Below are 57,671 nucleotides of genomic sequence, written 5' to 3'. Positions count from 1 at the left end.
AAAGAGCCCGCTCGGCCCGTGGAAGGACGCCATCGGCAAGCCGCTGCTCACCACCTCCCAGACGAAGATCGAAACCATCGACCCGGCGTTCTTCGTCGACAATGACGGCACCGGCTACCTGCACTTCGGCACGTTCGGCACCCAGCTCGCCATCAAGATGAAGAAGGACGCCTCCACCGGCCGCACCTCCTACACCGAGGTCGAAACCAAGGACGACGGCACCCCGAACCTGCACACGATGAAGGACGCCGAGACCGGCGCGAACGGCCCGAAGGGCTTCTTCGAGGCCGCATGGGTGTTCCATAAGGGCGACACCTACTACAACGTGTACGACGGCGGCAAGCCCGGCTCCGGCGCGGCCACCTGCGTGGAATCCAACTACCAGGCGTGCGTCCAGTACTCCACCTCCAGCAGCCCGCTCGGCCCGTGGACGTACCAGGGCGTGCTCGTGCCGTCCGGCTCCGCCACCACGATGCACCCGTCCGTGCTCCAGTTCGGCGACAAGTGGTACGTCACCTACCACACCGGTGACAAGGCCGGCGGCACCGACTTCCGCCGCGCGGTGAGCATCGACGAGGTCACGTGGAAGGACGGCAAGATGACCTCCACCGCGCACCCGACCAAGGCCGAGAAGACCCAGCCGAGCCGCAACGTCGCCCCCTACGCGAAGGTGAGCGCCACGTTCACCGAGACGCCCGCCTACAAGGGCTCCGTCAACGACGGCCGCGTGCTCGTCGCCGCCGTCGTGCCGCCGGACCATTGGACCAACTACCGTTCGATCCCGCAGCCGCAGTCCGGCGACTCGCTGATCTACCAGTGGGACGGCTCCGTGCGCGTCTCCTCCTCCAAGGTCTGGTTCGACGTGGACTCCAACGCCCTGCGCACGCCCGGCTCCTGGAAGATCCAGTACCTCGACGCCGACGGCACGTGGAAGGACGTCACCAATCCGAGCGCCTACACGACGACCACCGGCAAGGACCATCCGAACACCGTCACGTTCGACGCCGTGACCACCACCGCGCTGAAGCTCGATCTGACCGGTCAGGCCGTGGACGGCGGCTACGCGTCCGTGGCCGTGCCCGAGTGGGAGGTCGACTCCGCCGATGAGTCGCCCGTCATCGCCGCGCCCGCCGGCGTGACCACCGGCACCGGCGTCGCGCCGCAACTGCCCGCCACCGTCGACGTGACGTACGGCGGCAAGACCGTCGCCTCCCCGGTGATCTGGCGTCCGGTCGACGCCGCCTCCTACGCGAAGGCCGGCACGTTCAAAGCCTACGGCGTCGTCTCCGGCGTTCCCGGCGAGGCGAGCGTGAACGGCAACGTCGCGGTGGACGTCACCGTCAAGGACGGCTACAAGCCCGCCGCCGACACGACCAAGCCGACCGTGAAGGTCTCGCTCGCCGCCAACGCCGGCAACGGCACGTGGCTCACCACCGCGCCGTTCGCTGCCGTCCAGGCCTCGGACGATTCGGGTCTGCCGGCCGCCAAGCTGGAGATCTCCACCGACAAGGGCGCGAACTGGAAGACGGTCGCCTCGAACGCGAACGCCGCGGTCCAGACGATCGCCACGCAGGGCGACGTCGAGGTGTGGGCGCGCGCGACCGACGCCGCCGGCAACGTGTCCGACGTCGCGAAGGCCTCCGGCAAGGTCGATTCCGCCGCGCCGAAGGTCACCGCCACGGTGGACAAGGCGAAGCGCACGGTCGCGCTCAAGGCCGACGACGGCACCGGTTCCGGCGTCGCCTTAATCGAATACCGCATCGGCAAGGACGGCGAGTGGACCGCGTACAAGGACGGCGAGGCGATCGCCGCGCTGAGCAGCTCGCGCACGACCGTGTACTACCGTGCGACCGACAAGGCCGGCAACGTGTCCGCCGCCGGTTCCGCCGACATCCCGTCCGACACGTCCGTGCCGCTGATCGGCTACATCGAGAAGGACGCGGTCGGCACCGACGTGGACAAGAAGGCGTCGAGCTGGACGAAGGGCGTGGCCGCGCTCAACGACGGCAAGATCATCCCGGACGCGACCAACGCGAACGAGGACATCTGGGGCACCTGGCCGAACACCGGCGAGATGCGCCTCGACTACGAGTGGGACCGCGAGGTCACCATCGACTCGAGCCGCGTGCAGTTCACCTCCGATGACGGCGGCCTCGGCATCCCCGCCTCGTGGAAGCTCCAGTACTGGGATTCCGCCGCGGGCGACGGCGCCGGCGCGTTCGTCGACATTCCGGACGCCACGTACACGGTGACCGCCAACTCGCCGTCCAAGGGCTGGGCCACCGGCGACGCCAAGGGCTGGAGCGACGCGACGTGGAAGACTCCGGTGAAGACGACCAAGCTGCGCATGGTCATCACCTCCGGTTCCGCCTCCCCCGCCGCCGTCGAATGGCAGGTCCACGCGCCCGAATCCGTCACCCCGGAGCCTCCGGCTGCGGACAAGACCGCGCTGAAGACCGCGCTCGACAAGGCCGCCGCGCTCAAGGAGAAGGATTACACCACCGACTCCTGGAAGGCGTTCCAGAAGGTCGTCGCCTCCGCGAAGGCCGTGTATGACAACGACAAGGCCACGCAGGACGAGGTCTCCGCCGCGGCTTCCGCGCTGAACACGGCACTGACCGACGGCACGCTCGTTAAGGCCACGCCGGAGAACACGCCCGCCACCAAGGAGCAGCGCGACGAGCTCGCCGACGCCGCCGCCAAGGCGACGGACGGCCGCAAGCAGGGCGACTACACGAAGGAATCGTGGGATCTGCTGCTCGCCGCGATCGACGCCGCCGAGGACGTCGCGAAGAATCCGAACGCCACCCAGGCGGACGTGGCCAACGCGACCCGCGCCCTCAACGAGGCGATCGCCGGACTCGTCGCCAAGCCGGGCGAGCCGGACAAGCCCGGTACGGGCGACGGCGATGGCTCGGGTGATAACTCGGGCAACGCCGGTACGGGCAATGGCGTGAATGCACAGAAGCCCGGCCAGAACGCCCAGAAGCCCGGCGCCTCGAACGCCGGCAAGCTGAGCTCCACCGGCTCCACGGTGACCACGGTCGCCGCCGCAGCCGCCGTGATGCTGGCCGCCGCCGGCACGGTTCTGGTCCTCCGCCGCAAGACCCGCGACTGAGCATCTGAGCGACTGAGTTCACCACACAGTAGAGGTCCCTCGCACCGGGTTGGCGCGAGGGACCTCATCATATTCCGACCCCGCTGCCCCTTAGGGGCTAGGCGACACAAGTCTGCATCTATCTCTTGGCCCCCTCTGACGAGGGGGCTGTCCGCGAAGCGGACTGGGGGAGAGACCTATGCACAGAGAGCAACCGAGCACACCACTTGCCCCTCAACATCAAAACACCGTCCTCCATCGTCGAGGGACAACAATCCTCGCAATTCCTTGCCCCTCGACGTCTTATCCCCGCATTTCTCCATCGAGGGGCAAGCCCCCTTGTCCCTCGATCCATCTGCAACGATTGACCCCCGTCGAGGGGCACAAAGCCGAATCCCAAAACCATTGAAATTCCGCCATTCCCCAACCAGACCCCCCAAATCACCCAACGCACCCGCCTGCCCCTCGACGCAAAACAACACCGTTCCCGCATCGAGGGACAACCCCACCGGCAAGCTGCCGGTGCCAGCGCCGATGACAGCAACCCGCCCACATTGGCCTTGTACGCATTTTCTCCGTACAATACTGTCATGGCTACGATTACGAAACAGAAGACCTCACGATTGGACATCCGCCTGACGGACGAGCAACGCCGTCTCATCGAGCGCGCCGCCGCGGTGACGGGCAGCACGCTGACGCAGTGGACGGCCCGTCACCTGCTGGAATCCGCCCGGCGCGACATCGAGGATGCCACCACATTGCGTTTGGAATCCCAGACATTCGACGCGTTCCTCGAAGCCTTGGACGAGCCGGCCCCGCAGGCCGCCGACGACCTGATGGCGAGGGATCCGCAATGGGCGTGACACATCGATTCCAACGGCCGTTCAGACTCCCTCCGGGAACGAATCTCACCGGATTCTCCTGCGGCGTCCCACTCATCGACGAGTGGGCAGAGCGACGGGCCCCGACCGCCGCGGAGCATGGTACCGCCGTGGTCTACGTCTCATCGACGACCGAAGGCGAAACCGCCGGCTTCTACACGCTGAGCGCCTATACCGTGGAACGCTCTTCGGTACAGGGCGGTTGGTTGAAACGCAATGTCCCCGAACGCATTCCGGCCATTCTGCTCGGCATGCTGGGGGTGGATCAGCGGTTCCAAGGTGAGGGACTCGGCTGGAGGCTGCTGCAGGATGCCATCAACCGGGCGCGCGCCATTAGTGCGCAACTCGGCTCGCGCGCGCTCATCGTGGAGCCCTATGACGACGACGCCCGCGCATTCTACACGCACTTCGGCTTCCGCCCCATCCCCGGCTCCACCGCACTATACCTGCGGCTCGTCTAGCGACGAGCCGCCGCGAGTAAGACGTTAGACTCCGGCAAAGCCACCCACAACAGACAAGCTGGGAAAACGTCCTCGCGGGCATTATGGCGTTTCCCGAGAAGACGCCATCGCACCTTAACCCGACAGCGCCTCTCCCCACCCGACTGTGCCGGCAAGTCCGCCGTGCGGCCGCCGCTACGCTTAGGCGCGGGGTGCGGCGGCGGAGTCGCGGATGACGAGTTCGCCTTGGAGCTCGACGAAGCGGGCGGGGAGCTCCTCGCCGTTCTCGCGCGCTTCGATGCGCGAGAGCAGCAGCTGCACGGCCTTACGGCCGGCCGCGGGGAAATCCTGGCGGTATGTGGTCACCGGAGGCGTCCACACGCAGGAGAGCGGATGGTCGTCGAAGCCGACGACGCTGATGTCACCGGGCACCGACTTGCCTTCGTCCTCGAGCCCGCGGATCAGGCCCATCGCAATCTCGTCATTGCCGGCGAACACGGCGGTGAGCCCGTCGATATGCGCCACGCGATGGCCGAGCTCGCGCGCATCGGCCGGATTCCACGAGCAGTGCATCATGTCCGGAATCGGCTTGTCGTTGGCGCGCAGTTCGGCCTCCCAGCCGGCGGTGCGGCTGTAGCCGCCGCCACCGCCCGGAATCGTCACATGGAAGACGTTGCGATGGCCGAGCGACAGCAGGTATCGCGTGATCTCGCGTCCGGACCGGTTCTCGCACAGGTCAATCTGGTCGAGGTCGGGTTCGCGGTCACCGGCGATGACCACCTTCGTCACCGTGTCCGGCAGCAGTTGCAGCGCCTGTGCGGCGAGCGCGTCGTATTTGAGCACGATCACGCCGCTCGGATTCTGGTCCGTGACCATCGTGACCGCGGTGCGCAGCGCTTCGGTCGATTCGTCGGCGAGCTTCGAAATGCTCACCGGATAGTTGTGCGTGCGGGCTTCGTCCTCGATGCCCTGAATCGTCATCGCCGAACCGTACAGCGTGGTATCGCTGGTGAGCACGACGATCGACTTCATCGCCGAGTTGACGAGTCCGCGGGCGACGCGGCTCGGATGGTAGTCGAGCAGTTTGATGGCGTGCGCGATACGCTCCCGGCTTTCGGCGCTGATGCGGGGAGAATCGTTGAGATACCGGGACACCGTGGACACCGACACATTGGCGAGCGCGGCGACGTCCTTGATCACCGGCGCGCGCTTTTCCTTGGGTCTTGGCATGTGAACCTGTCTATCTTCCATCGCGCCCAGTATAGGCGATGCGCGACGTCGCGCATGAATCACGCGAATCGAGCGGGATGGAGGTCGTTGGAAAGAGAGTGAACGCCCCGCCCCGGCAGGCGAAGGAGGAGGACCATGCGGGGTCGGGGCGTTCGGGAATGGAAGGAGGAGAGAATAGTGGGTGACTGGCGGAAACTACCCCTCAGTCGCCTTCGGCGCCAGCTCCCCTGGCAAGGGGAGCCAAGGGGTGAGGCTGTTCACTTCACGGCGCCGGTCAGCAATTACGGACTCGCCTGAGGCGAGGCTCATCGTTGCCTCGCGGCTGTCGCCGCTCGGCGGCGCCTATGAACAGTCCACTGGACTGTTCACTTCACGGCGCCGCCAGTGATACCCGAGATGATCTTGCGCTGGCCGATGATGAAGACGATCAGGAGCGGGAGGGTCATCAGGATGATGTAGGCGAAGATGAGGTGCCAGTTGTTGAGGTACAGGCCCGCGCTCGCCACGTTGTAGAGGTTGAGCGGCAGGGTGCTCATCTTGCCGGACAGGATGAACAGCGAGTAGAAGATGTCGTTCCAGATGTACAGCACCACGAGAATCGTCGAGGAGGCGAGCGTCGGGGCGAGCAGCGGGAAGATGATCGTGAAGAAGATCCTCATCGGGCTGGCGCCGTCGATGCGGGCCGCCTCTTCGAGGGACGGCGGAATCGTGCGGATGAAGCCGGTGATGAAGAAGATCACGACGGACAGGTAGATGCCGATGTACACGCAGTTCATGCCGATGGCGGTGCCGGACAGGCCGATCATCTTGAGCAGCATCATGATGGTCACGACGGACGGCGGCAGGATGACGCCGGAGATGAACAGCGCGTAGAGCATGGCCACGCCCTTGGAGGTGCGGCGGCCGAAGATCCATGCGGCCATCGAACCGAAGAGGAGGCAGATGCACACGCTGGGCACGGTGACGAGCAGGGAGCCGATGAGCGCGGGGAACACCTTGCCCTGCACGATGACGGTCTGGATGTTCTCGATGAGGTGCCACTTGCTCGGCAATGCCATGCTGGGCACGACGGCCTCGGCCTGGGTCTTGCCGGCGGTGACGATGAGGATCCAGAACGGCACGGCGAGGAACACGAGCATAAGCAGGATGACGATGGCGGCGTGGATGATGCCGCCGGCCTTCGACTTCTTGCGCACGACGGTGAGGCTGTTGGTCTTGACGCCGGATTCGCTGTAGGATGCGCTACTCATAGGATCTTCTCCTCACGCTTACGCAGGTAGATGACGAGCGGGATGGCGATGACCATCACCATGATGAAGAGCACGAGGCTCATCGTGGTCGACTGGGAGTACAGGCCCTTGCCGAACGTACGCCAGATGAACAGGTTCAGGATCTCGGTGGAGCCGCCGGGGCCGCCGTTGGTGGTGGCCTGGACGATGTCGAAGGAGTTCATGGAGCCGAGCAACGCGGTCGCAACGTTGAAGGTGACGGCCGGGGCGACCAGCGGGAACTTGACCTGCCAGAAGGTCTGCCACGCGTTGGCGCCGTCGATGGAGGCCGCTTCGAGCACTTCGGAGTCGATGGTCTTGAGACCGGCGAGGTAGGTGAGCATCGCGAAGCCCATCCACTTCCATGCGTGGATGATGGTGACGATCACGATGGTCCACGTGGTCGAGCCGAGCCATTGGATGGCGACGGTGTGGCCGGCGAAGAAGCTCAGGATCTGATTGACGACGCCGTCGGTCTTGAGGACGGCCTGCCAGATGTAGCCGGCACCGAGGGCGGACATGATCACGGGGATGAAGAACATGGTGCGGGCGAAGCGGTTGAGGCGCGTGTCCTTTTCGAGGAGCACGGCGAGCGCCAGGCCGAAGACGTTCTGGAAGAAGGCCACGAGGACCGCGTAGATGAGGGTGACCTTGATGTCGGCCATCAGGGTGCCGCTCTCGAAGAGCTGCTTGAGGTTGTCGAGACCGTTGAAGTCGATGGTCTTCTTGAACGCGGACCAGTCGGTGAACGCGTAGATGAAGTTCATTACCGTGGGCAGGAAGAAGAACACCAGCAGCATGACGCCCGCGGGAACGATGTAGCGCAACGGGTAGTTCTTGCGCTCCAGAGTCCGCGTGCCCTTGACCGGGGCGGACTTCGAGACGTGTGTCGTCGTCATCAGATTCGTTTCCTTATGTATGTGTGTTGCGGCATCCCGGCCAAGGACCGGAGCCCGGAGGCGGCGTGGGCCGCCCTCCGGAAGGCCCCGGCCGGATGCCTGTGGAAGATGGAACCTAGCGGGTTCCGGTCAGATCAGAATCCCTTGACGCCCTGGGCCTTGGCGATCTGGGCGAACTGGTCCTGGGTGGTCTTCGCGACCTGCTCCGGGGTCTGGGTGCCGTTGACCATGTTGGCGAGGTTCAGGTAGAGATCCGGGTTGGCGACGGCCTGGGACTGCATGGAGCCGACGGAGTCCTTGAGGGCGGCGAAGGCGTCGAGCTGGGCCTGCGGCACGGTGTCCGGGGTCTTGACGTCCTTGAGGATGGAGACGAGGTTCTGGTCCTTGATGAAGGTCTCGTACTCGGAGCCGAGCCAGAAGCGGATGAACTGGCGGGTCGCGGCCTCACGCTGGGAGTCGCCGGTCTTGAACGCGACGACCGAGTTGCCCTGCTGCGGGATGGACGTGCCGATGTTGCCTTCCTTGGAGATCGGGAAGAAGCCGATGGTGTCGTCCAGCTTGGTCTTGTCGTTGTCGGCGAGGGCGGAGATGGCGTTGAACATCGAGTTGGTCTGAATGATCATGCCGGTCTTGCCGTCGAGCAGGGCCTGGGCCTGGTCGGTGTCCTTCGCGGAGCCGGCGTCCTTGTTGTACAGGCCGTCGTCGAGCATCTGCTTGTACTCCTTGATGGCGCCGAGGATGTCCTTGCCCTGGAAGCTGTCCTTGTTGGAGTTGACCTTGTCCCACAGGCCGGCCTTGGCGGCTTCGGCGAGCTGGACCTGCACGGCCCACTGGGTGCCCCACTGGGAGCCGGCCATCTCGAAGAGCGCGGAGTCGGCGGCCTTGGTGTCCTTGATCTTGTTGGCGGCGGCGATGAACTCGTCCCAGTTCTTCGGGGTCTCGGTGATGCCGGCCTTCTCGAAGACCTGCTTGTTGTACCACACGCCTTCGGTGTCCGGGGCGGAGACGAGGGCGCCGTAGTAGGTGCCCTGGTACTTGCCGCCGGCGTCGGCGATGCCGTCCGCGTAGTTCTTCAGCCACGGGGCGTTGTCGAGCTTCTGCAGCTTGTCCTGGGCGACGAAGCCGGCCAGCGTGGACGGCACGGCCTGCCAGAACATGAGATCCGGGGAGTCGCCGGTGGTGATCTTGGTCTGCACGTTGGACTCGTAGTTGTCCGGGATGGTCTGCAGATCGATGGTGGCGCCGGTCTTGGATTCGAAGTCCTTGATGACCTTGACCGGGATCTTGTTCGAGTTTTGGGCGGCCCAGAACGTGAGCTTGACGCCGTCGAGCTTGGTGTCTTCGGCCGGCCAGTAGTCGGCGGAGGAGGTGTCGACGTTGTCGTCGCCACCTGCGGCGGCGGGGTTGCCGCAGCCCGCGAACATCATGCCCATGGCGGCGACGCCCGCGATGATGGCGGTCGCTTTCTTCCAGTTCCTCATCATTGAGCCTTTCCTTATGCCTGATGTGAATCCTCGACCCGCCCTCCAACGGGACGAATCCATCGGTTGGTTGGCGGGATCCGGCACCCATCACTGCGATGCCGTGACCTCGGAAGTTCCGATAGCTGCAATTGTAGGTGGAATCGATTCCATGTCAACCACTCATGGAGTGTCGCAGAATGATAACGTTTGCCTGAAACCGATAACGTAGAACGTTATACTCGCTGATTTATCAGCATTTTCCGCCACATATCACACCCACGAAACCTGCCAAACTCCGCATCTACGATTTTGTGGTACCGATTCCACGTTGTATCCTCGTTGGTATCGATTCCCACGCAGGCGCGGCGCGTCCGGACCGCATCCGGCCCGCCCCTCGCGCGCACACGGTCGAACACAGTCGAACCACTGCTCCACCCAGATACATCGAGGTATGCCATGCACATGAACGCCGTGACCATCACCCAACCGGAACCTTCCGGACAGCTTTCCGAACGGCCTTCCGGAACGCCTTCCGCAGCGGACGGCCGCATCGTCCGTCTCACCATGGGGTTCGTCGACGGCAGGCTCCCCCACGTCGTCGCCATCACCCGCACGGATGCGTCGCACGCCACGCACGCACACCACGGCACCCACGCGGCCCACACCGCGGAACCCGCGTTCCCGGATGTCGACCCGCAGTTCCCACAGACACTCGACGCTGGACTGTCCATCGGCGAGTCCCCCACCCTGCTGCCCACGCAAGCGGAAGGATGGACCGGAACGCCCGCCATCCAGGTATCCCGCGACGGCGTGGAGGTCTTCCCGCGCCTGATTGTCGACGAAACGCACCATGACGACCATTCGATCGGCTTCACCGCGACGGACGGCGCGGCGGGCCTCGCCCTCGCCGCGACCGTCGCGATCGGCGACGAAGGCCTCGTCCGCGTCGACGCGTCGCTCACGAACACCGGGCGCACGCCGCTCGTCGTCTCGCGGCTCACGCCCGTGATTCCCCTGCCGCCGCAGGTCGGCGAGGTCGAGACCTGCACCGGCCACCATCTGCGCGAACGCGCGTTCCAGCGTCAGCCGTTCACCGAGGGACTGTTCGCGAAGAACGCACGCATGGGCCGCCCCGACTTCAACGCGGCCACCCTGCTGAGCGCCGGCGTGCCCGGCTTCGGCTTCGAGCACGGACTCGTCTTCTCGGCGCATGTCGCGTTCAGCGGGAACAGCACCGTCTTCGCCGAACGCACGCCGTACACGCACGGCGTGATCGGCGGTGGCGAACTCCCCTACGCCGGCGAGATCACGCTCGCGCCGGGTGGGACCTACCGCGCGCCCCGGCTGCTCGTCGGCGCGGGCGATGGCCTCAACGAGGTCGCCTCGCGCTTCCACGCCTACCTGCGCGGCTTCCACCCGGAACTCGCCGACCCCGCCCGGCCGCGCCCGGTCACGCTCAACACGTGGGAGGCGATGTATTTCGCACAAAGCGAGGAGAAGGTCATCGCCCTCGCCGAACGTGCGGCGCAGGTGGGCATCGAACGGTTCGTCATCGACGACGGCTGGTTCACCGGCCGTCGCGACGATACGAAGGGACTCGGAGACTGGCAGGTGGATAAGGACCTGTGGCCGCGGGGACTCACCGCCGTCGCGGACCGCGTGCACGCGCTCGGCATGGAGTTCGGATTGTGGTTCGAACCGGAGATGATCAGCCCCGATTCCAACGTCGCGCGCGAACACCCCGATTGGATGCTCGCGCCGGACACCGAACGGTTGCCGGTCGAGGCGCGCAGCCAGCAGGTCATCGACCTGACGAATCCCGAGGCCGCGCGGTATGTGGAATCGGCGATCGACACGCTCGTCTCCGCCTACCACATCGACTACATCAAGTGGGACCACAACCGCTTCCTCACCGAACCGATCTCCCCCGCGTCCGGCCGCCCCGCCGTGCATGAGCAGACCGAGGCGTTCTATGCGATCGTCGATCATCTGCGCGCCCGTCACCCCGGTCTCGAGATCGAATCCTGCTCGTCGGGCGGCGGACGCATCGACGCGGGCGTGCTGGAACGTTGCTCGCGCGTGTGGGCGTCCGACTGCACGGATCCGGTGGAGCGCGCCGACATCCAGCGCGGCACGTCGCTCATCGTGCCGCCGGAGATGATCGGCGAGCACATCTCCGAGTCCCCGAACCACGCGACCCGCCGCGCCACGTCGCTCACCATGCGCGCGGCGATGGCGTTCTTCGGCCATCTCGGCATCGAATGGAACATCATGAAGCTGGACGACGCGGGTCTCGCACGGCTCAAGCGCTGGATCGACCTGTACAAGGCACGTCGCACAGCGATCCCGCAGGGCGTGCTCGTCCACGCGGACACGACCGACCCGGCCGTGCGCGTCGACGGCCTCGTCGCCCCCGACCGTGCGCACGCGGTCTACCGGTTCGCCGCCATCGCCACGTCGCGCGAATACCCGTATGGGCTCACGCGCTTCCCCGGATTGGACGAGTCGGCCGCCTACCAGGTGCGCCCGCTCGGTGGCGTCGCATTGTACGAAAGCGAGACGAGCCCGAACTGCCGCACCGCGCTCGACTGGTGGAGCGACGACGGCATCGTCGTCGACGGCGCGACGCTCGCCCAATGGGGCATCCGCCTGCCGCAGCTCGCCCCCGAACACGCCCTCCTCATCGAACTCATCCGCAGCTGAGGGGTAGACCACCCATCACACGCAACAGGGCCCGCATTCCGGTTCACATGGAATGCGGGCCCCGCCCGTTTTCAGCGAAAACCGAGACTCACGCCACGTCGAACGCGAACGTACGCGAGACATACCCGCCGCCCGCGGGCACCGTCACGACGGCCTCGCCGCGTGCGCCGTCCCACGCGACCGGCCACTCGGCGAACCCGTCGCCGACCGGCAGCAACGCGCGCACGCCCACGTCGGCGCGTCCGGTCAGGTGCGGCAGGGCGAGCGTCACGTCGCCGCCTTCGCCGTCGCGCGACCAGACGGTCACGAACGTGCGTTCCGGCGTCTTCAACCCCAGCGCGACGACCGTGTCGTCCCACTTCGGCAGGCCGAGCGGCCAGAACGGCACCGACGTGCCGATGACCGGCTGGATCTCGCGCTTGTACGCGTCGATAGCCCGCGCGATCAGCGTGCGCTGGCCGTCGCTCATCCGGTTGACGTAGCCGGAGAGGAAGAAGCGGCCGAGGAACGTCGTGTTGAGGTTGAACGCGAACGTCTCCGGATCGTCCTTCGCGTTCGGGTACGCCCAGTTGCCGGCCTGTTCGGGGGTCATGAGCATCGGCGCGGCGGCGGCGATCGTCGGGTAGAGGCGGAAATCCTGCTGGTCCGAGGTGGACTGCACCTGGAAACGGGAGGTCTGCGCGAAGTCCATGCGCATGCCGCCGGACGAGCAGTTCTCGATGATGAGCTCCGGGTGGCGCGCGTGCAGGCCCTCCACCCACGCGCAGTACGCGCGATTGTGCCCCAGCAGTCCGTCGCCGGCGCTGTCGGCGTCGTAATCGGTGCCCGCATCGGGCGAGACGTTGTAGTCGAACTTGAAGTAGCCGACGCCATAGTCATTCACGAGACGGTCGACCGTGTCGTCGAGGTGCCGACGCGCGGCCGGATCGCGCAAGTCGAGCAGATAGCGTTCCTGTTCGACCACGCGGCGGCCGTGGCGGTGGAAGAACGCGGATTCGGGCAGCGTCACGGCCATCGGCGATTTGACGCCGATCACCTCGGGCTCAAGCCAGAGTCCGGCGATCATGCCCGCGTCGCGAATCGCGTCGACGACTTCGGTGATGCCGTTCGGGAAGCGCTTCCTCGACGGCAACCATTCGCCGACGGACGGCCACCAGTCGCCGGTGTCGTCATACCAGCCGGCGTCGATGCAAAAGATCTCGGCGCCGACTTCGGCCGCGCCTTTGACGAGCGGCAGCAGTTTGGCGGTCGTCGGGTCGCCGTTGATCGTGTTCATGTAGTCGTTGAAGATGACGCGCGGGCGGGCGTTGTCCGCCTTCTCGATGCGCATCGCGCGACGGTAGGCGGTCACGGTGGCGAGCGCGCCGTCGAAGTCGGGGGCGAGCGTGACGGATGCGGGCACGGTGGTGAACGATTCACCGGGTTCAAGGCGTTTCACCCAGTCGTGGTCGACGTCCGTCGGTCCGGACAGGGCGATATAGCCGTCCTCGGTGTCGCGCGCGACCTCCCAGCGCCATGCCGCGTCGTGTTCGATCTGGAACAGCCAGGTGAGACCCAGCTCACGCGAGTCAAGCAGGGCGAGCGGCGTGTGCTTGCCGGTGGACCAGGTGCCGGTGCTGACAACGGCGTGCTCGCCGCGCGGATTATGACCGGTCATCTGCTGGTTGAGGCACGGGAACAGTTCGCGGGTGGCGGTGGCATGCCAGCGCCCTTCGCCCAGCCATTCGTTCTCGCCTTCGATGAGCGTCCACGCATCGCAGTCGGCTGCCTTGCCGTCAGGCGCGCCGAACGCAGACACCCAGCTCGTCACCGATTCGAGCACGACCGCGCCGTCTTCGCCGAGCGCCGGCGAGTCGGCGTCGGTCGCGTCGCCGTCGTTCGTGACGGTCACCGACGTGCGGAACATCGGCACGCCGTCCGGCAGATCGTAGTGGACGGTCACGGTGAGCCCCAGCGCGGCGTCGGCGAGAGTCACGTCGAGATGGTCGCCGTGCGCGTCGCGCGTGGCGGCGTGGCTCACGTAGCGCAGCGCGCGCCCGATATCGGTGTGGGCGAGACGGTCGTTTGCGAGCCAGTGCCCGGTGCCCGTTGCCAGGATCTCCACCAGCGGCAGGCGGTGGTCGAAGCGGACATCCACGGCGTCCGTGCGCAGTCCGGCGACGGCCACAGGCTCGTCGTCGGACCATGCGAAGGTCAGGGACAGGGCCGTACCGCCCCAAGTGAAGGTCGACATGTCACTCCTTAGCGTTTGCGCCCGTCGACGCCCGCCTGCGTCATCGCCGCAGCGGGACCGCCACACGGTCTGTCGCACATTTCGTGGTATCGATTTCATATCATATCGACAGCACCGCAACGCCGCAAATCGCACGCACCGGCAACCGCAACTACGGTACGTGACGCATCGCCTACTATCGCCGCAATCACGCCGTTTGCCAGACATACACGCACCGACGCACACTCCGCGCGCCGCGGCGACGCGCAACATGGTATCGGTACCATTACGCAAGTCCCGAAACGTGACGTGACACCGCGTCGGCCGCGGCCGCATCGCGGCATCGCGGCCACGACGCACCTCAGCGACAGCCCGCCGGCGACGACGTGGACCAGGCCGCCTTCCCCGGATTTCCGGCGTTCGCGCCGGGCCATACGCGAGTCGCCGTACGGCCCGGCGACGGCGACGACGGGGGCGACGAAGCCAGGTGCCGACGGTGCGTTGTTATTCGCAATAACGTTTTCATATGGCGATTTCCGATGATTACGGACGCCATAAACGCAATGATTCCAATGATTCTGCGTTTCTTTGCGTGATTTTTCGATTTGCTCGTGAAAACGTTATGATATACACTGGCCGTGTTCGTCGAGACGCAGTGTGGCGGCGAGCGCGGGGCGGAAGACCCCGAAGCAACGGTTCACCCGTAGAAAGAGGCAAGGAAGCATGGGACAACGATGGAGTGCGGTCGTGGCGGCGGTGGCGGCCACGGCGATGATGGGCGTGGGGCTGGTGTTCCCCGCCCAGGCCCAGGAGACCACGAAACCCACACAGACGCTTGACGTCGACTACTCGCAGCAGACCGGCGACTTCCTCGGCGGCGCGTCCGGAACGCTGTACGGCCTCGGCGACGACGGCTCGCCGACCGACGCGATCCTCGACGGCGCGCGCGTCGAGAACTCGTCCCAGAAGCCCCCGTTCGGCACGCAGCACCCCAGCGGCGACTCGCTGGCGCTGGAGAACCAGTTCTTCGCCAACGGCGGCAACGAACTCGCGATCTACATGCAGGACTACTACCCGGATTGGTCGTACAACAAGGGCAAGCGCCCCGGCGACAACCGCACCTACAAGCTCGACGTCGACCCGTCCGACCCGTCGTACGGCACCTACACCGAGGGCGGCGACGGCGTGTGGGACTACGCGCAGGTCACCGAGATCGTGATGAACAAGGTGCTCGCCAACACCGAACACCCGGACCAGTACACGTTCATCCCGTTCAACGAGCCCGACGGCGGCAACTGGTACGCCTCCGGCGACAACGCGAACGCGGCCATCTTCCAGACCTTCCTGACCGACTGGGATGCCGAATACCAGCTCGTCCAGAAGATCTGGAACGAGTACAAGAGCGGCGAGAAGACCAACGTGCACGGCGTCAAGCCCACCGCCGACCACGCCCGCGTGGCAGGCCCCGGCGATTCCGCGTACCGCGCGAACCGCTCCGACAAGTTCCTCGAGCACGCGAAGGCCTCCGGCACGCTGCCCGACGTGTTCGTCTGGCACGAGCTGGGCCGCGGCAGCCTCGACGCCTACCGCTCCCACTACGCCGCCTACCGCGCGCTGGAGAAGAAGCACGGCATCAGCCCGCTGAAAATCAACATCACCGAATACGGCGAGCTGCGCGACATGTCCGTGCCGGGCCAGCTCATCCAATGGCAGTCCATGTTCGAAGACACCAAGGTCCAGGCCGAGACCGCCTACTGGAACTACGCGGGCAACCTGTCCGACAACGCTGCGAGGGCCAACTCGGCCAACGCCGGCTGGTGGCAGTTCAAGTGGTACGGCGACCTGCGCGGCCAGAAGACCGTCCAGGTGACCAGCGAGCACCCGAACCAGCAGGACAACCTGCAGGGCATCGCCGCGCTTGACGCCACGAACCGCAAGGCCACCGTGCTGTACGGCGGCGCGAACGACGCGAACTCCGACGCCGTGCAGAACACCGGCGCGAACATCCCCGTCACCGTGCACCTGACCGGGCTCGACAAGGCCGGACTGGGCGATAAGGTCGACGTCGAGGTGCGCGAGAACGCGTTCACCGGACCCGACGGTGTGGCCGCCACGCCGCGCGTCGTCAACGCGATCTCCAATGCCGAGGTCAAGGATGGCACGCTCGACGTGACCACCGTCAGCGTCGACCGCTACGCCTCCTACCAGCTCGTCGTCACCCCGCACCAGGACCGTACGCTCGTCACCGACGCGGAGAACGGCAAGGCCCTGCTCGTCCAGGAGGCCGAGAAGTCCCAGCTCGCCGGCGGCGCACAGGCGTACACGAAGACGCCCTCCGGCTCCGGCTGGAGCTACTTCATGGCCTCCGGCAACGGCGACGTCGGCAGCTTCAAGACCGGCGGCACCGCCACCTGGAACGTGTCCGTCCCCACGGACGGCGTCTACCGCCTGCAGGTGACCAGCGGCAACACCGGATTCCCCGGCGCGAACGCCGTGACCGTCGACGGCAAGGACTCCGGCAAGCTCTCGTTCGGCGCCGAACTCGCGATGAAGGACGCCGCCAAGTGGAAGTACTACGGCAGCGCCGAACTCGAGCTGAAGCTCACCAAGGGCGACCATGCGATCACGTTGCACGGCGACTCCGCGTTCGACAACACGCTCGACAAGTTCCTGCTCTACCAGGTCTCCGGCGACGGTGACGACGCGGTCGCGGACCGCACCGACTACCCGGCCACCCAGTTCCGCCTGGAGGACGGCGCCAAGCTCTCCTACGCCGGCGACGGCACGGACGGCTTCGCCTCGCTCGCCGGCGGCTCGGCCGACGTGTTCGCGCACGCCTGGCAGAGCGGCTACCATGACGTGACCCTCGACTACACCGCCGCCAAGGGCGCGAAGCTCGCGCTCGTCATCAACGGCGTGACCGTGCTCGACACCACCACGCAGTACAACGGCCTGCAGTCCACCACCGTGCGCGCGGCCCTGTCCGAAGGCATCAACCGTCTGACGCTGACCGCCGGCGACGGCGTGCTCGTCCGCGACGTCGTCACGGCGCGCGCGGCCTCCTCCGACACCGACAAGTCCGTCGTCTCCGTCGAGGCGGAGGACGCCACGCTGGGCGGCGGCGCGAATGTCGTCACCTCCGACGCCTCCAACGCGAGCGGCAAGAAGTTCGTGGCGGGCCTCGGCAACCAGTTCGAGACCGCCGAGACCGGCCCGAACGGCATGGGCGACCGCACCCGCGTCGTGGTCAAGGACTCCAACAACACCCCGACCGTCCACACGGACGACAAGGGCACGCTGACGATTCCCGCAGGCAAGGTGCCGGCCGGCACGTACACGGCGGTGGTGAGCTTCTCCAACGACGCGTTCATCGGCAAGCACTCCTACAACCCGCAGATCGTCGACCTCGGCCTGCAGGTGCGCCAGGGCGGCGCCGACGGGCAGGAGATCGCGCGCGGCGCGTTCCGCTACACCTACTCGGACACCAGCTTCCTCAACCGTTCGCTGGAGTTCATCACCGACGGCTCCGCGCTGACGCTCGGCAACTGGGATCCGGCCGGCACGGGCAAGGGCGCCGTCTCGTGGGGCGTCGCGCCGAACATCGACAAGATCACCTTCTACCCGGTGACGATCGGCGAGGTCGCCAACAAGGACGCCGTGCCCGATGAGCCCGAGCCGGAGCCTCAGCCGGGCGTGACGCTGGAGTCGATCGACGCGAAGGCCGCGAGCGACCACATCGCCCTCGGCGGCGAGCTCAAGCTCACCGTCACCGCCCACTACAGCGACGAATCGGCGAAGGTCCTGGACGCCGGCGCCTACCAGGTCAGCGGGTTCGACGCGAACAAGGCCGGACAGCAGACCGTCACCGTCACCTACACCGAAGGCGACAAGACCGTCACCACCCAGGTCACCGTCACCGTCGACAAGAAGGGCGACAACGGCAACAACAATGGTTCCGACAACGGCGCGAACGGTGCCGGCGACGCCGGGAACAAGCCTCAGACCGGCAACGGCAAGACGACCGGCAAGACCGGTCTGAGTGTCACCGGCGCCGGCGTGGCCGCGATCGCGGTCCTGGCCGTGGCGATCGCCGCGGCGGGCGTCACCCTCGCGCTCATGCGCCGCAAGCGCGCGTAACGTCGCGTCAGGCGTGGGGTGACGTGGCACGTGGCGCGCATCACGCGCGGTCCACGTCACGTCACCCCACGCCCCAGTCGCACAACACCGGACGGCCCGGCCGCATCCCCACGGATCGCGACCGGGCCGCTCGTCGTGGGCGGCGTCATGACGCCGCCGTGCTACCGTGTACACGATTCCGCTTTCCGGAACCGATGAACGATCTTACGAAATGGGAATCCCGATGCCTAGAACAGCGAATCGCGCGAAGACCGCGTCGATCAAGGACGTCGCGGCATTGTCCGGCGTCTCCGTGCCGACGGTCTCCCGCTACCTCAACGACCGCGACCGCGTCAGCGAGGAGAAGCGACAGCGCATCGCCAAGGCGATCGAACTGCTCGACTACCGTCCGAACCCCATCGCCCGCGCGCTGGTCAGGGAGCGCACGCGTCTAATCTCCGTGCTGACAACCGACACCACGCTGTACGGACAGTCGGAGATGCTGCACGGCATCGAACTGCGCGCCCGCGAGGACGAATACCAGCTGAACATCAACATGATCACCGGGGAGTCGCGCGACGACATCCGCCGCAGCGTGCGACGCGCGCTGGACCAGAACCCGGTCGGCGCGATCCTGCTCAACTACGACGCGGCCAGCGCCGAGGCGTCCGCGTTCTTCCCTTCGGACATGCCGGTGGTGCTCGTCGCCGGCGACCGCAATCCGGACGTCGCGCAGGTCTCGTTGCAGGAGAACGACGGTGGCCGCGACGTGACCCGTCATCTGCTCTCGCTCGGGCACCGTACCGTCGTCCACGTGGCGATCCCCGGCGGTTCGGGCGGCTACAGCCGACTGTCCGGTTGGCGGCAGGCGCTGGCGGAGGCGGGCGTGTTCGCGCCGGAGCCGGTGATGGCGACGTGGGACCCGTACAGCGGGCGTGAGATTGGGCGCGAACTAGGGTCACGCCGCGACGTGACCGCGATCTTCGCAGGCAACGACGAGGTCGCGATGGGCGTCATCCGCGGGCTCGGCGACGTGGGCCGCCATGTGCCGGACGATGTGAGCGTCGTCGGATTCGACGACCATCCGCTCGCGCGGGTGTGGGATCCGGCGCTGACGACCGTGCGTCAGGACTTCCGCCGGGCCGGCAGCGCCGCGTTCGACATGCTGGCCGCTCAGATCGACGATGTGGTGGCCGGGCGCGGGCGCACCGATAATTGGACGCGCTACACGGAGCTACCCGGCGAGCTCGTCGTGCGCGAATCGACGTCGCGGCCGCATCCGCAGGAGCGGCGGGCGACGAGCGACGCGGCGACGAGCTGAAGGTCGGGCGCGCGGTCGGGTTCGACGGCCGCATGGAAGATGCGTTCGGCGATGGCATGGGCGTCCTGGCGGACGACGGTGAGCGGCGGCCAGCTGAACGCGGAGTCCACGGTGCCGTCGAACGAGATGAGGGCGACGTCTTCGGGGACGCGCACGCCCCGCTCGTGCAGCGCCCGCAACGCGCCGATCGCCTCCAGATCGGAATCGGCGAACACGGCGTCCGGGCACCTGCCGGAATCCAGGAGTGCGAGCATCGCCTTATAGCCGCCCTGACGGGTGAATCCCGCGTCGACGACAGGACCGGCGGCGACGCCGGCCTGGTCGTGCACGCGCCGCCACCCTTGGATGCGCGGATCGTCGAGCCCGTCGCCGGCTTTGCCGGACAGCATGGCGATCGAGGTGTGCCCATGGGCGAGCAGGTGTCTCACCGCCGATTCCACCGCCGACTGGAAATCGGTGGACACGCATTTCGCGCCGGGCACCGGCTTCGTCTGGTCGAGGATGACGAACGGGCATTCCCGGCGCGGAATCGACGCCAGTTCGGATGAGGGCCGTGCCGAGGCGACGATGACAGCGTACACCTCACGGGCGATGAGCCGGGCGATGCGGTCCCGCTCCTTGTCCGGGTCCTGATGCGACGCCATGAACATCGCCGAATATCCACTGCGGGAGGCGATGGCTTCCAGTTCGCCGTACACGTCGGAGAAGAACGGATTGGACAGATCGGGCACGACGACACCCAGCGTGCGCGACGAGCCGGTGCTCAGCGCCCGCGCCACCGAATTCGGGCGGTAGTCGAGCTTCTCGGCCGCGGCACGGACCCGTTGCGCGGTCTCCGGGGCGACCGGGCGCGGGCCGTTGTTGAACACGTAGCTGACCACCGCCGTCGAGACGCCGGCGAGGCGCGCGACGTCGGCGCGGGTGGCCCTGCGGCGACGACCTCGTTCCGCCGCCGCTTCACCCCGCCGCTCGGTTCCGGACATTGGGCCTCCCCTCGTTCGCGATGTTTCCACCCGACGTCTCACCTTGCCGCACGTCATCGACGTGCGATCGCCGGGGCGTACGTTCCAGTGTTGGTCTGCGTCGAATCCATGTCGATTCTACGCCAGTAAACCACAGCATCTCTCCCGTTGCGATTTGCAACACGCCGCGTATTCCGCGATGATTTGCGCCATTTGTCTACGCGCGTAGAATCGGTGGTGCGATTCGATGTGGGAATCGTTGGCGCGGTTCGATGTGGGAGCCACGGCGCCAACCAGTCAACGAGGAAAGTCAACGAGGAAAAGGGAATCATGAGCATCACGAAACGCATACTGCGATCGGCCTTCGGGGCGACCGCGGCGCTTGCCACGCTGTTCATCGGTGGCGTCACGACGGCGAGCGCCCAGGCGCAGGACAATCCGAAGCCGGCGCAGACCATCACCGCCGACTATGCGACCGAGACCGGCGACTTCCACGGCGGCGCCTCCGGCATGCTGTACGGCCTGGGCGACGACGGTTCGCCGACCGACGCGATCCTCGACGGCGCGCGTGTCCAGGTGACCTCGCAGAAGCCCGCCGACGGTCTGCAGCACCCCAGCGCCGACGTACTCGCCGTGGAGAACTCGTTCTTCGCCAACGGCGGCGAACAGCTCGTCGTCAACCTGCAGGACTGGTACCCGGACTGGTCGTACAACGGCGGCAAGCGCCCCGGCGACACCCGCACCTACAAGCTCGACGTCGACCCGAACGACGCCTCCTACGGCACCTACGCCGACGGCCAGGCGAACGGCCGCTGGGACTTCGACGAAGTGCTCGAAGTGGTGATGAACAAGATCCTCGCCAACACCTCCCACCCGGACGACATCGTCTTCATGCCGTTCAACGAGCCGGATGGCGGTAACTGGTACTGGTCCAACGACGATGCGAACGCCGCGATCTACAAGCAGTTCCTCACCGACTGGAACGATGCCTACGCGACCATCCAGAAGGTCTGGAACCAGTACAAGAGCGGTGAGAAGGCCAACGTCAACGGCGTCAAGCCGACCGCCGACCACGCGCTGATCGCCGGCCCCGGCGACAGCGTGTGGCGCGCGAACCGCACCAAGGCGCTGCTCGAAAGCGCCAAGGCGGCGAACACCCTGCCGGACGTGACCGTCTGGCATGAGCTCGGCAACGGATCGCTGAAAAGCTACCGCAGCCACTATGAGCAGTACCGCGGATTCGAGCAGGAGCTCGGCATCTCCCCGCGCGCCATCAACATCTCCGAGTTCGGCGAGCTGCGCGACATGTCCGTGCCGGGCCAGCTCGTGCAGTGGATGAGCATGTTCGAGGGCACGAAGGTGCAGGCGCAGACCGCCTACTGGAACTACGCGGGCAACCTCAACGACAACATGGCCCGCGCCAACAGCGCCAACGGCGGCTGGTGGATGTACAAGTGGTACGGCGACCTGCGCGGCACGCAGACCGTGAAGGTGACCAGCGAGCACCCGGACAGCGTCGACAACCTGCAGGGCATCGCCGCGATCGACAAGACGAACCGCAAGGCCACCGTGCTGTACGGCGGCGCGAACGACAGCACCAAGATCGGCGCGGACGTGCCGGTGACCGTGCACCTGACCGGACTCGACCCGGACGTGTTCGGCGACCATGTGGACGTCGCCGTGCGCGAGAACGCCTACACGGGCCCCGACGGCGTGGCCGCCACGCCGCGCGTCGTCAACGCGATCTCCAACGCCGAGGTCAAGGACGGCACCCTCGACGTGACCACCGTCAGCGTCGACCGCTACGCCTCCTACCAGCTCGTCGTCACCCCCCACCAGGACACCACCGTCGCCGTGGACGACGCGGCGAACGGCCGCTCGCTGCAGACGATCGAGGCCGAGGACACCGAGCTGACCGACGGCGCCCGGTCCTACACGAAGAGCGACAACACCGGCTCCTGGGGCAACTTCATGTTCTCCGGCAACGCCGACGTCGGCAACTTCAAGAACGGCGCCAAGATGACCTGGAAGGTGGACGTGCCGGCGGACGGCGACTACCGTCTCCAGCTCATCACCGCGCCCGCCGGCTTCCCCGGCGTCAACCACGTGAGCGTCGACGGCAAGGCCGCCGGCGACCTGGAGATCCCCGCGGAGCTGGCGCTCAAGGACGCCGCCAAGTGGAAGTACCGCGGCAGCGCCGAGATCGTGCTCGACGGCCTCACCAAGGGCGAGCATTCCATCACCGTCGAAGCGACCGACCTCGACAACGAGTCCGACAAGCTGCTGCTCTACCAGGTCTCCAAGGGCGGCGACTCCCCCGTCGATCAGGTGACCTACCCGGCGTCCGACATCCGCCTGTCTGACGGCGCCAAGCTCTCCTACGCGGGCGACGGCACGAACGGCTTCGCCGATCTCAACGGCGGCACCGCCGACGTGTTCGCCCACGCCTGGCAGGCCGGCTACCACGAGGTGACCGTCTCCTACCACGCCGCCAAGGGCGCGACGATTGCGCTGGCTGTGAACGGCCAGCAGGCCGCTACCCTGACCGCCGGCGTCGACGGACTCCAGACCTCCCGCGTGAAGGTCGCCCTGTCCGAAGGCATCAACCGCATCACGCTGGGAGGCGCGGCCGGCACGCTGGTCCAGAGCGTCACGACGGCACGCGCCGCCGACTCCGATGAGAAGGCCATCACGGTCGAAGCCGAGAACACCAAGCTCTCTGGCGGCGCGAAGGTCGCCAAGGACGATTCCTCCGACGCGAGCGGCAAGGCGTTCGTGACCGGCCTGGGCAACCAGTTCGTCACCAACGAAAGCGGCAAGGCCGGCTACGGCGACCAGACGCGTGTCGAGGCCACCGCGGACCACGTGCCCACCGTCATCCAGAACAACAAGGGCACGATGACCGTGTCCGGCGTGCCGGCAGGTACCTACACCATGGTCGTGAGCTTCTCCAACGACGCGTTCATCGGCAGCCACTCCTACAACCCGCAGATCGTCGACCTCGGCCTGCAGGTGCGCCAGGGCGGCGCCGACGGCCAGGAGATCGCACGCGGCGCGTTCCGCTACACGTACACCGACAAGCACTTCATGAACCGTTCGGTGAACGTGACCACGGCCGGAGGCGACCTGACCCTCGGCAACTGGGATGAGGTCGGCTCCCGCAAGGCCGCGGTCTCGTGGGGCGTCGCGCCGAACGTGGACAAAATCACCTTCTACCCGCTGGTCGCCGGCGAGGTCGAGAACACCGAGCCGGAGCCTCAGCCGGGCGTGACGCTGGAGTCGATCGACGCGAAGGCCGCGAGCGACCACATCGCCCTCGGCGGCGAGCTCAAGCTCACCGTCACCGCCCACTACAGCGACAAATCGTCCAAGGTCCTGGACGCCGGCGCCTACCAGGTCAGCGGGTTCGACGCGAACAAGACCGGACAGCAGACCGTCACCGTCACCTACACCGAAGACGACAAGACCGTCACCACCCAAGTCACCGTCACCGTCGACAAGAACGGAGACAACGGCAACGGCGACAACAACAACGGGGCTGGCGACACGAACGGCAACGGCGACGCGAACGGCAACGGGTCCAACGCGAACGGCTCCGGCGACGCCGGGAACAAGCCGCAGACCGGCACGAGCGACAGCACCGGCAAGACCGGCCTGAGCACCACCGGCGCCGGCGTGGCCGCGATCATCGCCGCGACGGTGATGCTGACGGCCGCCGGCATCACCCTCACCTTCACGCGCCGCAAGCGCGCGTGACGCCCCGCCCCTAAGGCGAATCGACATCGGCCCCCTCTGAACGGGACGGTACCGTAAAGCAAACGCCAGAGGTGTCTGCTTTACGGTACCGTGCGAACCGACAGGCGAGCTGATATGAGGTCAGCCGTAGGCTATCCGTGATTGCGGTCGCGCGGTTCCTGGCCCCCTCTGACGAGGGGGCTGTCCGCGTAGCGGACTGGGGGAGAGATACCCGAAATGCAGTCACCGCCGCGAACGCCCCGCCCCATCCAACACCACTCCATCCAACACCCGCGTTCCAACGCTCATATCGGTGGTATCATCACCGATATGAGCGAATCCCAGAACACCGGGTCACGGAAGACCCCCGCCACCGCCGCCCCGAACGGCTCCGACACGACTGCCACCGTCCCGGACGTCAACCATTACGCCTACCGCATCCGCTGGGACGGTAAGTCCGAACGGTTCGTCGCCTCATGCGCCGAACTGCCGGACGTGACGTTCGAAAGCGCTTCGCAGCTGGAGGCGTTCGTCGGTATCCGCAACGCCGCGGAGGCCGAGGTCACGCGACTGGTGAAGGCGGGCGAGGAGGCGCCGGAACCACTGTCGGAACGCCGCTTCTCCGGGCGCATCCTCGTGCGCATCCCCCCGGAGCTGCACCGTTCCTTGAGCATCGAGGCCGCCGAACAGCACATCAGCCTCAACCGCCTCATCTCCAACCGTCTCGCCGGCTGACGGCCTACCGCCGCTTCTGCTTGCGGCCCTTCAGGTAGATGTCGGCGACGATCCAGCATCCGAGCACGAACGCCACCACGTACCCCAGGAATCCGACGATCGGGATGCCGAAGATGATCGGCTTCATGCCCGCGTAGTACACGATCGACGATCCGATGAACAGGCCGACCACGATCAGCGCCATCGTGAGCCTGTTCACCATGTCGCTCAGCAGCTGGAACGGCTCCTGCGAGCCGACGAGCTCGATGTTGGTGCGCAGTTGCCCGCGGGTGAGCATGCGGGCGGCCACGTTGAGCTCGCTCATCGCGCCGAGCGCGCTGTGCAGCGCCTCATGTCCCTCCACTCCCAGGGATTTCAGCTCGTCCGTGACCATCTGCTTGGGGCTTTTCGACGTGGCGATGTGCTTGGAGATGATCTCGATCATGTTCACGTTGGGGATGAACTCGTCGAGCAGGCCCTCCAGCGTGACGAGCGCACGCCCCACGGTGGTGACGGTGCTCGGCACCTCGATGCCGTGCCGGGTGGCGAGGTTGGTGAGCGCCGTGATGAACGCGGCGATGTCCAGATCGGCGAGGTCGACGGTGCCGTATTCCTTGACGATCGTATCGAGGTCGGCGAGCAGCGACGGATAGTCGGCCGGATCCGCTTCGGCGCCGGCGAAGCGCAGGAGCCCGTCGGCGAGCTGCGGCGAATCCTGTTTGGCGACGGCGAAGATCATCTCCTTCATCACGGCTCGCGTCTTCGCGTCGAGCCGGCCGGTCATGCCGAGGTCGATGAGCACGATCTGCCCGCCTCGGATGATGATGTTGCCCGGGTGCGGGTCGGCGTGGAAGAATCCGTCGTCAAGGATCTGCGTGGCGTAGTTGTCGACGAGCTTGGTGCCGATGTCGTTGAGGTCGTAGCCGGCGGCGATGAGCTTGCCCGGATGGGAGACGGAGATGCCTTCCACGTATTCCATGACGACCACGTGCTCGGTGCACAGGTCCGGGTAGGGCGTCGGGCAGTCCATGTATTTGAAGGGCGCGGCGAACCGTTTGAACTCGGCGAGGTTGCGCGCCTCCACAAGGAAGTCGGTCTCGGACTGGAACGTATCCCACAGCTCCTCGACCACGCCCTTCAGGTCGACGATCTGCGTGTTGCGAAACACCTTGGTGGCGCCTTTGGCGATGGAGCGCATGATGGACACGTCCTGCGCCATGGTCTCCCGCACGCCGGGGCGCTGCACCTTGACGGCCACGTCCTCGCCGGTGACGAGCGTGGCGCGATGCACCTGGGCGAGCGAGGCGGAGCCGAGCGGCTTGGAGTCGATATGCGAGAAGATCTCATCCACGGGCCTGCCGTATTCGGCGGCGAGCGTGTCGAGCACGGTCTCGTAGGGCATGGGGTCGGCGTCGGCGCGCAGTTTGGCGAGCTCGTCGCAGAAGCTCTGCGGCAGCATCTCGGAACGCATCGAGAGGATCTGGCCGACCTTGACGAACGTGGGTCCGAGCGCCTCGAACATGAGGCGCATCTTGACGGGCGTGAGGCCTTTGAGCGCGTCGAAATGGTTGACGATGCGCACGATCTGCGCGAGTCGCTTGGCCTTGCCCCGGCGCGTGAGATGGTAGCGCGCGGCGAAGTCGTCGCGGCGCGGACCGAACAGTCCGATGGTCTCGTTCTGGGCGGTGTCCCACACCGGCACGGGCACGGGGATGTCCGGGGAGATATGCGACGCGGCGGACTGCCGCTCGGACCGTTCCGCGGACGGCGCCGTCTCGGACGACTTCGCGGCCTCGGACGACTGTGCCGTCTCGGACGACTGTGCCGTCTCGGACGACCGCGACGGCGAGGCCCCCGCCTGTTCGCCGTTCGTCTCTGTTGTCGACGTGGGCTTCGTATTCGTCACGATACGTCTCCTTGATCGGGCTTGAACCGCGGCGACCGTCGGCGGAATCCCCCACACGGACGAGGGTTCATCCGCCGACGGTCGTCAGCGCAATCGGATGGGAAGCTTCGGCGGTCAGGCCTCGTCGGCCTTCTCGTCCGCCGGCTCCTCCGGCGTTTCGGCCGGATCGGCGGCGTCCGCGGCCTTGGCGGCGCGCTTCTCGTCGTCCTTGGCGGCGTTGTTGACGAGCGACTCGCCCACCTTGCGCTTGAGCTCGGTGTTGAGGCTCTTGCCCTGTTCGACGGTCAGCTCGCCCTTCTTGACGAGGTCGTCGACCAGCTCGCTGCCCTTCTCGTATCCGGTGGCAAGGGCGCCGATGCCCGCCAGCACGACCTTGCGCAGGCCGTCACCCAAATCGAAGTCTGCCATGATATCCCTCCTTCGTGAAGGTCGCGCACGGCTCGCTGCCATGCGCACGTACGCTCTAAGCCTACTACCGCGGTCGCGCCGCGGCCACCTTGCGTGCCTGCTCGGCGATCTCGTCAATGCGCTCAAGCTCCCTGCGCTGTTCCTCGGTCTGGTCGGCGGTGCCGAATTCGCCGTAGCGGCGTTCGGCGGCCACGCGGATCAGATAGTCTGCGATGGCGGGGTTCTTCGGCAGGAGCGAGCCGTGCATGTACGTGCCGATCACGTTGTTCATGCGCGCGCCTTCCGTATGGTCCTCGCCGTTGTTGCCGCGGCCCTCCAGGTCGACATGGCCGAGAGGCGCGACCCCGGCCCGCAGGAACGTCTGCCCGGAATGGTTCTCGTAGCCGATGATGTCGCCGAATTCGTCGGAGTGCTCGACGAGGTTGCCGATCATGCGCACGTCGCGGCCGACGGTGTGCGCCTGGATCACGCCGATGCCGTCGAGGCGCGTGCCGTCCACGGTCTCGAAGTATTCGCCGAACAGCTGGTACATGCCGCAGATCATCAGCATGGGCACGCCGTCGGTGGCGAGCGCGCGCAGCAGGTCGGCACGGCGGAAGAAGTCGTCGATGATCTTCTTCTGGCCGGTGTCCTGCCCGCCGCCGCCGAGGATCATGTCCACGTGTTCGGGCCACTCGTCGCCCTGGTTGTACGCGGTGACGCGCGGCTCGTAGCCGTAGAGCGCGAGCCGGCGCGTGATGGTGAGCACATTGCCGGAGTCGCCGTAGATGTTCATGTCCTTCGGGTAGAGGGACATCACGTCGATTACCTTGCCCATGTCTTGTTCCTCGTTTCCCTTCGTCCTATTCGCCTACGCCGGCGTCCGCCACGTCGGCGATGCGGCCGAGCGCGGCGCGTACCTTGAGCATCGCGGTGTACGTGCAGTAGATGTGTTTCGGCGTGCCCGGGTTCGCATGCACGAACAGGTTCAACGCGGATTCGATGTCGGTGTCGGTCTGCGCGACCGGCACCTGGTCGTAAGCGAGGCGCAGGGCCATGTCCCAGGCGCGCACGCCGGACACCTGCGCGACGCCGGTCCCGCGCAGGGAGGTGAAGTCCACGTCCCACAGCCAGCTCATGTCGCGGCCGTCCGCGTATTCGTCGTTGATGACGATCATCGTATCCGCGCCTTCGGGCGGGAAGCTCGCCAGGGAGAGCCGGAAGCCCATCGGGTTCTTGACGAGCAGCAGTTCGACCGGGCTGCCCGCCGCCTCGATGACCTCGCCGCGCCCGAACGCGGGCGTGACGCGCGCCACGGCCCGGATGAGCGAGTCGGTGTCCGAGTCGGCGAAATGCCTGAGCCGCTCGCGGAACGCCTCGCCTCCGGCGGGGGCGGCCGCGGTCCGCGCCCGTGGTGCGTCGGCGACGACCGTGCGCACGACGGCGAGCGCGGCGGCCGCGTTGTACAGGTTGTACACGCCTTCGAGTTTCACGTCGGTCGTGTGTTCGCCGCCGTCCAGTCGGAACGTGGCCCGATGGTCGCCGAATGCGGTGAACGTCACGTCCGCCGGCAGTTCGACCGCCTCGGCATCGTCTTTCCGATCCTGTCGGCCGGCGGCGGCCGTGCCGGAGGCCGCATCTTCCTCCACGCTCACGGTGGTGGCCATGTCGTCGTCGGAGGGGAAGAGCTTCTTCAATTCGTCGGACAGGCCGAAGTAGCGCACCTGCGTGCCGGCGGGCGTCAGGGCCGCGAGCGCGGCGATGCGCGGATCCTCGCGGTTGAGCACGACGGTGCCGGTGGTGGTCTTGGCGACCTCGCCGAGCAGTCGCGCCGTGTTGTCGATCTCGCCGAAGCGGTCGAGCTGGTCGCGCATCACGTTGAGCAGGAGCGCGTAACGGGGTTTGACCTGCTTGACGAAGTGCACGGCGTATGCCTCGTCGAGTTCCAGCACGGCGATGTCGGCGTCGAGCCGGCCGCCCAGCGTGACCTGCTGGAGCAGCGCGGAGACGACGCCGCGTGTGAAGTTCGAGCCGGTCGGATTGGTGAACACCTTGAGCCCGAGGTCGGAGAGCATCGAGGCGACCATGCGCGTGGTCGTGGTCTTGCCGTTCGTGCCGGAGACGAGCACGACGCCGAGCGGGAGCCGTCCGAGCGTGCGCGCGAGGAAGCCCGGGTCGATGGTCTCGATGACCTTGCCGGGGAACGCGGATCCGCCGTGGTGCAGCAAGCGGGACGCCCAGCGTACGCCTTTGCCGATGGCGGGTGTGGCGAACGAATTCCATGCCATGTGTCTCATACCCCCTGTCCGCCGGAGTTGTAGTCCTGCGGCATGTCCTTGAATTTCGATGTGGCGCCGAGGAACGCCAGGTGGAAGGTCTCGGTCGGCCCGTTGCGGTGCTTCGCCATGATGATGTCGGCCTCGCCCGGACGGTCCTCCTTGTCGTAGAAGTCCGGTCGGTGCACGAGGAACACCACGTCGGCGTCCTGCTCGATCGAGCCGGATTCACGCAGGTCGGAGAGCTGCGGCTTCTTGTCGTTGCGCATCTCAGGGCCTCGGTTCAGCTGGGAGAGCGCCACGACCGGCACCTCCAGCTCCTTGGCGAGGAGTTTCAGCGCGCGGGAGAATTCGGAGACCTCCTGCTGGCGGCTTTCGACCTGTTTGCCGGAGGTCATGAGCTGCAGGTAGTCGATGACGACGAGCTTCAGGTCGTTGGTCTGTTTGAGACGGCGGCATTTCGCGCGAATCTCCATGAGGCTCATGTTCGGCGAATCGTCGATGAACAGCGGGGCGTCGTCGAGCTTCGACCAGAAGCCGTTCAGCGTGTTCCAGCGTTCCGGCGTGATCTCGTCGGCGCGGCGCAGGGCTCCGAGCGGGATGTTCGTCTCGGCGGAGATGATGCGCTGGGCGAGCTCCACCTTGCTCATCTCGAGGCTGAACACGATGGTGGTCATGTGGTGGTGGAGGGCGGCGGCGCGGGCGAAGTCGATGCCGAGCGTCGACTTGCCCATGGCCGGGCGGCCGGCGACGACGACCATCTGGCCGGGCTGGAGGCCCTGCGTGAGGTCGTCGATGTCGCGGAATCCGGTGGGCACGCCCTTGTTGACGAGTCCCTGCTGGAGCTTGTCGAGCTGGTCGAGCGCGTCGTGCACGACAGGGCCGATCGCGGCGTAGTCTTGGCGCACCTTGCCGACGCTCATCTCGTATACTTCGGCCTGCGCGAGGTTGACGACGTCCTCCGCCTGCGAGCCTTCGGCGGAGTAGCCGAGCTGCGCGATCTTGGTGCCGGCGGCGATCACGTTCCTGAGGATCGCGCGCTGGTGCACGATCTCCGCATAGTACGTGGCGTTCGCCGCGGTGGGCACGGAGGCGACGAGCGAATGGAGGTAGTCGGCGCCGCCCACCTTCTCCAGGTCGCCGCTTTTGAGCAGCTCGTTCGCCACGAGCACCGCGTCGACGGGCTGCGAGGCGGAGAACAGGTTGATGATCGCCTCGTAGATGGTCTGATGCTTCGGCTGGTAGAAGTCGGTGACCTCGATCATCTGCGAGACCTCGCCGATGGCGTCCTTGCTCATGAGCATGCCGCCGAGCACGGCCATCTCCGCGTCGTCGTCATGCGGGGGCACGCGGTCGAACAGGGCGTCCCTCACCGGCGTGCCGGTCGCGCCAGGCACGTACCCGCCGCGACCGTTCCCGCGGCCCGTGCGCGTGCGGCCGCCACGGTCGCCGCCACGGTAGGGGCGGTCCGCGGGCGCGTCGTCGCCGTACGGGCGATCTGCGGGCGCACCGTCCGCAGGCTCGTCGAAGCCGCCGTCCGCGCCGCCGAAGTCCTCTTCGGGAGGCGTGAAACCGGCGTCGCCGTCGTCATGCGGTTCGTCGTTCCAAGGTTCCTCAGCCATAGGCCACAGTATAGATTCCCGTATCGAGTGCGGTACATATCCACCGCTTTCACGGCGCGCTGGGATTGCGGCCGGCGCTTGCCGCCAATGCCATCGCCGATGCCCGCCACCGGCACCCATCGCCTCACCGGCACCCATCGCCGATACGCGATTCGCAGGGTTTTCCCAGCGAATCGCATCGGCTTTCCCGGGCTTCCACATCGTCGCTTGGAGGTTCACGCGGTTACATATGAATCACCGGCGAACGACAGACCGCCACGACGGAACAGACCATCGGGCGGACGAAAGCGAACCGGTGAGGCCGTACCCCTTCTTCCCGGCCCCATAACCATAACTGAAAATCCTCTTTCTTCTTCCTCTCTCTCCTTCTCGAAAGGGTCCGGCGGACGCATCCGCCGGACCCTTTCGTTCGTTCCTGGCCCGTTTGCCGCCGCTACGCCTCGCGGCGGCCGGCGAGGGCCCGGCCGAGCGTAATCTCGTCGGCGTATTCGAGGTCGGAGCCGACGGGCAGGCCGCTGGCGAGACGCGTCACCTTGATGCCGAGCGGCGAGAGCAGCCGGCTCAGATACGTGGTGGTCGCCTCGCCCTCGATGTTCGGGTCGAGCGCGAGGATGACCTCCTTGACCGTGTCGTCCTTCAACCGTTCCAGCAGTTTCGCGATGTTCAAGTCGCCAGGCCCCACGTTCGCCATCGGGTTGATGGCGCCGCCGAGCACGTGGTAGAGGCCGCGGTACTCGCGCGTGCGTTCGATGCTCATCACGTCCTTCGGCTCCTCGACCACGCAGATGACGGTGTGGTCACGGCGCGGATCGGCGCACACCGGGCAGGGGCTCGACTCGCATACGTTGCCGCACACATCGCAGAACCGCACCTTCGCCTTCACCTCGGTGATCGCGTCGGCCAGGTCGGCGGCCTCCTGCTCGTCGGCGCTGAGCAGGTGGAACGCGATGCGCTGCGCGCCTTTCGGCCCGATGCCGGGCAGCTTGTTGAACGCGTCGATGAGACGCTGGATCGCGCCGTCATACGCCAATGCCATGTGGTCGTCTTCCTTCCGTCATCTACTCGTCGTGCTTGGGCGCGGCGTGCATGTTGCGCGGGTTGCGCGGGTCGTCGGCCGCGAACGTCTCGACCTTCTTCACTTCGAACAGCCTGCGCAGCTCGTCGCGGTTCATCGCCACGGCGCTGCCGAGCGATTCGTCGTCCATCGAATATTCGTCTTCGTCCGCGTCGACCTGCGGTTTCACGGGCCCGGTGGATTGCGCCGGCGGCATGTTCCACGGGTCGTTCGCCCGGGCAACCGGCCCGGGCTGGGGCTGAGGCTGCGACTGGGGCCGCGGCGTGGAGGCGGGCGAAGGCGCGTTCCACGGGTCATCGGGTTCGGCGGGCGGAGGCACGTCCTTCCACGGGTCGTCCGGCTCGACCGGCTCCGGCGCCATGGCCCGCGAGACGCGCGGTCCCGCGCCGGGGCCAGCAGGCCTGTTCCCATTCGCGCCGCGGCCGTCACCGTCGTCCGCGGTGTTCCCGCCACCGAACGAGGTACCGCCGTTCGCCGGCAGCGGCGTGTTCCACGGGTCCGCGGCGGTGTTCCACGGGTCGGCGGGATCCGGCGTATTCGCGGATCTCACACCACCGTCCGCGCGCCGCTCAGGCGACGCGGGTGACGTGGGCGCAACGGGCGCTGCTTGCGCCCACGGATCCGTGTCGTCGCTCAGGTCGGGTACCGCCACCTGTTTGCGATGATGTTCCGGCTCCTGCGTCCGGGATTGCGCGGGGGATTCCCGCTTCGGCATCGGGTGCGCCCAGGGATCGTCGTCCGGCGACGCGGACACCGGCTGGGCCCACGGATCGTCGTTCGCCGACATGGAGCCGGCCGATGCCTTACCCGTACTGGACGGACCAGACGGACCGGCCAGCGCGCCTCGGTGACTGTCGTCGTCCTCCGACTGGCCGGATGCCGCCGCAGACGGTGCCGCGGACTGTTCGCGCGCGCCTTCCTTGGCGGCGACGGCGTTCGCTTCGCCGGATTGCGCCTTGGCGGCGGCCGCCTGCAGGTTCTCCTGCAGCAGCTGGGCCTTGATCCTCTGCTGCTCGCCCTGCGGCAACTTGCTGAACGGCGGCGTCTTCTGGCCGTCGTCCGTGCTGGGCGTCGGCGCGATGTCGGTCTGGTCTCCGAACACCTTGCGCACTTCGCCGCGCACAATCGAGACCACCTTGTTCGTACCGTCCACCGGCTCGGAGGCGACGGCGAGCGCGAACGCGTACTTACTCAGCGCGGTGTCGAACCGCATCCACACGCGCGGGCGGCCCGTCTTCGGGTATGCGGCGACGAACTTGATGCGCACCTTGTCACGCGACACGTAGCGGCGCACGTCCTCGGGGAGGGCGGCGAGCATCGCGTCCCACTTCTGTTCGGGGGTGCGGGTGTCGGGCTGGGCGGGGGCGGAGGGTTGCGCCGGCGCCGTCTCCGGCGAGGCCGCGACGGCCGTCGTCGAGGAGGGCTGGGCCGCCTCCCCCTCGGTCGCGCCGTGCGCGACGGCTCCCCCACGTTCATGGGGACGCGGGGAACCGCCGCCCTGTGCAGAGGCGGCGGTTTCGTGATGCTGGTTGCGGGATGCGCCAGCGAAACCGACGCCGTGCGTTCCGGTCGTCGCGCCGGCGAAACCGACGCGCGCACCCGTCGCGGTACCTGCGGCGGTACCGCCCGTATGAGCGCCGGAACCGGACGCGACGCCGGATGCGGGCGGCGCACCGGCACCCGTCGCACCGGCGACCGACGTGGCGAATCCGTTCTCACGGCCGGCGAGCAGGCGCGCGGCCAGCAGTTCCAGTCGCATGCGCGGCGAGATCGCGCCGGTCATCTGCCCGAGCGTCGCGTTGATGATGTCCGCCATCGCGGTGAGTTGCGACAGTCCGAGCGCCGCCGCCTGACGGTGCAGGTCGTCCATGTCCTCCGCCTCGGCGGTGTCGGAGAGCACGTTCTCCGCACGGTCGCCGGCCAGGGTGAGTACGAGCAGGTCGCGCACGCGGGCGAGCAGATCCTCGACGAACCGGCGCGGGTCGAATCCGCCGACCACGACCTTCTGGATCACGCCGTACAGCTTCTCGCCGCTCGCGTCGATCACCGCGTCGACGGCCTCGCCGATCAGCGCCTCCGGCGTGAAGCCGAGCAGCGCCACGGACGCGTCGTGCGTGATCACGCCGTCCACCGCGCCGACCATGAGCTGGTCCAGCACGGACAGGGTGTCGCGCACGGAACCGCCGCCGGCGCGCATCGCCAGCTTGAGCACGCCCGGCTCGGCCGTGATGTGCTCCTTGGCGCAGATCTCCTCCAGGTACGGACCCATCACTTCGGCGGGGACGAGGCGGAACGGGTAATGGTGGGTACGCGAGCGGATCGTGCCGATTACCTTGTCCGGTTCGGTCGTCGCGAAGATGAACATGACGTGCTCCGGCGGCTCCTCCACGATCTTGAGGAGCGCGTTGAAGCCCTGCGGCGTGACCATGTGGGCCTCGTCGAGAATGAAGATCTTGTAGCGGTCGCGAGCGGGGGCGAAGCCGGCGCGTTCGCGCAGTTCACGGGCGTCGTCCACGCCGTTGTGCGAGGCGGCGTCGATCTCCACCACGTCGATGGAGCCGGGACCGCCGGTGGCGAGGTCCTTGCAGGATTCGCATTCGCCGCACGGATGCGAGGTGGGGCCCTTCGCGCAGTTCACGCATCGGGCGAGGATGCGCGCCGAACTGGTTTTGCCGCAACCTCGCGGGCCGGAGAACAGGTAGGCGTGCGTGAGCTTGCCCTCGTCGAGGGCGCGCATGAGCGGGACCGTGACCTGGTCCTGGCCGATCACCCCCGCGAAGGTGTCGGGTCGATAACGGCGGTACAGCGCCAAAGCCATCGCTGGTTCCTACTTTCTTTCCATCGGATCGTCCGGAACGCGAGCCCGCGTCGGATTCCGCGGGCCGCTGCCCGCCCGGACGCCCATTGCACTGCCCTCTAATCTATCCCAACCGGCGCACGTGCGGTACGCGCCGCATACGCGGTGCCGGACGGGACGCCGCGCACGGGGTCGCACACGGCCGCGGCGACCGCGCGTGTCCGCCGTCCCGCCGCGCATACACTGGGCATATGGGCATTGACACGACGTCAACAATGACGGTCAAAGGTGACGCGAGACGGCTCGCGATTGTGCGCGCGGCACGGGAGATCTGCTTGGAGAAGGGCTTCTCCAAGATCACCGTGAGCGACATCGCCGGACGCGTGCACATGACCAGATCGCTGTTCTACCACTATTTCCCCGACAAGGACGCGGTGGCGGACGCCGTCCTCGACGACGTGGTCGAAGACATCCTGACCAAGCTGGCCGTCTGGGACACGTCCCGCGAACCCGGCAACATCGGCAAGGCGCTCGACGACATCGTGCGCCTCACCCGCGCGCTGATCGCGGACGAGAGCCCGTTCTCCGCACGCATGATCCACGAGGGCAACGCCGAACTGTACATCCGGTTCATCGACCGCATCGCCGACCGCATCGCCGACATGTTCGAACGGACCACCGTGCGCGATTTCGAAGCACTCCACGGGCTGCCAATCAGCAACGTGCACGAGACGTTCTTCACGCTGATCGTGGGCCTCATCTCGCTGCTGCGCTCGCACCCGGAGACGCCGGACGAGACGGTGAAGAGCCTGCTCGCGCAGACCCTGCACCTCACCGAATACATCGGCACGGACTAGACGAACGCGCCGGTGACCGGGTCGCGGCCGTCGCGCCCGAGCATGGCGAGCACACGGTCCTCGCCATGCTCGCGTTCCTGCAGCCGGGCGACGGCGGGAGGCACGAGCACGCGCAACGCATGGCCGCACGCCCGCACCGCGACCGGCAGCCGGCCGACGTACTCGCCGTCAGCCATGAGCACGGGCGGCTCGACGCCCTCCCCCGCACGCGTGATCTCGACGTCGCGCACACGCTTCCAGCCGAACACCTTCGAGCCGAGCAGCTTGCCGTTGTAGCCCTTCGAGATCGCGTCGGCGATCTCCACCACATTCGGCATGTGGTCGATCCAGATCAGGTCGAGCAGACCGTCATCGAGCCGCGAATACGGGGAGACCTCCAGGCCGCCGCCGATATGCCGCGAATTCGCCACGGTGAGCATCGGCGAGACGATGTCCCGCTCCTCCACCGAGCCGTCCGCCAACGTGGCCTTCACGTGGTAGCCGTACCGTTCGAGATGCGCGACCTCCACGAGCACGGCGGCGAAGTAGCGCAGCGAACCGCCCGGCAGCCGCGAACGGTTGGCCCGGTCGTTGATGCTCGCGTCCAATCCGCACGACAGCATGCCCGCATAGTAGCGGTCGAACGCGGACGCCGTTCCGGCACGCGCCTCGCTAGACGGCTCCACCTCCTCGCCGGTGGTCGGGTCGGTCGCGACGGCACCAGCCAGCGCCGTCACCCGCCCCATATCCACGTCGATGTGCGAACCGCGCACGATGGCGCCGACGATGCCCTCCACCGCGGTATCCACACGGTTCACCGGCAGCTTCAGGCCACGGGCGAAATCGTTGCCCGATCCGGTGGCGACGATGCCGAGCGGCTTGCCGCTGGAACCGACGGCGTTCGCGCCGAGGGCGATCATGCCGTCGCCGCCGACCACGACGAGATGGTCATAGTCGGCGATACGCCCGCGCGCGTTGGCGAGGGAATCGTCGAAACCGTCGCCGGTCAGGTCGATCACGTCGAACCCGTACCGTTCGCCGGCTGCGGCCAACAGCCCGCGCACGCGCTCACCGACCGCGGTCCCCTTGCCCTTGTCGGACGCGGGGTTGCCGACCATCGCGACCACACCGTAATCCTTGCTCTCCGTCATGCCTTCACGATAACCGGAAAGCCGGCGGAACCGCCAGTGCCGATGAGGCGATGGCGTTCAGCCGTCGCACGGCACCGGTCCGGCGCGCGCGTCGACCGTGATCTCGGGCATGAACGGCACGTCGGTGGCGAGCGCGACGCGCACCGTCACGTCGCCACCGTCCTCGCCGCCGACCTCGCAGGAGGCGAGGCGGCCGGCGTGCGCCGTCGCGACGGTGGCGGCGACGGCGCACGGCTCACCGCCGCCGACGTTCCGCGCGACCGCCGCGGACAACGCGGCCAGGTCGGCGGCGGACCGGCCGACGGCGCGACGCACCAGCAGGTGGCCGGCCGAGGCGGCGGCGGTCAGCAGCACGGCGACGAGCATGATGAGCGCGATGCCGGCCATCGTGCCGGATCCCTCGTCGGCATGTCCGATCGCGGCGCGGCTCATGTGATCACCCCCACGGCCCGACCCTCGACCCGGGTGGGCAGCACGCCCATCGGATCGTGGATCACCGGGCAATGCGTCGTCACGGTCACCCGATCACCGGCGCGGCTCACGTTCACCGTGATGCCGCCACCGCCGACGGCGTGGGCGACGGCCGAGGGATCGGCGTCGTCGCCGGCCGTGACCGCCGTGCGCACGGCGGCCGAAGCGGCGTCCTGGCATCCGATGGACACCATCACCGTGCGGGCAAGCGCGAGCAGCAGCAGCGCGAGCGCCACGACGGCGGGCAGCACCGTGGCGAATTCCGCGGTGACCGCGCCGGGATCGGCATGCGGCGGGCGTCTGGCCCAACGCCGCATATAGCGTGCGATCATGGCGATCAGCCTCCCATCATCAGCGCCTTCTTGACGATGTCGAGCAGCATCTTGCGCACGGCGTCGGATTTGAGGATGGCGACGAGCAGGGCGGCGAAACCGGTGGCGGCGACCAGCACGACCGCGTATTCGGCGGTGGCGGCGCCCTCCTCGGGTTCGGCGGCGAGCGTGCGCATGCGCGCGTCCATCACGCATAGTCGGGCGCGGCACGTCTCGCGCAGGCGTTCGGCGCGCTCGCGGGCATGGGTGAAGATGCCGGCCCGCCCTTCGCCGTTGACGGGGATGACGGTGTTCATGGGAGTTCCTTTCCTTGAGGATGGTGGGTGGTGGGGTTGGCATGGATGTGGATGTTCGCCGGTTGGCGGGAATCGACGGAGGATGGGGGTGGCAGCTGCCATAGGGGTTGGCGATGAAGGTCGGCGGCGACGCCGGAGGAGGCACGATATTGAGTTATGGACCGATCGGTCGTTCCACTGTGCGCGATGGGGGACGGAGCGTGCAACGGATTCCGGGACATGTGGTCAGTACCCCCTGGTTTTCCACATCCCGGGCGTGTCATCCACATCGTTGTGGATAACAGGGCACGTGATATCACCGGCTTCCGCCGATAACCCCCGATTCCGAAACATGCAGGGATACATACATACGGAACCAGGCTCGGACAAACGAAAAGGCCCGCCGAAGCGGGCCTTTTCCACAAGTCCAACCTAGGAGCAGAATCTCAGCACAACATCATCGTTGCAACGGTAAGTCTTTCCAATGCCCGTCCAACGTATCAGTCCTCGTGACCATTACTCTTTGTGGGCTCTGCTCTGTTCGGTTTTCCTTGTAGTTCATAATCTAGGCGTGCGGGCGGCACCACGCAACCTGGGAAAGGGCGTTGTGCGTTTCTTTGCGCAATTGGTCGTTCGACCGTCGGAAAAACGCTTTTTTGGCGTTTCCTGTTCGTTTTTCGCCGGCGTTCTGTGCCATTGCGTGCGTTTCGGACGTCATCGCGGCGTGTCGTCCAATTGGCGCCGAACGCCGTCCGATTGGCATCCGGCCGCCGCCTGACCGATACGAGGGACCGTCACCATCCGGACGACAAAAACGCCCGATTGTGGACAACCCGTCGGCGGTTGTGGACAACCTGCCGGAACACGGTGGACAATCCGGCGGTTTACGCGGGTAAACCATGGGTTCCGACCACATCACCCCGCACGGCTTGCCCGGCACCCGCCCGCACCGCTTCAATCGAACCATGAACACGCCAGCACCACTCACGCCATCGCCCTCAATACCGCCGCCGATGGATGACCGGACGATCCACGCCGACATCACGTCGTCCGCCGTCGTCCCATCGACCGTTCCATCGGCCGCCTCATCGACCGCCCCTCCGGCCGCGCCGACGCCGGCCATCCCGATGCCGGCCGACCCGCCGTCCGTCGCCCTGCCCCGACGCGGCCCGGCCACGCCGCGGATTGCGACCACGGCGCACGGGCCGACGCCCCGGCGCCACTACGCCCTTCCGCAATCCACGCCTGTGCCGACGCCGGTGCCGGTCCCGACTGCGGCGATACCGGCTCCGGTCACGCCGGCACCGCCGCAGTCCGCCGCCTCCACGCCGCCCGACCGGCGGCGGCGCAAAGGCGCGTCCAAGGCCTTGGGCCCCAGACGAAAGGCGACGCCGCAACGCCTCATGCCTCGTCGGGGCGCGATCGCGACGGTACATCGCGCCAAGCCGTCCGTACCATGCCCGCTCCCGGAGACCCCGACCCCGGGCAATCTCGTCGTGTTCACCTCGCCCAGCGGCGGCATCGGTACGAGCACGCTCATGGCGCTCACCGGACTGGCATTGGACGGACGCGGCGTCGACTGCGCGCTGCTTGACGCCGATCTGGATGGCGGCGGGCTCGGCGTGCTGCTCGGCATAGAGCACGAGCCCGGCCTCACCCTGCAGGATCTCGACGCGCCGCTCGGGCATATCGAGGGATCGGCGCTGAACCACGAACTCCCCGCCTGGGAGGGCATGCGCGTGCTCGCCCATACGCCGTGGCGGGGCGGGAATCCGGAATGGTGGGAGCTCGAGGCCGCGGCGGACGCGCTGGCCGAAGCGAACGACATCGTGATGGTGGATGCGGGCCGGGGCACGGTCATCCCGCGCATGCCCCGATTCGCCGCCGCGCATCAGGTGGTGGCCGTCGACCTGTCCGTGCTGGGCATGGCCCGCGCGAAATCGCATCTCGCCATGCTCGACCGGCTGCGCGACGCCATGCGCGGCGGCGGAGGCGGCACGACCGGGAGCGCCGGCACGACGGGAGCCGTGCCTCCCCAGCCGCTCGTCGTTGGCGTCGAGCCGCGCGGACCGGCCCGATCCAAGGCCTCCTCGTCGGTCGCGGTGGCGGAGGCGGTCGCCTATATCGGCGAGGACATGCTCGGCCCCGTACGCTGCGCACCGGCGTTGTGCGCGGACATGCTCGCGGGGTTGGGCATCCGCACGGTGCCGAAACGCAACCGGCGCGTGGTCGACGCGTTGGCCGACGGCATCCTCGCGGCCGCCGATATCCGCGCGCCGGGAGGAAACCGTGCGGCGGACGGGGAACGGAGGCCATCATGAGCGGAAACCATATGGCGGGCGCGATGAGGGACGCGATGACGGACGTCACGGCGATCGCGTTCGGGCCGCTCGACTCCATCGTGCGCGATCCGCACGTCACCGACGTGGCGGTGACCTGCGACGGACGCGTCTGGGCGGACGACGGAAACGGCATGCGCGAGCGCCGGCCGCGCATACCGTTCCGCGATGCGCGGACCGTGCGCGACTACGCGGTGCGCCTGTGCGCGCAACTCGGCCGCCGTCTCGACGACGCGCGCCCCATCGCCGATGCTTCCAGCGGCGGCGGCATCCGTGTGCACGCCGTGATTCCGCCGATCGTGCCGTATGGCGCGTCCCTGTCAATCCGTCTGCCGGACCGCACGGCGTCCACGCTCACGGACCTGTGCCGCCGTGGATTGTTTCCCGCGCCTTGGCTGCCCGTGCTGCGCGGTCTGGTCGCGCGACGCGCCACGCTGCTCCTCACCGGCGGCACCGGCGCCGGCAAGACCACGCTGCTCAAGGCGCTGCTCACCGAATGCGACCCGGCGGAACGCATCGTCACCGTGGAGGAGGTGCGCGAGCTGGGCGTCCTGCCGCTCGACGATCACGTGTCGATGGTCACGCGTGAGGCGAACGTGGAGGGCGCCGGCGCGGTCGGATTGCCGGAACTGGTGAAGGCGACGCTGCGCATGCGCCCCGACCGCGTGGTGCTGGGAGAATGCCGCGGCGAGGAAATCGCCGACCTGCTGCGCGCCTACAATTCCGGCCACCATGGCGGCATGACCACGCTGCACGCCGACAGCGTCGCGCGCGTGCCGTCGCGTCTGATTGCGCTCGGCCTGTTGGCGGGTCTCGCCCCCGAGGCGACGGCCATGCTCGCCCGTGACGCGTTCGACGCGGTCCTGCACCTGGAACGCGTCGACGGACGACGCCGCATCGCGCAGATCGGCCTGTTGGGCGGGACGGCGGGCGGCGCGCCGGCGGATGACGCGATCGGCATGGCGACGGGCGTCACGGCGACGGGCGGGACCCCTGTCCGCCCGGCCGCGCTCGCGGGAGTGCCGTTGGCCACGTGGACAGGCGCGGACCAACCCTCATACGCGCCGCAATGGCGTCGTTTCACCGACCGGTGGAGGCTGCCATGACGACGACCACGATCATCGCCTCGGCCGGCACCATGCCGGGTGCCATCGGCCCGCTCATCGCGGTTCTCGCGATAGCGGCGGCAATCGCCGCCGTCGCGCCCATCGTCATGCCCGCCATCGTGCGCCCCGTCATGCCGCCGGACGCGCGGAACCGGGCGCGCGGGACGCGCGGACGGCTTGGGAACGACGTCGTCGTTTCCGCCGCGCCGCCGCGCATCGGCATCGATGCGACAATCGCCGCCGTCATCGCGCGCGTGAAAGGCGGCGGCACCGCCGTCGAAGCGTTTGAAGAGCAGGGAGGCGTACGGTTCGCGACGCCGCGCGTGACCGTCGCGCGCGCCGCGACGGTGCTGCGCGTGCGCGCCAAGGACGACGAATCCGAAACGGACGTCGCGACGGCGGCACGGCATCTCGCCGCGGCATGCCGGTTGAGCGAACGTACGGGATGCGAGCTGGCGCGTTGCCTGGAGGCGGTGGCCTCGGACCAGAGCCGGGCACGTCGCGCCGCCGAGCTGAAACGGCAGACGTTCGCGATGCCGAAGGCGACGATACGGCTGCTTTCCGCACTGCCGGCCGTGACCGTGGCGCTCGGCGAGCTGTTGGGAGCGCGACCGGTCGCGTTCCTGTTCGGCTCACCGCAGGGACTGCTGTGCCTGGGATTGGGCGGATTGTGGTATGCGGCCGGTCTGGTGTGGACGCATCGGATGCTGACGTCGTTCGACGATGCGGGAGGCGACACGGACGCCGACCTGCCGATCACGCTCGCCATGCTCCATGCCGCGCTCAGGCAGGGCGCATCCATCCCAGGGGCATTGATCGCCGTGGGCGAGGCGATCGAGCGCCCGGCGCTGGACGATACGGGGCGCGACCGGGCGAAACGCGACGGCACACGGCACGACGGGCCGAAGCATGACGGACCACGACATGACGGACCGAAGCGCCGCGGCCCGGCGCGGGACCTGCCCACGTGTCTGCGCGCGGCCGGCTATGCGCTCACGCGCGGCGCGACCTGGCATGAGGCATGGATCGGCGCGGGTGCGGGAGGCCTGCCGCTCGAATCGGTCCGCGACTGCCTCGGCGAGGCGTGGACGCACGGCGTCTCGCCGACGGCACGGCTGGAACTCGCCATCGAGCGGTACGGCCGGGACGAGACCGCGGCCATCGAGCGGGCCGCGGCCGAGCTCTCGGTGCGCCTGCTCGCGCCCACCGGACTGTGCTTCCTGCCCGCGTTCGTGCTCATCGGCGTGGTACCGGCCATCGTCTCGTTCGCGCTGTGAGGCATACGCCGGCCGTCCGGCCACGCGTTACCGCTCACAGCACCGTCTCCCGCCCACCGGGCGACGCCCAAAATGTGAACTCGCGTTGAACTTTGGCGCGTATACCCACAACCCAACCGTCTCAAGGCCTAGGATGACAATCATGGCACAGATTTTTGACGCACCATCGAAAGCGATCCTGCGAAGCCAAATCGCAGAGCACATCGCCGAAACCGACAAGAACGATCGGCGCGAGACCCTTGAAGGCGAGGCCCCGCTGCCGACCGACCGCTTCTTCGACCGCGAGCTGAGCTGGCTCAAGTTCAACAAGCGCGTCCTCGAACTCGCCGAAGACAAGGACCAGCCGCTGCTGGAGCGCACCAGCTTCGCGGCGATCTTCGCCAACAACCTCGACGAGTTCTTCATGGTCCGTGTGGCCGGTCTCAAGCGCCGCATCGACTCGGGCATCGCCGTGCCCTCCGCCGCCGGCCTGAGCCCGCGCCAGCTGCTGCGCTCGATCAGCGAGCAGGCGCACGCGCTGCAGAACGAGCACGCCCACTACGTGATCGACGAGCTGTTCCCGGCCCTCGCCGAACAGCACATCGTGCTGCTCAGCTGGGACAAGCTCACCACCGCCGAGCAGGAGCGCCTGTCGCGCTATTACCGCCAGCAGGTGTTCCCCGTGCTCACCCCGCTCGCCGTGGACCCGGCCCACCCGTTCCCGTACATCTCCGGCGGCTCCATCAACCTCGCCGTGATCGTCGAGAACCCGGCCTCCGGCAAGTCCCACTTCGCGCGCGTGAAGATCCCGGGCAACCTCAACCGACTCGTGCCGGTCGACGACATGACCGACGAGGAGTCCAAGGAGGAGCGCTACGGGTTCATCACGATGGAGAACCTCATCATCGCCCACCTGGAATCCCTGTTCCCGGGCATGATCATCAAGGAGGCCCGTTCCTTCCGCGTCACCCGCAACGAGGACATCGACGTCGAAGAGGATGACGCCGAGAACCTGCTCAACGCGATGGAGAAGGAACTGCTCCGCCGTCGCTTCGGACCGCCGATCCGCCTCGAGATCTCCGACCAGACCAGCCCGTTCCTCTCCCAGCTGCTCGCCGACCAGCTCGGCGTCACGCCGGAGGAGGTGTACCGTCTGCCGGCACCACTCGACATGACCGTGCTGTTCGAGCTCGGCGGCATCGACCGTCCGGACCTCAAGAACCGCCCATTCATCCCGACCACGAACCGTCAAATCGCCGAGGTCGAGTCGAGCCGCGCGCAGGACATCTTCGCCGCGATCCGCGAGCGTGACATCCTGCTGCACCACCCCTACGACTCGTTCTCCACGTCCGTCCAGGCGTTTCTGGCGCAGGCTGCTGCGGATCCTAAGGTTCTGGCCATCAAGCAGACGCTCTACCGAACCAGCTCCAACTCGCCGATCATCGACGCGCTAATCGACGCGGCGCATGCCGGCAAGCAGGTGCTGGCGCTGGTCGAGATCAAGGCCCGCTTCGACGAGGACGCGAACATCGCGTGGGCGCGCAAGCTGGAACGCGCCGGCGTGCACGTCGTGTACGGCATCGTGGGCCTCAAGACCCACTGCAAGCTCATCGAGGTGGTGCGTCAGGAGGCCGACGGCCTGCGCCGCTACTGCCACGTGGGTACCGGCAACTACAACCCGAAGACGGCCCGCATCTACACCGATCTGGGCCTGCTCACCTGCGACCCGGTGGTCGGCCAGGACCTCACCCGCCTGTTCAACCAGCTGTCCGGCTACGCGCCGAAGTCGAGCTTCCACCGTCTGCTCGTCGCGCCGCGCACCATCCGCACCGGTCTGATTCAGCGCATCCGCCGCGAGGAGGATGCCGCCCGCGCCGGCAAGGAGGCGTGGATCAAGATCAAGGTCAACTCCGTGGTGGATGAGAAGACCATCGACGCCCTGTACCGCGCCTCGCAGGCGGGCGTGAAGATCGACATCGTCGAGCGCGGCATCTGCTCGCTCAAGCCCGGCGTTCCCGGCCTGTCCGAGAACATCCGCGTGCGTTCGATCCTCGGCCGCTTCCTCGAGCACAGCCGCATCTACGCGTTCTGCAACGCGGACGGCCCGCAGATCGGCGAAGGTCCGCTGTCCGGCCCGGAGGTGTGGATCGGTTCCGCCGATCTGATGCACCGCAACCTCGACCGTCGCGTCGAGGCGCTGGTGCGCATCACCGCGCCCGAGCAGATTCAGGAGCTGCTGGACTACATCGACCTGCAGATGGCCGATTCCACCTCCAGCTGGCACATGCTGCCGGACGGCTCCTACGAGCGCCACTCGAAGGACGAGGAGGGACGCCCGCTGGTGGATTGCCAGGAGTACCTGATCCGCAAGCACACGCGTCGTCGTGGCAACCACAGCTGAGACAACCACAGCTGACGCCGCAGCTGAAGCGACGGGCCTCGCATGAGACCCCGTCGCCCGACGTTCGCATAGCGGTCGCGCCGGTGGAACCTTTGGCCACCGGCGCGACGGATTCACGCCAAACGGCGTATGATGAAACCCGGAATTCGTGAACGTTAACGCAAATGAAGGCCGACCCGAAATGGGTCGGCCTTCGTCGTTGCAGCGGGAAAACTACGTAGAGTCCTACGCGAGCCCCCGCCTGCGACCCTGCGTACAATCGAAGGGTGAACAAGAAAATGAGCAAGATCGTGGAAGCGGCCGGCGGAATCCTCTACAGACGTCGCCGTCTTCCTGACGACGTTGCGCGACGACGCGCCGACGAAGGCTCCTCCGTGATCACGGCCACGGCCACCGCCGCGGTCCCCGCGACGACCGCAACCACCGCGAACGTCGCCGCAAGCAACGCAACCACCACGGAAAATTCCGTCACCACCGCTTCCACCGCCTCCCCCGCATTCGGCACCCCGCGGTTCGACGACATCGAAGTCTGCCTCGTGCACCGCCCGAAATACGACGACTGGAGCTGGCCGAAAGGCAAGGTCGACCCGAACGAATCGCATATGCACGCCGCCGTGCGTGAGATCGGCGAGGAGACCGGCCTGCCCGTCGCGCTCGGCCCGTACCTCGGCGACGTCGAATACCCGCAGTCCGAAGAAGGCAGCAAGCGCCGCCACACGAAGAACTACGCCCCGGACGTGAATACGAAGCACATCCGCTTCTGGACGGCCACCGCCATCTCCCCCGTCGACAAGCTCAAGCGCACCGCCGCACTCGGCCCCGTGCACCGCGCCGACGTGGGCGAGATCGACGACGCGATCTGGCTCACCCCGGACAAGGCGCGCAAGAAGCTCACCCATTCCACGGACAAGGAGATCCTCGCCCTGTTCATCGATCGCCTCCAGGAGGGCGCGGCCGACGCGGTGCCGGTCATTCTCGTGCGCCATGGCAAGGCGGAGGCCCGCAAATCCTGGAAGGGCACGGACGCGAACCGTCCCATCACGCCGCGTGGAGCCGCCGCCGCGTTCGCCCTGAGCCACGAACTCGCCTGCTTCAACCCGGTGCGCCTCGCCACATCCCCATGGATCCGCTGCATGGAGACCCTGGAGACGTTCTCCTGGCAGACCGGCCGCGACATGGTCAAGCTCGACCCGCTCACCGAGGACGCGTTCGCCGCGGACCCGCAGGCCGCATGGGAATGTTTCAAGTCCGAGATCGACTATGCGCTCAAACACCGCAATCCGGCCGCGGTCTGCATGCACCGGCCGGTGATCGGTGGTATATTCGACCATCTGCGCGCCTTGTGCGTCTCCGATTCGCTCGCGAAGCGTCTGATCGCCAAGTCGCCCTACATGCCCACCGGCAGCGCGCTCGCGCTGTTCGCCATCGCCACGCCGAAGGGCCCCCGCATCATCGATATCCAGAAGGTCATTCCGCTTGTCTACTAGCTTCCCCACCACAGGAACCGCCGGAATCACCGGCAACACGGGCAACGGCTCCGTGCTCGCCTCCCGCTCCGGCTTCGTGCCCACGCCCGGCTCCGCGCCGCGCCCGTCGCGCCCCGGCCAGCTCGCCCCCGCCCTGCTTGAGCAGATGGCGGGCGGCAACGACCCGGGCGTCGTCAACGAGATCGCGCACTCCTCCGCCTCCGCGCTGCTCGACCGCGTGCGCCACAGCGAGGATCCGGCGGTCGTCGCGCGCGTGCTCACCGTCGTCGAGCGCGAAGGCGTGGACGACATCGCCGAACTGTGGAGCTCGTCGCCGGCGGACACGCTGCCCGGCGTGCTGTGGCGCCTGTACATGCTGCGCACGTGGATGCGCACGCACCGTGACGCGATCGCGCGGCTGTGGCGCGTCGGCGAGCCAGTCGCGACGTCCGCCTCCGCGATCGCCGGCGTCGACCAGGCGCCGACCGAGGACGACATCGCGCGTCTCGCCGATTCGATTCTGTCCGGCGCGTTCACCGGCGATTTCGCCGTGGCGATGGAACGCGCGGCCGCGTTCACCGACGTGGTGGCGCTGGGACTGCGCATCGAGGCGAAGCATCTCGCCGAACAGGCCGCCACGCTGGGCGCCAAGTCGAACGCCGACAAGGCGGCGCGGCTCATGCACACGGCCGCGAACCTGTTCGTCACCGCCAAGGACTTCCACCACGCCGCGAACCTCTGGCGGCGCGGCAAGCTGGAGTAGCGGAAAGAAAAAGAAAAAAGCAAAAAGAAAAGCGCCGAACCGTGAAAGCGCCTGTCGGCGCAAGGGCCGCTCGCGGCGGCAAAAAATGGAGCCCGGGGCTTAAGCACGGCCCGACGCGGATAACAGTATAAGCATTGACAAGCTCATGCCACGCCGCGCACACGGAATCCGCCGCCGCGAGCCCCTTCGGGCCTTGCAATTACGGACTTCGCTACGCGAAGCCTCAATTCTGCCTTCGTTCGCCTGTCGGCTCACTCAGGCTGACGCTACGGGGAATCCACCGGATTCCCCGCTCGACGCGTCAGCCCTTGCGCCGACAGGCGCTTTCACGGTTCGGCGCTTTCTCTTTTGTCTCTTCTGACTCACTCCTCCAGCGGCGTGACCTGTACCACGCGCGCGGCGAGACGTTCCACGATGTCGTGGTGGTGGGTGGAGAGCAGCACGGTCTTGCCGGCATCCACGAACGCGCGCAGCACGCGCACCACCACATCGGTGTTGCGCTCGTCCAAGCCGTCGGTGGGCTCGTCGAGCACGAGCAGATCCGGGTTCATCGACAGGCAGCACGCGATGGCGACGCGCTTCTTCTCGCCGCCGGACAGCCGGTAGGGCGCGCGGCCGCGCAGACGTTCCAATCCGAACAACGCCACCATGTCGTCCACGCGCCGCGCCACCTCGTCATCCGGCAGCCCCATCTGCATCGGTCCGAACGCGATCTCCTCCTCGACGGACGGGCAGAACAGCTGCGTATCCGAGTTCTGGAACACGAATCCGACGCGCTGGTGCAGCGCCTTCGCGAACCGGCTGTTCCGCGCCTCGACGGCCGCGCGCGTCACCGGCGTGCCGGCGAACCGGTATGCGCCCGCATCGGGGAATTCCAACGCGTTGATGATGCGCATGATCGTGGTCTTGCCCACCCCGTTCGGGCCGAGCAGCGCCACGCACTCGCCGCGCATGATGGTCAACGAGAAATCGCGCAGCACCGCATGCGAACCATCATCATACGGATCGCGGTACGAGAACCCGATATGGTCCAGCTCCACCAGCGGCGTCCCAGCCGTTCCAGCCGCGCCAGCCGTTCCGGTCGTTCCAGCCGCACCCGACTTCCCCGCGCCGAACGCGTCATCTCGAATCGCATCCTCACGAATCGCCCCGTCAGCCATCATCGACCACCTCCACAACAGCCCCTCACCATCGTCTTCATCACCACATCCATCATCCCGTCACCCCGTCACCACGGCCACCGCCACCACGACCGCCACGCCAGCCGCATACGCCGCGTTCGCCCAGGTGACCAGCGGTTCGCGCCGCACATGGTACCGCCCGTCGAATCCGCGACAGGTCATCGCCTCGGCCATGGCCTTCGCCTCGACGTGCGCCCGCAGGAACACCGCGCCGATCACACGCCCCGCGGACATCATCTTGCGCCGGTCCCGCCCGACGCTGCGCAACCGCAACGCGTCGAGCAGCCCCACCATGGACCGTCCGAGGATGTCGATGAACTGGATAGTCACGTCGCACACGTACACGACGCTGTCCGGCACGCCCACGCCACGCAGCCCGGTGAGCAGCCGGTTCCACGCGACGGTGCGCGCGAGCGCGACCACGAGCGCGACGGCGACGAACGCGCGCACGGCGAGCCGCACCACGACCGCCCCGGATTGTCCGACGAGCAGCGCCGGCAGCCCGATCACGACGCTCAGCAGGGTCACGGCGAACGCCGGCCTGAGAATCGCCAGGATGAGCCGCGCCGGCCGCGCCGCCAGCATGACGAGCACGAGCGCGAGCGCCGCATAGGAGAACGCCATGCCGCGCGTCGCGTTCACGCAGACGATGATCGCGATGATGCCGACGAGCCGCAGTCCGGGCGAGACCCGCCCCAGCGCGCGGTCGAGCGGACTGTCCGCGACCGACACGGGCGCGCCGACCTGTCCGAGCATGCCGCCCAGCCGCGCGAGATTGCGTTCGATGAACGTGGACCGGTCCGTGGGCGGATCGTAGCGTTCGGACGCGCGCAACCACGCGGGAATCGTCACGGCATCGGTCTCGCCGCCAGTCGTCGGCCCGGTCGAATGTCCGGTCAAGCGCGCGTCCGTCTCGCCGGTCATGCCGCGGACGCGGACTTGCGCCGCGCACGCCCGCGCACGGCGAAGGCGAGCAGGCGGAAGACGATGGTGAGCACGGCGATGCCGATCACGGCGCTCAGCAGGTATCCGGCGACGTCCGGCAGCCCGGCGAGCGCGTAGTCGGGCAGGAGCGCGTTCCAGCTGGATCCGTGCGCGATGTACTGCGGCACGTAGTCGAGTCCGGTCGCGGTCATGAAGTCCTCGGCTCCCCATTCGCCCCACGCGTCGCCGGTGGCGATGAGTCCGATCGGCGAGAGCAGCGCGACGACGCCGAGCGCGATCCACGCGCTGCGTCGCAGTCCGTCGCGGCCGGTGCCACCGTCATGTCCGACAAGTCCGTCACGTTCCCCACGAACCGTCACGGCACCGGTGCCGCCCACGCCCGTCGCGATGATCTCGGGTGCGGTGCGCCGCACGAATTCGACGACGACCACGGTAAGCAGTCCTTCGACGACGCCGGCGACGGCGAGGTGCGGCACGAGCATCGCGGGGATGGTGACGGCGAACGGGAACGGGAAGTAGAGCGCCTGTCCGTCGGCGTCGTGGAAGAGCAGTGGCTGCGCGCCGAGTTCGAGCGCCACGCACAGGGCGGCGAGGGTGAGGCCCACGTAGCCGGCGAGGAACGTCGCGACGCGGCCGGCCGCGCGCGCGGTGCCGTCGCGACGCGCACGCGCGTTCGCGCCGTCGCGGCGTCCGGCGACGAGACGCGCGACGCCACGACCCGCCGCGGCGATGCCGTATGCGGCGAACGGCAGCACGACGGCCATGTTGAAGCAGTTCGCGCCGAGCGTGATGATGCCGCCGTCGCCGAAGAGGAGCGCCTGCAGCAGCAGCGCGACGGACACGGCGACGGTCGCGTACTGCGGTCCGAGCAGGAGCGCGATGAGCGCGCCGCCGACGCCGTGCGCGGTGGTGCCGCCGGGCGTGGGCACGTTGAACATCATGATGAGGAAGGAGAACGCGGCGCCGGCGCCCAGATACGCCATCCGTTCCGGCGTGGCGTCACGCATGACGTGGCGCAGGCACAGCACCCAGATCGGGATCATGACGGCCCAGAACAGCGCGCCGGTGGACGGCGAGACGAAGTTGTCGGGGATGTGCATCGCCAGCGTGGCGGCCTGTGCGGATGGGGTGTCGGTGATCATGCGCGCTCCTTCTGCTCCGCCGCGGTCGGTTCCGCTTCGGTTCGTGGGTTTCGTGTCGTATCGTGTGACGTAATATCACATCCGTGATTCGGGCAGGGTCCGGCGGCCTTCCGACCGTTGCAATCATTGCGAAACGCCGATGCGCGGACGCGAGCCGTCCATATGCCGGACGGTATTTTCCGGCGGTATTTCCCCGATGATTCCCATCCGTTACATACGTGCGCGGCGACGCTCCTACACTGTTCGCAGATCGCCGCCCGGCAGTCGGACGGCCATGCACCCCGACACTGAAGGAGGGCGGATGATCGCCAAGGAGATCACCGGCAACATCATCAGCCAGCGGTATGACGACGGCAAGCTCGCCGTGCCGATCGCGTTCGACTGGTTCGAGACGGACAAGAAGCGCATGCGCAAGGTCGCCGAGGACGGCACCGAGTTCGGCATCATGGTGGGCCGCACCATCAAGGACGGCGACGTGCTCGCCGAGACCGACGACAAGCGCTATTTCGCGCGTATCCGCACCGCGCAGCTCATCGAGATCCCCGTGGACTCGATGAAGGAGATGGGCCGCCTGTGCTTCGAGCTCGGCAACCGCCATCTGAGCCTCAAGGTGGAGGACGACCGCGTGCTCGTCCCCTACGACCATCCGACGATGGAGTACACGAAGAAGATCGGCTACGAGCCGCACATCATCGAGGGCGGGTTCGACGGATTCCTCATCGTCAAGGCGCACGCCGGTTCGGGCACGATCATCCCCGGCACGAACAAGACGACGGGCGACGTGGCCGAGGAGGAGCAGGAGGCCGAGGCGGACGCCGCGTGGGCCGCGCAGGAGGCCGGCGGGAAGCACGACGATCACGCCGAGCATGAGCACGCCGACGAGCACGGCCATCACCACCATCATGTCGAGGAGCCCGGCGTCGATGCCGACCACCCGTACCAGCTCAAGCCGGGCGAATACGAGTCGAACGGCGTGCTGCACCGCCCGGACGGCTCGCACAGCCACGACGGCGGCCGCACCTGGCACACGCACTGATTCCCGATTCCGCCCCAGGAAAGCCGAAACCATGAACGTCAACGAGACCGAGGCACGCCGCCTCGCCATGCTGCAGGTGTGCGACAGCGTCTTCCCTGTGGGCGCGTTCGCGCTGTCCAACGGCATGGAGACCTTCGTGCAGCGTGATTTCCTGCGCCGCGGCCCCGACTTCGAGCAGTACATGAAGAACTATCTCGAGGTCGCGCCGTACAAGGAGATCGGGCAGATGGTGCTCGCCGGCAGGGCGGCCACCGACGCGCGGCTGTCGCGCAACGGGCTCACGAAACGGCTCGCCGCGCTCGACGAACTGTCGGGCGCGCTGCAGTCGGCGCGTGAGATCCGCGAGGGCGGCGAGCGCATGTGCACGCGCCTCATCAAGCTCGCCAGCGAGATGGATCCGGGACTCGAACACTCCCCCAAGCTCGGCCTGTACGCGGAACTCATCCGCGCGAAACGCTGCCGCGGGCTGCATTCGATCGCGATGGGCCTGTACGCGGCCGACCATGCGCCGAACATCCGCGACGCGGCCATCATGTACGGCTATTCGCTGCTGAGCGCGCTCACCATGTGCGCGGCGAAGGCGATTCCGCTGAGCCAGTACGCGGGCCAGGTCGCGTTGCACGATTCGTTCCCACGGCTCGTGCGCGCCGTCGACATCGCGATGACGCTCGGGCCGGACGACCTGGGCATCTCCGGCGCGTTCCTCGACATCGCCGCGATGCAGCACGAGACGCTGTACTCGCGCCTGTACATGAGCTGACGCGAACCGCAATCACCAACCAAAAAACAAACCACAAAACGCAACCCACACAATCACAACACGCAACCCACATCCATCTACCAACCCAAGGAGCACACATGTCCTACGTGCGCATCGGCGTGGCCGGTCCGGTCGGTTCCGGCAAGACCGCGCTCATCGAACGCCTCACCCGCAAGATGGCCGACGACTACAGCATCTGCGTCGTCACCAACGACATCTACACGAAGGAGGACGCCGAGTTCCTCATCGAACATTCGCGCCTCGCGCCGGACCGCATCGTCGGCGTGGAGACCGGCGGCTGCCCGCACACCGCGATCCGCGAGGACTGCTCGATGAACCTGGAGGCGTGCGAGGAGATGGCACGCACCCACCCGGACGTCGAGATCATGTTCGTCGAGTCCGGCGGCGACAACCTGTCCGCCACGTTCAGCCCGGACCTCGCCGACGCGACGATCTACGTGATCGCCACCGACGAGGGCGACAAGATCCCGCGCAAGGGCGGCCCGGGCGTGACGCGCTCCGACCTGCTCGTCATCAACAAGGCCGACCTCGCGCCGCTCGTGCACGCCGACCTCGACGTGATGGCCCGCGATTCCAGGAAGATGCGCGGCGACCGCCCGTTCATCTTCACCGACCTGATGGGCGGCGCGGGCGTCGACGACGTGATCGACTGGATCAAGAAGAGCGTGCTGTTCGAGGACATGTGATTCGCGGCACCGGCACCATCGGACGAATATGACGCCGTGAAAGCTACACTGGGATTATGTCCGAGACTGTGAGCGAATTCGAGTTCGAGCGGCGGTTCTTCTGTCGTGAACTGCCGCCCGAATACGATGACGGCGATGCACCCGCCCTCATCCTGCAAAGCTATTTCGTCTATGAGGACAATTATGCGCTACGCGTGCGCCTGAAGACGCGACGTGTGCGCATCGACATGACGCCCGACCTCGACCCGCGCGCGGTGCTCGAGGAGCATTGCGACGATTTCGAACGCGCCTACGTCACCGTGAAAGGGCCGTCCGTGGGCGGCACACGCTATGAGGCGGAACGTGAGATCGACACGCGCATCGCCGTCGAACTGGTGCGGCGGGGCGGCAGGCCGATTATCAAGAACCGGTATTCCGTGTGGATCGCGGAGGACGGGTGGAGCGTGGACGTGTTCGGCGGGGCGAACGCGCCGCTCATCGTCGCCGAGGCGGAGCGCGCCACGCCCGTCACGAATCTCACGATCCCGAAATTCTGCGTCACCGAAATCACCGACCAGCCGCGCTTCAACAACGATGGTCTCGCCGGTCGCCCATTCGGCGAATGGAAGGACGATTTCGAGCGCGAACTCGCCGCCACCGGCCCCCAATTCCAACAATTCTTCGGCAAGAACAAAATGGAGTGAACGCGGGCAGACCGCGCACCCGGCCCCCTCTGACGAGGGGGCTGTCCGCGAAGCGGACTGGGGGAGAGACCACGGCCGTAGGCCGCAGGAAACGGAATCGGCCTTCGGTCGATGCGATATTCCCGCGACCTACGGTCACTTCCGTTTCTCTCCCTCCGACCGCCTACGGCGGCCACCTCCCTCGTCAGAGGGAGGCAAGGAAGCGGAAATCAGTACATCAGCGTGGCGAGGCGTCGGCGGGCGGCCTTGAGGCGCGCGTCGGTCGGCTCGGGAATCGCGAAGTATTCGAGCAGGCGCTTGCGCACCGGTTCGATGTCAGCCTTGTGGCCGGCGGCCACGAAGTCGAGCAGACGGTCGAAGGCGTCCTGGATCTGCCCGCCGATCATGTCGATGTCGGCCACGGCGAGCTGCGCCTCCACGTCATCCGGCGCGGCCGCGGCGGCGGCGCGCACCTCGCGCACGTCGGCGTCGGCCGAACGCGCGAGCAGCAGCGCCTTGGCGCGTTCGCGAGCGGCGAGCGCGTCGTTCGGATCGGATTCGAGCACCTTGCCGTACGCGGCGGCGGCACCCGCGTAGTCGCCGGCCTGCGCCAGCTGATGCGCCTCCTGATGCTCCGGCGGCACGACGGCGGCCGCGGCGGCACCCGCGCCGTCCGTGCCGGAACCGTCGGCGCCCGCCGCGGACGGGTCGCCCGAGTATGGGGCGGTGCCGGTCACGCCGGACTGCTGCGCCATCGCGACGATCTTCGGCAGCACCTGCTCCTTGATCTGCGTGAGCTCGTCATCGGAGGGCAGACCCTGCAGCAACGGCATCGGACGGCCGCCGATCAGAGCGAACAGCGCGGGCGCGCCCTGCACCTGCAGCGCCTGGGCGATCGACGGGTTCTCGTTGATGTCGATGCGGGAGAGCTGGATCTGGCCGTTCATCGCGTTCACCGCGTCGGCGAGCGCGCGCGCCATCGGGAAGAGACGGTCGTCGGTGGGAATCCACAGGAGCAGCAGGATCGGGAACGTGGCGGAGGTCTGCACCATCGCCTGGAACGTGTTCTCCGTGGTGTCGATCACGTAGCCGCCGGCCGCGGGCGCGCCGCCCTCCTGGCCGGGCTCGGCCTTCACCTGATGCGCGAGCGCCTCGAGATCGACGGCTCCCGCCAACGAGACCCCGGGATTGAACTTCGGCTGATCGGCCATGCCACGCCTCCAACTTGTCGTGAGAATACAAAAAGATGCCGCCACTCATCTTAGTGACGGCATCCCCGCTTCGCCTACAGCGTTCACTACAGCGCTTCGACCTTGACGGGCTGGCGTTCGGCGCCGACGGCGGTGATCTTCGCGGCATCGCCGGTGGCGCCGGCCGGCGGGATGTACATGGCGATCACGTTCACGTACGTGACCTTCATCGTGCTGGTGGCCTTGCCGTCGCCGAACAACGCCTTCTCCTGGTCGGAGGCGGGCAGCGATTCGCGGCCCTCGCCGGCTTGGCGCGTCCAGGTGGAGTCGATGCGCGCGACGACCAGGTCGCCGCCGTCCGTGGACCGCATGATCGCGAGCTGGTTCTTCGGCGCGGTGAACTCCTGCTCCTGCGTGCCCTTGTTCGCCTCCATACCCTGCTGCACGGTGGCGTTCAGCTGCTGGAGGTCGGAGCGGAACAGGTCGTCGGCGAACTTGTCCTTGTACTGGCTGGAATCACCGTTGTTGAGCAGGTCGGTGTACCAGTCCACCGCGTCCTGGGGGGTCGCGACGAGCTTGGTGTCCTTCGCGGTGCCCATCTCGGTGCCGAGCTTCGGCACTTCGAACTTCGGCAGCTTCGCGCCTTGGAACAGGCGGGCCACGCCCCACAGCTTGTAGTTCTCGCGCGCGGAATCCTGCGTCATGACGAGCAGTCGCTTCGACTGCTGGTCCTCGGTGGTCGTCGTGATCGTGAACACGGTGCGCGGCCATCCGTCGTCGACGGGGATGACGGTCTGCGTGATCTTGCGCGGAATCGTCGCCTTCGCGTCGAGCGTGCCGGTCGCCGCGGCGATGGTGAGTTCGCTGGTGCGCACCTCGAGCTGCGGTCCGGTCAGTCGCGCGGCGAGTCCGTCCACGTTCTTCGACTCGTTCGCCGCATCGATCACGTCGAGGATGTCCGTGCGGATCCTCTTCTCCTGCGCGACGGTCAGGTCGGGCGTGCGGGCCGCGGATTCCGCGGTCGCGACCTTCGGCACCTGTCCTTCGCACGCGCCGAGCGAGACGAGCATGCCGGCGGCGAGGGTGAGCGCCGTGAGTTTCGCCGCGATGGTTCCCATACGTTTCGTCATCGGTTCTCCTCCCCGTCCGTGGTCGTGTCGTCGGTCGCGGCGTCTCCGGCCGCGCCCGAATCGCCGGAATCATCCGAACCGTCGCCGCCGACCTCCTGCGCGAGACGCGCGAAGTACGCCTGCAGTTCGTCGGGGGAGATCACGGACGTCGCCTCGTCGTTGACGTCCGGTTGCGCGGCGGCGGCCGGCTGCGGCGTGGCGGCGGCATCGGCCGCGCCCGCCGCGTCGGCGACGAGATTACGCGACGTCGGATCGACGACCACCGGCGAATCGACCTTCACCGGCTCGATCGTGCCCGTGTCGGTGCCGACGGCGTGGCGGCGGCGACGGCCGCGCCCGCCGCGTTTCGTCTTCGGCTCGTAGCTCGGGCTGAGACCGAGGCTGCCGGCGACGGCCGCGCCGATCGACACCTCCTCCTCGGGCTCGACCGGGGCGCTTTCGACGTGGCGCTTGCGGCGCTTGTGCGGCGGCATCGCGAAGACGGTGGCGGTGAACACGGCGAGCACGGCGAGCAGTCCGCCGATGAAGTACAGCGGGGTCGCGTAGTCGGGCAGCGTGCGGCGCGTCCACGTGAACGACACGTCGGCGGCGGTCGACGAGCCGAGGTCGACGATCGCGACGTCGGTGGAGCTGCGCGACGTCGCCTTCATCGTGACCTCGCCCTTGCCGCACTTGACGGCGGTCCACATGTCGGAGTCCTTGAACGCGACTTCGGTGGAGTCGCCGGCGGCGGACGCGGCGCCCGAGGCGCTCTCGTCCTGGCCGCCGTCCGCCTTCTCGGTGGACAGCGTCGCCCAGTCGGCCAGTCCGGTGACGCGCGTGTAGGCGGCGCCGGACAGCCACCCGGAGGCGTCCTTCGACGAGGCAGTCGCGACGCACACGTCGCCGCCGCCCGCGTCCACGTTCATGTTCACGGTGCTGTCGACCAGTCCGAGCACGTTCGGATCGGTGACGATGTAGCGGGAGCCGCTGACCTTGGCATCGGCGGTGATGATGCGGCTCGGCTGCCAGATCGTGGCGTTCAGCACGCCGACGACGATCGCCGCGACGGCCAGGAGGCCGACGAACGGCGTGACCACGCCGCGCATGATGGTCGCACGGCGCCGATCGTGCGGAGTGCGGCCGTCCTTGCGGCCGGCCTCGTCCGCGCGCTCGTTCTCGTTCTTGGATTCCTCAACACTCATAATGAGCGCCATTCTACAAGCCAGGCCTGAAAGCCGGGTGGGAACGGCGGGAAAATCGCGGTTGGCGGCTAGGGTGGTGCCCATGCGCAACACTTCTCATTCCGTGATCCGCACCGCTCTGGCGGCCATCTGCTCGCTCGCCATGTGCGCGACGCTCGCCGCGTGCGGCGGTTCGAACTCCGATTCGAAGGACTCCTCGAAGTCCTCGTCCGACTCCTCCTCCAGCTCCTCGTC

General features: G+C 67.4%; 43 protein-coding genes (2 of these 43 cut by a window edge). 20 read left to right on the top strand and 23 right to left on the bottom strand.

The annotated features are described in order from the left end of the window. From AC1AYP_RS07270 to AC1AYP_RS07260, 3 genes are all read left to right on the top strand, one after another. Window positions 1-3,118: the 3' portion of a family 43 glycosylhydrolase gene (locus AC1AYP_RS07270; protein ID WP_476502646.1), read on the top strand. 638 nt of this gene lie to the left of the window's left edge; 3,118 of the gene's 3,756 nt are visible here — the last part of the coding sequence; its start codon lies beyond the left edge, outside the window; its stop codon occupies window positions 3,116-3,118. Between the two features lie 569 nt (window positions 3,119-3,687). After that, a complete protein-coding gene (locus AC1AYP_RS07265; RefSeq protein ID WP_476547285.1) occupies window positions 3,688-3,960 on the top strand; it encodes a type II toxin-antitoxin system TacA family antitoxin in 273 nt (90 codons plus the stop codon). Between the two features lie 128 nt (window positions 3,961-4,088). Beyond that, window positions 4,089-4,439 (top strand): GNAT family N-acetyltransferase, encoded by a 351-nt coding sequence (locus AC1AYP_RS07260; RefSeq protein WP_476547283.1) that lies wholly within the window; start codon window positions 4,089-4,091, stop codon window positions 4,437-4,439. Between the two features lie 180 nt (window positions 4,440-4,619). Here AC1AYP_RS07260 and AC1AYP_RS07255 read toward each other — a convergent pair whose 3' ends face one another. From AC1AYP_RS07255 to AC1AYP_RS07240, 4 genes are all read right to left on the bottom strand, one after another. After that, window positions 4,620-5,648 carry a LacI family DNA-binding transcriptional regulator gene (locus AC1AYP_RS07255; RefSeq protein ID WP_476532692.1) on the bottom strand — a complete coding sequence of 343 codons (1,029 nt, stop codon included), beginning with the start codon at window positions 5,646-5,648 and terminating at the stop codon, window positions 4,620-4,622. A 365-nt stretch (window positions 5,649-6,013) separates the two neighbouring features. Continuing rightward, window positions 6,014-6,898 carry a carbohydrate ABC transporter permease gene (locus AC1AYP_RS07250; protein ID WP_476502648.1) on the bottom strand — a complete coding sequence of 295 codons (885 nt, stop codon included), beginning with the start codon at window positions 6,896-6,898 and terminating at the stop codon, window positions 6,014-6,016. Beyond that, entirely contained in the window at window positions 6,895-7,815 is a 921-nt protein-coding gene (locus AC1AYP_RS07245; protein WP_476502649.1) for a carbohydrate ABC transporter permease, read from the bottom strand. The genes AC1AYP_RS07250 and AC1AYP_RS07245 overlap by 4 nt, the downstream gene beginning before the upstream one ends. Window positions 7,816-7,949: 134 nt before the next feature. Next, window positions 7,950-9,299 (bottom strand): ABC transporter substrate-binding protein, encoded by a 1,350-nt coding sequence (locus AC1AYP_RS07240; RefSeq protein ID WP_476547282.1) that lies wholly within the window; start codon window positions 9,297-9,299, stop codon window positions 7,950-7,952. Between the two features lie 435 nt (window positions 9,300-9,734). Between AC1AYP_RS07240 and AC1AYP_RS07235 the strand changes: the two genes are divergently transcribed. Then, window positions 9,735-11,981 (top strand): alpha-galactosidase, encoded by a 2,247-nt coding sequence (locus tag AC1AYP_RS07235; protein ID WP_476547280.1) that lies wholly within the window; start codon window positions 9,735-9,737, stop codon window positions 11,979-11,981. An 88-nt stretch (window positions 11,982-12,069) separates the two neighbouring features. Here the strand turns inward: AC1AYP_RS07235 and AC1AYP_RS07230 are convergent, their stop codons facing one another. Further along, window positions 12,070-14,214, bottom strand: a complete 2,145-nt coding sequence (locus AC1AYP_RS07230) for a glycoside hydrolase family 36 protein (protein WP_476547279.1) — start codon at window positions 14,212-14,214, stop codon at window positions 12,070-12,072. Window positions 14,215-14,916: 702 nt separating this feature from the next. Between AC1AYP_RS07230 and AC1AYP_RS07225 the strand changes: the two genes are divergently transcribed. After that, window positions 14,917-18,330, top strand: coding sequence for a bacterial Ig-like domain-containing protein (locus AC1AYP_RS07225; RefSeq protein ID WP_476547277.1), 3,414 nt, complete (start codon window positions 14,917-14,919; stop codon window positions 18,328-18,330). Window positions 18,331-18,553: 223 nt separating this feature from the next. Further along, window positions 18,554-19,630: a LacI family DNA-binding transcriptional regulator gene (locus tag AC1AYP_RS07220; protein WP_476547275.1), complete on the top strand. Its 1,077-nt coding sequence runs from the start codon at window positions 18,554-18,556 to the stop codon at window positions 19,628-19,630. Here the strand turns inward: AC1AYP_RS07220 and AC1AYP_RS07215 are convergent. Next, window positions 19,534-20,613 (bottom strand): LacI family DNA-binding transcriptional regulator, encoded by a 1,080-nt coding sequence (locus tag AC1AYP_RS07215; RefSeq protein ID WP_476547273.1) that lies wholly within the window; start codon window positions 20,611-20,613, stop codon window positions 19,534-19,536. The two genes, AC1AYP_RS07220 and AC1AYP_RS07215, sit on opposite strands and share 97 nt — an antisense overlap. Before the next feature lie 309 nt (window positions 20,614-20,922). Here AC1AYP_RS07215 and AC1AYP_RS07210 point away from each other — a divergent pair, with 309 nt between their 5' ends. Continuing rightward, window positions 20,923-24,348, top strand: a complete 3,426-nt coding sequence (locus tag AC1AYP_RS07210; protein ID WP_476547271.1) for a bacterial Ig-like domain-containing protein — start codon at window positions 20,923-20,925, stop codon at window positions 24,346-24,348. Window positions 24,349-24,657: 309 nt separating this feature from the next. Beyond that, complete coding sequence (locus AC1AYP_RS07205; RefSeq protein WP_476532701.1) at window positions 24,658-25,062, top strand: type II toxin-antitoxin system HicB family antitoxin; 405 nt, start codon at window positions 24,658-24,660, stop codon at window positions 25,060-25,062. Window positions 25,063-25,066: 4 nt separating this feature from the next. Here AC1AYP_RS07205 and AC1AYP_RS07200 read toward each other — a convergent pair whose 3' ends face one another. From AC1AYP_RS07200 to AC1AYP_RS07170, 7 genes are all read right to left on the bottom strand, one after another. Then, window positions 25,067-26,767: an ABC1 kinase family protein gene (locus AC1AYP_RS07200; RefSeq protein WP_476547301.1), complete on the bottom strand. Its 1,701-nt coding sequence runs from the start codon at window positions 26,765-26,767 to the stop codon at window positions 25,067-25,069. Window positions 26,768-27,061: 294 nt separating this feature from the next. After that, window positions 27,062-27,355, bottom strand: coding sequence for a phasin family protein (locus AC1AYP_RS07195; RefSeq protein ID WP_476502658.1), 294 nt, complete (start codon window positions 27,353-27,355; stop codon window positions 27,062-27,064). A 64-nt stretch (window positions 27,356-27,419) separates the two neighbouring features. Further along, the gene (locus AC1AYP_RS07190; protein WP_476547270.1) at window positions 27,420-28,172 is read right to left on the bottom strand and encodes a type 1 glutamine amidotransferase; all 753 of its coding nucleotides are present in this window, start codon (window positions 28,170-28,172) and stop codon (window positions 27,420-27,422) included. Window positions 28,173-28,197: 25 nt separating this feature from the next. Then, complete coding sequence (locus AC1AYP_RS07185; protein ID WP_476547268.1) at window positions 28,198-29,622, bottom strand: MurT ligase domain-containing protein; 1,425 nt, start codon at window positions 29,620-29,622, stop codon at window positions 28,198-28,200. A gap of 5 nt (window positions 29,623-29,627) precedes the next feature. Then, a complete protein-coding gene (dnaB, locus tag AC1AYP_RS07180) occupies window positions 29,628-31,232 on the bottom strand; it encodes a replicative DNA helicase (protein ID WP_476502661.1) in 1,605 nt (534 codons plus the stop codon). Window positions 31,233-31,665: 433 nt separating this feature from the next. Beyond that, window positions 31,666-32,268 (bottom strand): recombination mediator RecR, encoded by a 603-nt coding sequence (gene recR / locus AC1AYP_RS07175; protein ID WP_476532703.1) that lies wholly within the window; start codon window positions 32,266-32,268, stop codon window positions 31,666-31,668. 22 nt (window positions 32,269-32,290) lie between these two features. Continuing rightward, window positions 32,291-35,125, bottom strand: coding sequence for a DNA polymerase III subunit gamma and tau (locus AC1AYP_RS07170; protein WP_476547266.1), 2,835 nt, complete (start codon window positions 35,123-35,125; stop codon window positions 32,291-32,293). A gap of 254 nt (window positions 35,126-35,379) precedes the next feature. Between AC1AYP_RS07170 and AC1AYP_RS07165 the strand changes: the two genes are divergently transcribed. Then, complete coding sequence (locus AC1AYP_RS07165) at window positions 35,380-35,961, top strand: TetR/AcrR family transcriptional regulator (protein ID WP_476547265.1); 582 nt, start codon at window positions 35,380-35,382, stop codon at window positions 35,959-35,961. Here the strand turns inward: AC1AYP_RS07165 and AC1AYP_RS07160 are convergent. From AC1AYP_RS07160 to AC1AYP_RS07145, 4 genes are read right to left on the bottom strand one after another with little or no spacing between them, the layout of a single operon-like run. Further along, window positions 35,958-37,091 (bottom strand): diacylglycerol/lipid kinase family protein, encoded by a 1,134-nt coding sequence (locus tag AC1AYP_RS07160; protein ID WP_476547263.1) that lies wholly within the window; start codon window positions 37,089-37,091, stop codon window positions 35,958-35,960. The genes AC1AYP_RS07165 and AC1AYP_RS07160 overlap by 4 nt on opposite strands. 57 nt (window positions 37,092-37,148) lie before the next feature. Further along, window positions 37,149-37,523 (bottom strand): Rv3654c family TadE-like protein, encoded by a 375-nt coding sequence (locus AC1AYP_RS07155; RefSeq protein ID WP_476502666.1) that lies wholly within the window; start codon window positions 37,521-37,523, stop codon window positions 37,149-37,151. Continuing rightward, window positions 37,520-37,894, bottom strand: coding sequence for a TadE family type IV pilus minor pilin (locus AC1AYP_RS07150; protein WP_476547260.1), 375 nt, complete (start codon window positions 37,892-37,894; stop codon window positions 37,520-37,522). The genes AC1AYP_RS07155 and AC1AYP_RS07150 overlap by 4 nt, the downstream gene beginning before the upstream one ends. Before the next feature lie 5 nt (window positions 37,895-37,899). Continuing rightward, window positions 37,900-38,190 (bottom strand): DUF4244 domain-containing protein, encoded by a 291-nt coding sequence (locus AC1AYP_RS07145; RefSeq protein WP_476502668.1) that lies wholly within the window; start codon window positions 38,188-38,190, stop codon window positions 37,900-37,902. 992 nt (window positions 38,191-39,182) lie between these two features. Here AC1AYP_RS07145 and AC1AYP_RS07140 point away from each other — a divergent pair. The 6 genes from AC1AYP_RS07140 (at window position 39,183) to AC1AYP_RS07115 (ending at window position 47,500) form a co-directional block, all read left to right on the top strand. After that, window positions 39,183-40,490, top strand: a complete 1,308-nt coding sequence (locus AC1AYP_RS07140; protein ID WP_476547258.1) for a CpaE/TadZ family protein — start codon at window positions 39,183-39,185, stop codon at window positions 40,488-40,490. A 23-nt stretch (window positions 40,491-40,513) separates the two neighbouring features. After that, window positions 40,514-41,614: a CpaF family protein gene (locus tag AC1AYP_RS07135; RefSeq protein WP_476547299.1), complete on the top strand. Its 1,101-nt coding sequence runs from the start codon at window positions 40,514-40,516 to the stop codon at window positions 41,612-41,614. After that, the gene (locus tag AC1AYP_RS07130) at window positions 41,611-42,891 is read left to right on the top strand and encodes a type II secretion system F family protein (RefSeq protein WP_476547257.1); all 1,281 of its coding nucleotides are present in this window, start codon (window positions 41,611-41,613) and stop codon (window positions 42,889-42,891) included. The genes AC1AYP_RS07135 and AC1AYP_RS07130 overlap by 4 nt, the downstream gene beginning before the upstream one ends. Window positions 42,892-43,033: 142 nt before the next feature. Next, on the top strand, window positions 43,034-45,271 hold the full coding sequence (locus AC1AYP_RS07125) for an RNA degradosome polyphosphate kinase (protein ID WP_476502671.1): 2,238 nt from the start codon (window positions 43,034-43,036) through the stop codon (window positions 45,269-45,271). A 278-nt stretch (window positions 45,272-45,549) separates the two neighbouring features. Continuing rightward, a complete protein-coding gene (locus AC1AYP_RS07120; RefSeq protein ID WP_476502672.1) occupies window positions 45,550-46,758 on the top strand; it encodes an NUDIX hydrolase in 1,209 nt (402 codons plus the stop codon). A gap of 145 nt (window positions 46,759-46,903) precedes the next feature. Continuing rightward, on the top strand, window positions 46,904-47,500 hold the full coding sequence (locus AC1AYP_RS07115) for a hypothetical protein (RefSeq protein WP_243394372.1): 597 nt from the start codon (window positions 46,904-46,906) through the stop codon (window positions 47,498-47,500). 362 nt (window positions 47,501-47,862) lie between these two features. Here AC1AYP_RS07115 and AC1AYP_RS07110 read toward each other — a convergent pair whose 3' ends face one another. From AC1AYP_RS07110 to cbiM, 3 genes are read right to left on the bottom strand one after another with little or no spacing between them, the layout of a single operon-like run. After that, a complete protein-coding gene (locus AC1AYP_RS07110; protein WP_476547255.1) occupies window positions 47,863-48,663 on the bottom strand; it encodes an energy-coupling factor ABC transporter ATP-binding protein in 801 nt (266 codons plus the stop codon). A gap of 57 nt (window positions 48,664-48,720) precedes the next feature. Beyond that, window positions 48,721-49,581, bottom strand: coding sequence for an energy-coupling factor transporter transmembrane component T (locus tag AC1AYP_RS07105; RefSeq protein ID WP_476547253.1), 861 nt, complete (start codon window positions 49,579-49,581; stop codon window positions 48,721-48,723). 20 nt (window positions 49,582-49,601) lie between these two features. Beyond that, complete coding sequence (gene cbiM / locus AC1AYP_RS07100) at window positions 49,602-50,768, bottom strand: cobalt transporter CbiM (RefSeq protein WP_476547251.1); 1,167 nt, start codon at window positions 50,766-50,768, stop codon at window positions 49,602-49,604. Between the two features lie 301 nt (window positions 50,769-51,069). On the opposite strand from cbiM, the gene AC1AYP_RS07095 reads away from it, so the two are divergent. From AC1AYP_RS07095 to AC1AYP_RS07080, 4 genes are all read left to right on the top strand, one after another. Next, window positions 51,070-51,804, top strand: a complete 735-nt coding sequence (locus AC1AYP_RS07095; protein ID WP_476547250.1) for an urease accessory protein UreE — start codon at window positions 51,070-51,072, stop codon at window positions 51,802-51,804. 31 nt (window positions 51,805-51,835) lie between these two features. Beyond that, window positions 51,836-52,564 carry an urease accessory protein UreF gene (locus AC1AYP_RS07090; protein WP_476547248.1) on the top strand — a complete coding sequence of 243 codons (729 nt, stop codon included), beginning with the start codon at window positions 51,836-51,838 and terminating at the stop codon, window positions 52,562-52,564. A gap of 98 nt (window positions 52,565-52,662) precedes the next feature. Further along, window positions 52,663-53,271: an urease accessory protein UreG gene (ureG, locus tag AC1AYP_RS07085; protein WP_476547246.1), complete on the top strand. Its 609-nt coding sequence runs from the start codon at window positions 52,663-52,665 to the stop codon at window positions 53,269-53,271. 56 nt (window positions 53,272-53,327) lie between these two features. Further along, window positions 53,328-53,954: a CYTH domain-containing protein gene (locus AC1AYP_RS07080; RefSeq protein WP_476502679.1), complete on the top strand. Its 627-nt coding sequence runs from the start codon at window positions 53,328-53,330 to the stop codon at window positions 53,952-53,954. Between the two features lie 209 nt (window positions 53,955-54,163). Here AC1AYP_RS07080 and AC1AYP_RS07075 read toward each other — a convergent pair whose 3' ends face one another. The 3 genes from AC1AYP_RS07075 to AC1AYP_RS07065 all read right to left on the bottom strand — a co-directional run bounded on the left by AC1AYP_RS07075 (window position 54,164) and on the right by AC1AYP_RS07065 (window position 57,437). Then, window positions 54,164-55,144 (bottom strand): tetratricopeptide repeat protein, encoded by a 981-nt coding sequence (locus AC1AYP_RS07075; protein ID WP_476547245.1) that lies wholly within the window; start codon window positions 55,142-55,144, stop codon window positions 54,164-54,166. Window positions 55,145-55,230: 86 nt separating this feature from the next. Then, on the bottom strand, window positions 55,231-56,253 hold the full coding sequence (locus tag AC1AYP_RS07070; protein WP_476547243.1) for a DUF8094 domain-containing protein: 1,023 nt from the start codon (window positions 56,251-56,253) through the stop codon (window positions 55,231-55,233). After that, window positions 56,250-57,437, bottom strand: a complete 1,188-nt coding sequence (locus AC1AYP_RS07065; protein WP_476547241.1) for a hypothetical protein — start codon at window positions 57,435-57,437, stop codon at window positions 56,250-56,252. Before AC1AYP_RS07065 ends, AC1AYP_RS07070 begins: the two co-directional genes overlap by 4 nt. Before the next feature lie 82 nt (window positions 57,438-57,519). Here AC1AYP_RS07065 and AC1AYP_RS07060 point away from each other — a divergent pair, with 82 nt between their 5' ends. Then, window positions 57,520-57,671: the start of an FKBP-type peptidyl-prolyl cis-trans isomerase gene (locus AC1AYP_RS07060; protein ID WP_476502683.1), read on the top strand. The gene runs 841 nt beyond the window's last position; 152 of the gene's 993 nt are visible here — the first part of the coding sequence; its start codon is at window positions 57,520-57,522; its stop codon lies beyond the right edge, outside the window.

The organism is Bifidobacterium sp. LH_424 (assembly GCF_056356895.1).
Note: the sequence above shows the minus strand (reverse complement) of the source record. Positions and strands in the feature narration are given on the sequence as shown.

Bases quoted from the DNA above. Each gene is read 5' to 3' on its own strand.
- AC1AYP_RS07240 (WP_476547282.1), bottom strand. From the start codon at position 9,299: ATGATGAGGAACTGGAAGAAAGCGACCGCCATCATCGCGGGCGTCGCC.
- AC1AYP_RS07265 (WP_476547285.1), top strand. From the start codon at position 3,688: ATGGCTACGATTACGAAACAGAAGACCTCACGATTGGACATCCGCCTG.
- AC1AYP_RS07160 (WP_476547263.1), bottom strand. From the start codon at position 37,091: ATGACGGAGAGCAAGGATTACGGTGTGGTCGCGATGGTCGGCAACCCC.
- AC1AYP_RS07225 (WP_476547277.1), top strand. From the start codon at position 14,917: ATGGGACAACGATGGAGTGCGGTCGTGGCGGCGGTGGCGGCCACGGCG.
- AC1AYP_RS07195 (WP_476502658.1), bottom strand. From the start codon at position 27,355: ATGGCAGACTTCGATTTGGGTGACGGCCTGCGCAAGGTCGTGCTGGCG.
- AC1AYP_RS07255 (WP_476532692.1), bottom strand. From the start codon at position 5,648: ATGCCAAGACCCAAGGAAAAGCGCGCGCCGGTGATCAAGGACGTCGCC.
- AC1AYP_RS07130 (WP_476547257.1), top strand. From the start codon at position 41,611: ATGACGACGACCACGATCATCGCCTCGGCCGGCACCATGCCGGGTGCC.
- AC1AYP_RS07080 (WP_476502679.1), top strand. From the start codon at position 53,328: ATGTCCGAGACTGTGAGCGAATTCGAGTTCGAGCGGCGGTTCTTCTGT.
- AC1AYP_RS07170 (WP_476547266.1), bottom strand. From the start codon at position 35,125: ATGGCTTTGGCGCTGTACCGCCGTTATCGACCCGACACCTTCGCGGGG.
- dnaB (WP_476502661.1), bottom strand. From the start codon at position 31,232: ATGGCTGAGGAACCTTGGAACGACGAACCGCATGACGACGGCGACGCC.
- AC1AYP_RS07165 (WP_476547265.1), top strand. From the start codon at position 35,380: ATGACGGTCAAAGGTGACGCGAGACGGCTCGCGATTGTGCGCGCGGCA.
- AC1AYP_RS07125 (WP_476502671.1), top strand. From the start codon at position 43,034: ATGGCACAGATTTTTGACGCACCATCGAAAGCGATCCTGCGAAGCCAA.
- AC1AYP_RS07090 (WP_476547248.1), top strand. From the start codon at position 51,836: ATGAACGTCAACGAGACCGAGGCACGCCGCCTCGCCATGCTGCAGGTG.
- AC1AYP_RS07215 (WP_476547273.1), bottom strand. From the start codon at position 20,613: ATGTCCGGAACCGAGCGGCGGGGTGAAGCGGCGGCGGAACGAGGTCGT.
- ureG (WP_476547246.1), top strand. From the start codon at position 52,663: ATGTCCTACGTGCGCATCGGCGTGGCCGGTCCGGTCGGTTCCGGCAAG.
- cbiM (WP_476547251.1), bottom strand. From the start codon at position 50,768: ATGATCACCGACACCCCATCCGCACAGGCCGCCACGCTGGCGATGCAC.
- AC1AYP_RS07095 (WP_476547250.1), top strand. From the start codon at position 51,070: ATGATCGCCAAGGAGATCACCGGCAACATCATCAGCCAGCGGTATGAC.
- AC1AYP_RS07140 (WP_476547258.1), top strand. From the start codon at position 39,183: ATGGATGACCGGACGATCCACGCCGACATCACGTCGTCCGCCGTCGTC.
- AC1AYP_RS07155 (WP_476502666.1), bottom strand. From the start codon at position 37,523: ATGAGCCGCGCCGCGATCGGACATGCCGACGAGGGATCCGGCACGATG.
- AC1AYP_RS07075 (WP_476547245.1), bottom strand. From the start codon at position 55,144: ATGGCCGATCAGCCGAAGTTCAATCCCGGGGTCTCGTTGGCGGGAGCC.
- AC1AYP_RS07145 (WP_476502668.1), bottom strand. From the start codon at position 38,190: ATGAACACCGTCATCCCCGTCAACGGCGAAGGGCGGGCCGGCATCTTC.
- AC1AYP_RS07210 (WP_476547271.1), top strand. From the start codon at position 20,923: ATGAGCATCACGAAACGCATACTGCGATCGGCCTTCGGGGCGACCGCG.
- AC1AYP_RS07115 (WP_243394372.1), top strand. From the start codon at position 46,904: ATGGCGGGCGGCAACGACCCGGGCGTCGTCAACGAGATCGCGCACTCC.
- AC1AYP_RS07065 (WP_476547241.1), bottom strand. From the start codon at position 57,437: ATGAGTGTTGAGGAATCCAAGAACGAGAACGAGCGCGCGGACGAGGCC.
- AC1AYP_RS07070 (WP_476547243.1), bottom strand. From the start codon at position 56,253: ATGACGAAACGTATGGGAACCATCGCGGCGAAACTCACGGCGCTCACC.
- AC1AYP_RS07150 (WP_476547260.1), bottom strand. From the start codon at position 37,894: ATGATCGCACGCTATATGCGGCGTTGGGCCAGACGCCCGCCGCATGCC.
- AC1AYP_RS07120 (WP_476502672.1), top strand. From the start codon at position 45,550: ATGAGCAAGATCGTGGAAGCGGCCGGCGGAATCCTCTACAGACGTCGC.
- recR (WP_476532703.1), bottom strand. From the start codon at position 32,268: ATGGCATTGGCGTATGACGGCGCGATCCAGCGTCTCATCGACGCGTTC.
- AC1AYP_RS07245 (WP_476502649.1), bottom strand. From the start codon at position 7,815: ATGACGACGACACACGTCTCGAAGTCCGCCCCGGTCAAGGGCACGCGG.
- AC1AYP_RS07220 (WP_476547275.1), top strand. From the start codon at position 18,554: ATGCCTAGAACAGCGAATCGCGCGAAGACCGCGTCGATCAAGGACGTC.
- AC1AYP_RS07110 (WP_476547255.1), bottom strand. From the start codon at position 48,663: ATGATGGCTGACGGGGCGATTCGTGAGGATGCGATTCGAGATGACGCG.
- AC1AYP_RS07185 (WP_476547268.1), bottom strand. From the start codon at position 29,622: ATGGCATGGAATTCGTTCGCCACACCCGCCATCGGCAAAGGCGTACGC.
- AC1AYP_RS07250 (WP_476502648.1), bottom strand. From the start codon at position 6,898: ATGAGTAGCGCATCCTACAGCGAATCCGGCGTCAAGACCAACAGCCTC.
- AC1AYP_RS07135 (WP_476547299.1), top strand. From the start codon at position 40,514: ATGAGGGACGCGATGACGGACGTCACGGCGATCGCGTTCGGGCCGCTC.
- AC1AYP_RS07205 (WP_476532701.1), top strand. From the start codon at position 24,658: ATGAGCGAATCCCAGAACACCGGGTCACGGAAGACCCCCGCCACCGCC.
- AC1AYP_RS07235 (WP_476547280.1), top strand. From the start codon at position 9,735: ATGCACATGAACGCCGTGACCATCACCCAACCGGAACCTTCCGGACAG.
- AC1AYP_RS07190 (WP_476547270.1), bottom strand. From the start codon at position 28,172: ATGGGCAAGGTAATCGACGTGATGTCCCTCTACCCGAAGGACATGAAC.
- AC1AYP_RS07230 (WP_476547279.1), bottom strand. From the start codon at position 14,214: ATGTCGACCTTCACTTGGGGCGGTACGGCCCTGTCCCTGACCTTCGCA.